The following is a 57,415-nucleotide window of genomic DNA, read 5'->3' as shown; positions in this document are numbered from 1 at the left end:
GCGTGTTTCGAAAGTAGCGTCGTCCGCCCGTAGGGCGGGCCAGGCGGCGTCTGGTGCGTGCGATCGCAAGGCGGAGGGTCGCCCCGATACTGGGCATATCGGGGCGAGCCCGACAACGCAGCGAGCGTGCGTGCCAGACGCCGCCTGGCCCGCGGGACTTTCGAAACACGCCCTAGTTCCGTGACCGGCAGTGTTTGCCGGTCACGGTGCCCGGTGGACCACCGCGAGCAGTTCCTGTCGGTTCATGAAAGACACCCGTTGGATTCCATCGGTCGAGCCGGTATCGGAGATCACCCAGGTGTCCACCAGATCGCGGACGGAAGCGAGGCAACGCTCGATGACGCACGCCTCGTTCTTGACGATCATGCACAGGCGGATGGACGGCTTCATGGCAACACCAATCCCCGGCAAGTAGGTCCGAAGGACCTTAGGGAAACCGCCCGGGAAGGTGATGGCGGCACGCCGGAGCCGCGGGGGGTGAACTCCCCGTCCAGGGCCTGTTTCAGCGTGCGGTGGAGTCGCTCTGGGCGCCGTTCCGGGCGCCCTTCACCGATTCCGAGGTCTGCCCAGGGTCCGGTACTTCCGGCTTCCGCTTGTCGGTCCGGCCCTTCTCCTTCGATGTCTTGGGACCGAGAAGCCCGTCGCAGTAGCCCGGCACCGCCGATGCACCACCGGCCGCAGCCTCCAGCCGGTCGAAGGCCGTAGCGTCCGCGGCCTTTCCCTTGCCCGGAGCCACGCGGTAGGCACGGCAGTGCGCCTCGTCGTCCTGTGCCTGGTCCGGGTGGCCGGCGGAGCGACCGGAACCCGGCGGATCGGTCGGCCTCTGGTGTGTACGGCCTTCGGCGGGCGTCGGCGCACCTGACTGGGGGCTGCCGGGCTCATCGGGTGCGGTGGAGGCACTCCTCGCGGGGTGTGCGGGACGCGTCCGGTCGCGCCCATCGTCATCGAACGGCGTCGGCATCGCACCCGAACCCGCGGCCACCGCGACCCCGCCGAGCGTCGCCGCGGCCGCGAAGCCGGCGATCATCGTCCGCGCCGAGCGCACGAAGCGCAGCCGTTCGACCCGTCGCCAGTCGTCGCGTCTGCGACGCCGCAGCGGCGACACGGGTGCGAGTGCCCCCTCGTCGCGCGCCGCCCGGAAGGCACCGAGCGCCCGCTGCTCGGCTGCGGGGCCGGTCTCACCGGAACGTTGCACGGCTGCCAGCAGAGCGGCCACTTCGCGGGATACCGGCGCATCGGTCGCCCGTGGCGATTCATCTCTCATGTCTCATCTCTCAGCGTGCGGCGTGACGCAGACGTCACACTGCCCGACCCTGCTGAGCCCAGATGCTCGGCCAGTCTCTGCAGTCCACGGTAGGCAGAGGTGCGTACGGCGCCCGCACGCTTGCCGAGCACCCGCGCCGTCGCGGGACCGTCGAGGCCGACGACGACACGCAGCAGAACAGCTTCCGCCTGCTCCCGCGGCAACCCGCGGATGAGTGCGAGCGCCTGCTGGGTGGAGAGCGCCTCCAGGGCGGAACCGGCGGTGTCCTGACTGTCCGGCAGTTCGAGAATGTCCCGCTCCAGAAGTGCGGTGCGCGGCCGCCGCCGCTGCTTGCGCAAGTGGTCCAGCGCCCGGTGCCGGGCGATCGTCGCGGTCCAGCCACGAAACCCCGCCCCATCCCCACGGAACCGTCCGAGGTCACGGGATATCTCCAGCCAGGCGTCGGAGGCCACGTCCTCGCCGTCCTCACCGACCAGTCCCCGTACATAGCCGAGCAGCCCGGGATGGACGAGCCGGTACGCCGCGGCGAAGGCTTCCTCGTCACCTTGCTGAGCCCGCTCCACCGCGGCCCCGAGCTCGGCGTCGTCCACCTCCCCGCGGCGCTGTTCTCCGCCCTTGGCCACACTTTCCTCTTCGTACCGACTTCGTCCGACGTATACCGCCCCGACACGGCTCGCCGGGCCCTCGTCCCGTTGCCCGTACACCCCTCGACTACCTCTGCGTGACGGCACACAGAAATGTCACAGCCCGGGGGTTCGCGATGCGAGGCAATCCGCTGCGCAGGTCCGGATCCGCCCAGGTCACAGGGCGGCGACGGCGCGGCGGGCGCGCCCGTGCAGCAACAGGTAGAAGCGCTGGAGCGACTCCTCCGACGCCGACTCGAATCGGTTCGCCACCTTCCCGAACGGGTTCCAGATCCGCCCGTCGGGCATGCGAACGCCCGCCGACTGTCCGAACAACTCCCGCTGGCCGTCGTCGAGGTCCACCCATCGACCGCCTGCCCGGCGCACCATGACTTCACCGGTGTATGCGCCCAGCCCCCGCAGAAACGGCTCGACCTGACCCCGCTCCGGCCGACTGTGCCGCAGTCCGTCGACGATCAGGTCGACGAGCCGCAGACTGGCCACGGAGTAGTCGAGCGGCAGCCGGTTCCGCTCGGTCAACTGCGCGACGAAGCGCGTGACATAGGCCCGCATTTCCGACGCCGAAGCAAGCTTCCCAAGATCACTATCCATGCCTGTCCCAGCGGCGGACGGCCGGATAGCATCACAGGTATCGGACGTGTCTGTTCTCATACGGCGAGTTCCAGCCAGTCATACAACCCACCGCCCCTCTCATACGTCGGCAGGCCACGCCGCATCAGCCGATGGCGATAAGCGGATGGGCAGAGAGCTTGGTCCACGCCAGGATGCTGTCCATCGTGGCGCGCGGCACCGACAGGCTGCTACGCACCGGGCCACTGAGCCGCTGTGGGTTGGAGCGTCGGACGTCGTACGGGTGAAGGTGAGGTCGGGCCGGCAGAGCAGGGCACTGCCGAAGAACCCGAAGCTGCACATGGTCGACCCCGACCCAGGTGTCAGCAAGGCCGGGTCCAGGAACCAGGCTGAGGCGTCCCTCGCGCCCGACGATACTGAGAACGCGGCGTTCGCGCTGGGGGGACCCCAGACGCCACGCGTCGGACACCGACGGTGCCCTCTCGCATCCGACCTGGCGCAGAGCGTCGCCGCTGGGCTGCGGTGCGCCAGATTCAGCGAGACGCAGACCACCGGGTCCGTCTCATCGAACTTGTCGCAATCTGTCGAACCGGCCGGACGGCTCACCCGTCCCGAGCGCCTGATCCGGCGATCTGCGCCACAGCGCCCTGACAGGTCGGGGGCGGTTCTTCGTCTTGGCCCATGGGGACAGAACGAGGACACGTTCGCGGCCCCTCAGTCGAGACAGAACTCGTTGCCCTCGATGTCCTGCATCACGATGCACGACTCGTTGTCGCCATCGGCAGACAGTAGTCGCACGCGTACCGCGCCGAGCGCGACCAGTCGTGCGCACTCGGCCTCGAGTGTGGCGAGGCGCTCTTCACCCACGAGCCCGGTGCCGACCCGCACGTCAAGATGCAACCGATTCTTGACGACCTTGCCTTCGGGAACGCGCTGGAAGTACATTCGCGGGCCCACACCTGAGGGATCCATGCAGACGAACGCCGAACCCTGACGCTCAGGCGGCAGCGAGCGATTGAAATCGTCCCAAGCAGCAAACCCCTCCGGCGGCGGCGGTACGACGTACCCCAACACCTCGCACCAGAAACGAGCGACGCGCTCAGGTTCTGCGCAGTCGAAGGTAACTTAAAACTGCTTGATCGATGCCATCGGTCCACCATAGTGACGCGTGCTGTGCACCGAGACCCCGGGGTGTCATCGCCGCGCGGGTCGAGGTCTCGCGTGACATGAGTAGCGCCAACCGACCAGATCGCCTGAGACAACGAGCGAATCGCGCCAGATCACCTGAGACGGGGGGCCAATTCGCGTGAGACGGGCCAACCGCGACGCCCACGGACGCGGGTACGCCCACTCCTGTCTTGTCCTGTCCTGTCCTGTCCTGTCCTGTCCTGTCCTGTCACAGTGCATCTGGCAGAGAGTGGGCTGCCAACCTGCAGGGTTGCCATGTCGCTTGAGAACGCTGCCTCTCGGTGTTCTCAAACGACATGGCTTTCACAGGTGGATGGCGTCATTGGCCTCGGTCAGCGACTCCAGCCGCCGGTACGCGACCGCCCTCAGGTCGGGCCGGTGCTCCTCGAAGTCCACGGCTAGCAGGGCTTTCCCTCTATCCGTCACATTCTCCCGTTGGGGCCCGTCAGTGAAGTGACGAAGCAGCACCGACCCACCCGGTGTGACCGAGAGCCAACTCGGGCCAGGTCTCGCACGGGTGCGGGACGTCACCGCAGTCAGGGTCGTCGGTGTGCAGGGCCTCGGGCATCGACACCGGCACCGGCCTCTATTACGGAGTGTCGGCACTCGGTTCGTCCACGGGGATCCGGATCGGGCTGAACCCTGCCCCGTAACTCCCGTCCTTTCCGCACACGAGCCCCGGAGCCCCTCGGCCTCACCCGAGAGGCTCCAGCCATGCGTGGGCGAGGCCACCGCCTCGTCACTTTCGGTCTGTACGGTGCGCCCCTAAGGACAGCGGCTGCGAGTGGAGGCAAAGGGTGAGTGGCGTGGCAAGTGCGCCGGGCGGTGGTGCGGTCGGCCGTGACGCGTCCGACGGCGGTGGACTCGGACGGCGACTGGGTGTTTTCGACGCAGTGGTCATCGGGCTGGGGTCGATGATCGGGGCCGGCGTCTTCGCCGCGTCGGCCCCCGCCGCCCGGGCTGCCGGGTCGGGGCTCCTGATCGGTCTGGGCGTGGCCGCGGTCGTGGCGTACTGCAATGCGACGTCCTCCGCGCGGCTCGCCGCCCGCTATCCGGCCTCCGGCGGGACGTACGTCTACGGACGTGAGCGGCTGGGAGATTTCTGGGGCTACCTGGCCGGCTGGAGCTTCGTCGTCGGCAAAACCGCCTCGTGCGCAGCCATGGCCCTGACGGTCGGCGCCTACGCCTGGCCGGGCCAGGCCCATGCGGTGGCGGTCGGCGCCGTGGTGGCTCTCACCACCGTGAACTACTGGGGCGTGCAGAAATCCGCATGGCTGACCAGGGTGCTCGTGACGGTGGTCCTCGCAGTCCTGGCCGCCGTCGTCACCACGTGTCTGACCGGCGGCGCGATCGAGCCATCCCGGCTGGCGCCCGGGGCGGACGCCACGGCGGGCGGAGTGCTGCAGGCGGCTGGGCTGCTGTTCTTCGCCTTCGCCGGCTACGCCCGCATCGCCACGCTGGGCGAGGAGGTCCGCGACCCGGCCCGCACGATCCCCCGTGCCATCCCTCTTGCAATGGGCATCACCTTGATCGTGTACACGGCGGTGGCCGTCGCGCTGCTGTCGGTGCTCGGGCCTGCCCGGCTCGCCGACGCCTCGGCGCCGTTGGCGGAAGCGGTCCGTGCGTCCGGCACGCCCGGTCTGGCACCGGTGGTCCGCATCGGCGCGGCACTCGCCGCACTGGGTTCCCTGCTCGCCCTCCTCCTCGGCGTCTCCCGTACGACGCTGGCCATGGCCCGCGACCGCCACCTGCCGCATGCCCTGGCCACCGTCCACCCCCGGTTCGCCGTCCCGCACCGCGCAGAACTGGCCGTAGGCGCGATCGCCGCCCTCGTGGCCGCCACCGGCGATATCAGGGGCGCGATCGGGTTCTCCTCGTTCGGCGTCCTGCTGTATTACGCCGTCGCCAACGCGGCCGCCTGGACGCTCACGCCGTCCGAGGGCCGCCCTCCACGCGCCGTGCCGGCCCTCGGTATGGCGGGCTGCCTGGTCCTGGCATTCACGCTTCCCCTGCATTCGGTTCTGTCGGGCGCGTGCGTGGTGCTGGTCGGCGCGGCTGCCTACGGCATCCGCAAGGGCGGGCGCCCGCACCGTCCGAGTCGCTGAACGGCGACCGACCCGGTCCCTCGACCCGACCGCTGCGGGACGGCCCTTCTCGCACAAGCGGTCGCGTTTGTCGTAAGCCACAAACCGGACCACGGCGCTGGCCTGCAGAAACCACCAGTAGAATCTGGACACGTGACTGCTGTGTCTGCGAAGCCTCGCATCCCCAATGTCCTGGCCGGCCGCTATGCCTCCACGGAGCTGGCCGTCCTCTGGTCCCCCGAGCAGAAGGTGAAGCTGGAGCGCCAGCTCTGGCTGGCGGTGCTGCGCGCTCAGAAGGACCTCGGGATCGAGGTACCCGACGCCGCCCTCGCCGATTACGAGCGTGTCCTGGACCAGGTCGACCTCGCCTCCATCGCGGAACGCGAGAAGGTTACCCGGCACGACGTCAAGGCACGGATCGAAGAGTTCAATGCTCTCGCCGGGCACGAGCAGGTCCACAAGGGCATGACTTCCCGGGACCTCACCGAGAACGTCGAGCAGCTGCAGATCCGGCTCTCGCTGGAGCTCATGCGCGACCGCACCGTGGCCGTCCTGGCCCGGCTCGGCAGGCTTGCGGGCGAATACGGCGAGCTGGTCATCGCCGGCCGCTCCCACAATGTCGCCGCCCAGGCAACCACTCTCGGCAAGCGTTTCGCGACCGCGGCGGACGAGCTGCTGGTGGCGTACGGCCGGCTGGAAGACCTGCTGGGTCGCTACCCGCTGCGGGGCATCAAGGGCCCCGTCGGCACGGCGCAGGACATGCTCGACCTGCTGGGCGGTGACGCTGGCAAGCTCGCCGACCTGGAGCAGCGCATCGCCGTCCACCTCGGCTTCGGACAGGCGTTCACCTCGGTCGGCCAGGTCTACCCCCGCTCGCTCGACTACGACGTCGTGACCGCACTGGTGCAGCTGGCCGCCGCGCCCTCGTCGGTCGCGAAGACGATCCGGCTGATGGCCGGGCACGAGCTGGTGACCGAGGGATTCAAGCCGGGTCAGGTCGGCTCGTCCGCGATGCCGCACAAGATGAACACCCGGTCCTGCGAACGCGTCAACGGACTGATGGTGATCCTGCGCGGCTACGCCTCGATGACGGGCGAGCTGGCGGGCGACCAGTGGAACGAGGGCGACGTGTCCTGCTCCGTGGTCCGCCGGGTGGCGCTTCCGGACGCGTTCTTCGCGTTCGATGGTCTGCTGGAGACCTTCCTCACGGTGCTCGATGAGTTCGGGGCGTTCCCGGCGGTCGTGGCCCGCGAACTGGACCGGTACCTGCCGTTCCTCGCCACGACCAAGGTATTGATGGGCTCGGTGCGCGCCGGTGTCGGTCGCGAGGTCGCCCACGAGGCCATCAAGGAGAACGCGGTCGCCGCCGCTCTGGCCATGCGCGAGCAGGGCACGGAGCGCAACGAGCTGCTCGACAAGCTCGCCGCCGACGGCCGCATCCCGCTGGACCGGGAGCAGCTGGACGCGCTGATGGCCGACAAGCTCTCCTTCACGGGAGCGGCCGGCGACCAGGTCACCGCGCTCGTCGCCCGGATCGAGGAGATCACCAAGCAGCACCCCGAGGCCGCGGGATACACGCCGGGCTCGATCCTCTGACAGTCGGAACCGTCGCCGGATGACACCCGAAGAGCTCCAGGCCGCCCGCGACCGCGTCGTTCCCGATGTGGTCGCGGGCGGCTTGCGCGTGCTGTTCTGCGGAATCAACCCGAGCCTGATGACGGGCGCCACGGGCCACCATTTCGCCCGCCCCGGCAACCGCTTCTGGCCGGTGCTCCACCTGTCCGGCTTCACTCCCCGCCAGTTGAAGCCCTCGGAACAGCATGAGCTGCTGGCCTACGGTCTGGGCATCACCAATGTGGTCGCCCGGGCCACGGCGAGAGCAGACGAACTGGCCGCCGAGGAGTTCCGCGAGGGCGGACTGATCCTCACGGCCAAGGTCGAACAGCTGCGCCCGCAGTGGCTGGCGGTGGTGGGGGTCACTGCCTACCGCACCGCCTTCGGCGAGCGTCGCGCGCAGATCGGCCCGCAGGACCGGACGATCGGCGGTGCCCGGGTCTGGGCCCTGCCCAACCCCAGCGGCCTCAACGCCCACTGGACCGCTCAGAGCATGGCCGAGGAGTACGGGCGCCTCCGCGCGGCAGCTGACTTCACCGCTCCCGATCATTCGGACTGAGCCGGACCGCGGAAGCGAGCACCAGAGGTCTGCGGTGAGGGGCTCGGGGGAATTGAGTTCAGGGGGTGGGAGGTTGCAGGGCCGGCGGCACCCGCGTCCTCACATCCGAGGGTCGATGAGCCCTCCCGTCGATGCGGCGGAGGTGATGGCCGGTGGCCATGCCGCCGGTCAACGGCCAGGCACTGACAACAGGTTCCGGCATGAGCCTTGAGGGGCTGTCAGCCTCTCGTGCATGGACGGCGCCATTCCCGGCCCCTTCCGCGACCATCTCCCGATGTGCACCCACCAAACCACGGACATCGGTCCTCAGGCGTCCCTGCGCCTCATCGCCCACCAGCCGACAAGCAGCGCGAGGCCTGCCCAGCCGGCCGTGACGGCCAGCCCTGCCCATGGCCCCAGACTGCCCTCCGGATTCTGGTGCAGTACCAACTGTCCGGCCCGGTCCGGCAGATAGAGCGCCACGCCGCTCGCGATGTCCCCGACCACGAAGGAAACGATCAGGATGAACGGGATGAGCAGGCTGAGTACGGCGACCGCGCTGCGCAGCAGCACCGTCAGGCCGGCGGCGAACAGGGCCATGAGGGCGAGGTATATCCCGCCTCCGAAGGCGGCTCGGAGAGCTCCGGGTTCGGCCAGACCGATCGCGTACTTCCCCATGAAGAGCTGGCCCACCAGGAACGCGGTGAAGCTGGTGGCGAGCCCGACCACCAGGGCGAGCGCGCCGATGAGGGTCATTTTCGCCGTGTAGAAGAGGCCACGGCGTGGCACCGCCGCGAGCGATACCCGCAAGGCACCATTCAGATACTCGGAGGAGAGCGCTGTGGCGCCGAAGCTGATGGCAGCGATCTGGCCGAAGTTCAGTGCGTAGAAGGCGCCGAAGACCAGGTCGGTGTCCGAGCCCTCCGCCTCGGCCTGACCAACGGTGGCGAAGGCGAGCAGGGTGACAGCGAGTGTCACCAGGAAGACCGCCATCAAGGAACCGGCCACGGACCGTACCGATCTGATCTTGATCCACTCGGAACGGAGCACGTCGGTGGTCGACATGGTCAGGCCTCCTGGCGGGTAGCGGGTGACACTGCTGCGGACGCGAATTCCGTCGCATCGGCTGTGAGATCGAGATAGGCCTGCTCCAAAGTGGCCTGTTCGTCGATGAGTTCAAGAATGGGGATGCCCTCGAAGGCGGCGATGGCGCCGACCTCCTCCGCTCTGGCGCCCTCGACGATCCAGCGACCGTCGTCGCTCTGTACGAGCTCGTGTCCCTTGCCGGTCAGCACGTCGCGGAGCCGACCCGACTCCGTCGTGCGTACGCGCACGCGCGGGCGGCTGCGGGAGTCGAGGAATTCCTGCATCGGCTGGTCGACAAGGAGTCTGCCTTGGCCGAGGACCACCAGGTGGTCGGCGAACGACGACGTCTCGTTCATCAGGTGACTGGAGACGAGAACCGTGCGGCCCTCGCGGGCCAGCCGTTTCATCAGCTCCCGTATCCAGATGATGCCTTCCGGATCCAGCCCGTTCGACGGTTCGTCCAGCATGACGACGTCCGGGTCGCCGAGCAGAGCAGCCGCTATGCCGAGGCGCTGTCGCATACCCAGCGAGAACGTCTTGATCCGGTGGCCGCCGACCCGGCCGAGCCCCGCCTCCTCCAGAACCGCCTCGACCCTGCCGGCAGCAAGGCCGTTGCTCGTCGCGAGAGCCAGCAGATGGTTCCGCGCGGTCCGCGAACCGTGGGCGGCCTGGGCATCGAGCAACGCGCCGACCCGGCGCAGCGGATGGTCGAGTGCGGCGTAGGCCTGCCCGCCGACAGTGGCCGTACCACCGGTCGGCCGGTCCAGGCCAAGGACGAGTCGCATGGTGGTGGACTTGCCGGCGCCGTTCGGGCCGAGGAAACCGGTGACCCGGCCGGGTCGCACACTGAACGTGAGGCGGTCCACCGCGCGGGTCGCGCCGTATTCCTTGGTGAGCTCATGGACGTCGATGCTGGTCATGTCCTCAGCCTGGCGGCCGCACCCCATTCCCGCCCTCCCCCGCCGGAGGGGATCATCTCCCTCGCTCGGGGGAGCCGTCGCGCTCGCGACGGCTGGCACGATGGCAGCATGCGTCGCCATATCCGTCCGCTGACCGAGCCGGTCACCTACACCCGCTGGCTGCACATGCTCATTCCGTGCGCGGTCGCCAGTGTGTGGCTGTTCATCTCCGTGGACACCCCATGGGCCCTCGCGATCTTTGCCGTGCCTGTGGGCCTGGTCCCCGGAATGCGTCTCGCCGAGGGGGTTCAGGCTCAGCTGTTGCTGATGCCGTCGGAGCGCGGCCGACCCGACGCATCAATCTCCGCGGCTCCGGCGGATACCTGGGCGGCCCGCTGGCGAACCGTGGTCTGGCTGGAGGTGCGGCTGCTGCTCTCGGCGGTGGCGGGGTTCGCGACGGTGTGGTTGTCCGCCACGGCAGTTGACCTCGTCCTCACCGCGTCGGGTTCGGGCCCGAGCGACGAATGGCTGATCCGCGGGGTGGAGCCGCACTGGTGGTACGCGCTGCTTGCACCCGTGCCTCTTCTCCTGCTGCTCGCAGTTGTCGTGATATGCGGTGAGGTGATCACGGCGGCGGCGCGGCGGCTGCTCGGTCCGTCACCGGTGGAGCGGTTGACCGCGCTGGAGGAGCGCACCGAGCAGTTGCTGGAGCGCAATCGCATTGCGCGCGAGCTGCACGACTCGATCGGGCATGCCCTGACCGTGGCGGTCGTCCAGGCGGGTGCGGCGCGGGCGGCGAACGATCCGGCGTTCACCGAGCGGGCACTGGCCGCGATCGAGGAGACGGGCCGGGCGGCACTGGACGATCTGGAGCGGGTGCTCCGGGTCCTGCGGGAATCGCAAGCACCGGTGGGACAGCGGCCGACACTCGCCGAAGCGGACCGGCTGCTGGACTCGGCGCGAGGGTCGGGGGCGAAGGTCGACGCCGAAGTCTCCGGTCCGGTGGAGCTGGTGCCGGGACCAGTGTCCCGCGAGGGGTACCGGATCCTGCAGGAGTCCCTCACCAATGTGCTGCGTCACTCCGGGTCCGTCCCCGTGCGGGTGAGAATCACGGTCGCGGACGGCTGGCTGGAGCTTGAGGTGACCAATCCGCTCACCGGGTCGATAGGTACTCCGGGCGGCGGCAGCGGACTGCGGGGCATACGTGAGCGGGCCGCACTCCTGGGCGGAAAGGCCAAGACCGGTCCGTACGACGGCGAGTGGAGGGTGCACGCGAGCCTCCCGCTGGACGGCCTACGCTGACCGGATGCCGGTTACCGTTCTTCTGGTCGACGACGAACCCCTCGTGCGCGCGGGACTGCGTGCGGTGCTTGAGGCCCAGCCCGATATCGAGGTGGTGGGCGAGGCCGCCGACGGTGCCGCAGTGATCCCGCTGCTGCGCCGACTGCGCCCCGATGTGGTGGCGATGGACGTGCGCATGCCTTTGATGGACGGCATCGAGGCAACCCGGGTGGTGCTGCGCACGGTGCCGGATCCGCCGAAGATCCTGGTGGTGACGACGTTCGAGAACGACGAGTACGTGTACGAGGCGCTGCGCGCCGGGGCGGACGGTTTTCTGCTCAAGCGAGCCCGGCCCTCGGAGATCGTGCACGCGGTGCGCCTGGTCGCCGAGGGCGAGTCGCTGCTCTTCCCGGCCGCGGTCCGGCAGCTCGCCGCCGAGTACGGGACGAGCAAGGCCAAGGCGGCCATGAAGCGCGCGGCGCTCACCGAGCGGGAAGAGGCGGTGCTCCGTTTGATGGCCCGGGGACTGTCCAATGCGGAGATCGCCGCCAAGCTGGTGGTCGGTGTCGAGACAGTGAAGACCCATGTCAGCGCCGTACTGGCCAAGTTGGGGGCCAGGGACCGGACGCAGGCGGTGATCGCCGCGTACGAGTCAGGGTTCGTGGCTCCAGGCTGACGCCGATGGCGCCCGGATCCCCGTTCCGGGGCACGGTCGCTCCGCTTCGGGGCAACGAGTACGATCCGCTGACATGCTCGCGAGCTGGGAGGACACACCGTGGGCCGGTTGACCGGTGGGGACCCGTCGCTGTTGCGACGGATCAATTCCGCGGTGGTACTTCATGCCCTCAGGGGCGCCGACTCCCCCACGCTCACGGACCTGACTCGTATCACGGGTCTGTCCCGGCCCACGGTCGAGGGCGTCGTCGAGGGGCTTTTCGAGGCCGGTCTGGTCGTCGAATCGGCGCCTGACGAGGGTGAGGCCCGACGTCAGGGCAGGCCGGCCCGCAGGTTCCGGTTCCGCGCCGAGGCGGGACATCTGCTCGGCATCGAGATCGGCCCGCACCGCGTCTCCGCACTTCTGTCGGGGCTGGACGGCAGGATCATCGGCGCCGGTTCACGCGAGGTGTCGGAGACCGCTTCCGCGGACGACCGGCTCGACCGGGTGAGGGCCGTCGTCGCCGATCTGCTGCGGCGCTCCGGGGTCGCCCGGAGCAGTCTGCGTGCGGTCGGGGTGGGCAGTCCCGGGATCGTGGAGGCCGACGGGACCGTACGCCTGGGCACCGCGCTGCCGGACTGGACCGGTCTCGCGCTCGGTGAGCGGCTGCGGCGCTCCTTCCGCTGTCCGGTGCTCGTGGAGAACGACGCAAACGCCGCGGCGGTGGCCGAGCACTGGAAGGGTGCCGCGACCGAGTCGGACGACATCGTGTTCGTCCTGGCGGGGCTGAGCCCGGGGGCCGGTTCGCTGATCGGCGGGCGGCTGCATCGTGGTTACGGCGGTGCAGCGGGCGAGATCGGCGCACTCCATCTGCTGGGCCGCGAGGTCACACCGGAAAAGCTGCTGTCGACGACGGACACACCGCTGGATCCGCTGGACGAGCAGGCGGTCGCCGCGGTGTTCGCGGAGGCCCGGCACGGCGATGTGCGGGCTCAGGCTGCGGTGGAGCGGTTCATCCAGCGGCTGGTGCACGATGTGGCGGCGCTGGTGCTGGCGCTCGACCCGGAGCTGGTGGTCATCGGGGGTTGGGCCGCCGGGCTGGACGGAGTGCTGGATCCGCTCCGCGGTGAGCTGGCCCGGTACTGTCTCCGGCCGCCGCGGGTCGCGCTGTCCATGCTGGGCGAGGCGGCCGTGGCCACGGGCGCCCTGCGGCTGGCGCTCGACCATGTCGAGGAGCAGCTCTTCGCCGTGGAGGGATCGGTGACGGCCCGCCGCTGAGCGCGACGGGCCGTTCGTTGCGTTCGAAGCCGGCGGGACCGGCCGGGCTCACGACGCGTGGCGCTCCTGGCCGGGGTGGCTGATCTCCAGGTCGCCGGAGTCACCGAACGTAAGTCGGCACGTGTCGGCCCGGTAGGTGGCGACGGAGACCGCAGCCGTGCCGCCCGCCGCGAGATAACGGGTGGTGACGACGAGGACCGGTGCGCCGGGGAGCCGGTCGAGCTCCTTGGCGTCGTCCGCTCGCGCGGAGCCGAGTTCCACCGAGCGGTCCTGACCGTCGAGGCCGAGACGGTGCAGTTCCCGCACGACGCTGCGGGCGCGGGCGGCACCCGACGGGGTCCCGATCGCGGACAGTTCGGGCACGGACGCCGACGGCACGTACAGCAACTCCGCAGCGACCGGCTGCCCCTGAGCGACCCGGATCCGGCGAACGATGTGCACCGGCTCGTCGCTCTCCACGTCGAGCATGGCGAGAACCGGGGCGGGCGCTGTCGCGCTCGTGCAGCCGATGGGCTGCCAGGCCTCGTCGGCGCCACCCGTCCAGTCGTGCTGCGCGGTCGAGACGGCGACGCCCACGCGCGGCGGAGCGACCGTGGTCCCCACGCCGCGGCGGCGCTGCAGCCTTCCTTCGAGTTCGAGCTGCTCGAGAGCCTGTCGGAGCGTTGCCCGGGCGACGCCGAACCTGGCTGCGAGCTCACGCTCGTTGGGCAGGATCTCTCCCACCGCAAAGTCCGAGTCGAGTGCCTCACTGAGAACGGTCTTGAGGTGCCAGTACTTCGGCTCCTGCACCGATTCCAGCTGCGTGGTCCCCACCCTGTCCTCCGCAATCACCCAGCGTCTTTTCCGCGACGTTATTTATTAAAGGTTCCTGTCTTAACGTTGAGACCATAGGGCGACACACCCCCTTGGTCAAGACCAATCCTTGTTCCGTCACACTGCGAATCGGGGCCCTGTCGCAGAGCGTTCACAGGACGTTCGTGGTGCCGTGCGGCGCGCGCAGCACAAAGCCCCACGTCCTGAGGGTCCGTGGGGCTTCGGCCAGCAGGGTGCCGGGACGGGCGGCTATTCGACGGCCAGGTTGGCAAGCTTGTCAGGGTTGCGGACGATATATACGCACTGGATAACGCCATCCCTTACGTCGATCTGGAAGACGCAATCGGGCTTTCCACCGGACAGCACCACCAGGGCGGGGCCACCATTGAGCTCCGCGAACCGGGTCTCGAAGTCGGCGGGCTGATCCTTCGCGACGGCCAGGAGGAAGCGACCGACCTTGTCCTGGCTCTCGATGATGCGCAGCGGCGCCTTGGACTTTCCGCCGCTGTCGCCGACCAGGCGCACATCGGGGGCGAGGAGCATCAGCAGCTCCTCGATGTCGCCGCCCGCCGCCGCGGCGAGAAACCGTTCGGTGAGGTCACGCCGCTGGGCCGGGTCGACGTCGTAGCGCGGCTTGCGCTCCTCCACGTGCCGCCGCGCGCGCCCGGCGAGCTGGCGCACCGCGGCCTCGGTCCTGTCGAGCGTCGCGGCGATCTCTCCGTACGGGAAGCCGAAGGCTTCGCGCAGGACGAAGACGGCGCGCTCCAGCGGGGAGAGCGATTCGAGGACGACCAGCACGGCGACGGACACGGAGTCTGCGAGGACGGCCTGCTCGGCAGTGTCGGGCACGGCGGGTCCGAAGTCGGTGACCAGCGGTTCGGGCAGCCACGGTCCGACGTAGGCCTCGCGCCGGGTGTGCAGCTGTCGCAGCCGGTCGATGGCGAGGCGGGTGGTGGTCCGCACGAGAAACGCACGCGGCTCCCGTACGTCATCGCGTGGCGCGGCCGACCAGCGCAGCCACGCCTCCTGCACCACGTCCTCGGCGTCGGCGATCCGGCCGAGCATGCGGTAGGCAACCCCGGTCAGTACGGGGCGGTGTTCTTCGAAGACGTCAGTAACGGTGTCGGCTGTCACCATCCCATCCCAGCCGACGCACCGGGCTGTGTCCAGCACGAATCGCCCGCCCCCTTGAACTGCGGTCCACTGAGCGGTAATTGTTATTTACGGGGCGTCTAAGTCCTGTCGCGCAGAGCCACTTCAGGCAAGGCGCATTCGTGCCGGACACCCCGAGAGCAACCGCATGGCCACCTCGGTCTCGTTCACCGTCGGCTCACTCGGAGGACCGCGGACCGTCTGCGTGGCGTACGAGCGCACCGGTTCCGGGGATCCGCTGTTGCTGCTCCACGGCATCGGCCACCATCGTCAGGCCTGGGACCCGGTGCTGCCGGTGCTGGCACCGGAGCGGGATGCCATAGTCATTGATCTGCCCGGTTTCGGCGTCTCCGCGGCGCTCCCGGACGACGTTCCGTACGACCTGGCGAGCGTGGCGCTGCGGCCGCTCAGCGACTGCGGCACCGCGTGCCCTGCGGACCGTACGGTGAACCTGGTTCTCGGTATACGCGCATCTGGCGCCCCCGGACATCGCGCGCGGCGTACGGCTGCTGGCGCAGGCCCAACGGCACACGCGCGGGCAGGACATCGACGGGAGTCGGGGCTCGGTGTTCATCTGAGGTTGGTGTGCCCGCCGCCGACGGGCACAAAGGTGGGGCTGGTCCACCGGCCACCCGTACCTCTGTCCCGCTGCCCCCGGAGGCACCTCGATGTCGTACCGTCCGCGCATCCCTTCGCCCGACCGCCGCACCGTGCTGCGCGGTTCGCTCGCCGCTTCGGCCGCGCTCGCCCTTCCCGTGGCGGGAGCGGCGGCCCCCGCCTTCGCCCTGTCCGGCCGTCCGCGCGCGGGCTGGGGCGTTCAGGTGGGTGATGTCACGGCGTCGTCCGCCCTCGTGTGGGTGCGTGCGGACCGGCCGGCCCGGATGATCGTGGAGACGTCGGCGACGGAGTCGTTCCGGCGGGCCCGCACCTGGTATGGACCGCTCGTCGGTCCGGGCACGGACTTCACGGGGACGACGCCGCTGTACGGACTTCCGGCGGGTGAGCAGGTGCACTACCGGGTGACGCTCACGGACCCCGACGATCCGCGCCGGACCGGTGAGCCGGTGTACGGAACGTTCCGTACCGCGCCTGCCCGGCGCCGGGACGGGGTGCGCTTCCTGTGGTCCGGCGATATCGCGGGACAGGGCTGGGGCATCAACCCGGACATCGGCGGATACCGGGTCTACGACGAGATGCGCCGCCTCGACCCGGACTTCTTCCTCTGCAGCGGCGACAACATCTATGCGGACGGTGTGATCGAGCCGAGCGTGACGCTGCCCGACGGCAGGGTCTGGCGGAACATCACCACCGAGGAAAAGGCGAAGGTCGCCGAGACGCTCGCCGAGTACCGCGGGAACTTCCGCTACAACCTCCTTGACGACAACCTGAAGAAGTTCAACGCGCAGGTGCCGTCGATCATCCAGTGGGACGACCACGAGGTACGCAACAACTGGTATCCCGGGCAGATCCTGGACGACACCCGATACACCGAGAAGAACGTGAATGTGCTGGCAGCGCGCTCGATGCAGGCATTCCGCGAGTACTTCCCGGTGTCCACGCTGCACGAATCGTCCGGCGACGGCCGGGTGCACCGGGTGGTCCGGCACGGGCCGCTGCTCGATGTGTTCGTCCTCGACATGCGTTCGTTCCGGAACGCCAACTCCCCCGGCCGGCAGCCCGACGACACCACGGGCATCCTCGGCGCCGAGCAGCTCCGCTGGCTCAAGCACGAGCTCTCGCGGTCGCGCGCGGTGTGGAAGGTGATCGCCGCAGACATGCCGCTGGGACTGGTCGTCACGGACGGTGCGACGAACTTCGAGGCGGTGGCGCAGGGCGACCCCGGTGCCCCGCTCGGCCGTGAGCTGCAGATCGCCGAGCTGCTGCGATTCATCAAGCACCGCCGGATCACCGGCACGGTCTGGCTGACCGCCGACGTGCACTACACATCGGCGCAGCACTACGCCCCCGAACGCGCGGCGTTCAAGGACTTCGCACCGTTCTGGGAGTTCGTGTCGGGTCCGCTGGCCGCCGGCGGTTTCCCCGCCAACGCACTTGACAACACCTTCGGCCCCGACCGGGTCTTCCTGCGCGCGCCCGACCGGGCGAACGTGTCGCCGATGGAGTCGCCGCAGTTCTTCGGAGAGGTCGACATCGACGGGGACAGCGGAGAGTTGACGGTGCGTCTGCGGGCGCAGGGCGGTTCGGTGCTGTTCACCACGGTGCTGCAGCCGGGGCGCGTCGGACAGTGAGCGGGCGCCCGTAGCCGATGTCGGGCGAGGCCCCGGACAGCCGTCCGGGGCCGATTTCCAGTGGTGGGCTCTACGGTTTTCGCATGACCCGATCCGTACAGGCCGTGGTCTACTCCCACCCTTCCGTTCTCGAGTCCTCCCAGACCGGACAGTTGCTCGGTCTGGAGACCGCGGACGGTCTGACGCCTCGGGGTTCAGAGCCCCATCCCCGGTTCTTCGCCGGCTTTCTCACCTCGCCGCAGATCGCCGCCCGCGGGCTGCCGGCCGTGGCGGACGTGGCGTCCACGCGCTACTACCGGCGGACCCTGCCTTCCTCCCTCGACCCGGTGGTGACGGGGAACGGCGATCGGCTGCGCTTCAAGTCGTTAGTCCGGCTGCTGTGGTGTGTATGCGCGCCTCGATGTGCTGCCGGACGGTCTGGGCGGCACGGAGACAGGGCACGGCACGACGAATGCGGACCCTGCAGCAGCCGCAGTCATCCACGGAAGCAATCAGTAAAAAACGGGTGATAAAGGTCTAGATCCACACTTAACCCATCCGTCACAAGGCGTTCGTGATCAGGCAACACCGCTCCGTCACAGTGAACTCATGACTGATGTGACCTCCGCGAAGAGTGCCCGCCGGCCGCACCACTGGCGACGGGACCTGATCGAGCTGGCCGCCCTGTTCACCGCCGTCGCGGTGGCCGATGCGATCGCCAACATGGCCGGGCACCAACCCGATGGACCGCATCTGCTGATCGTCTCGGCCCTGGCCCTCGTGGCGACGGCCGCGTTCCACACCTGGTGGGCACGGCGGTACAGTCACGCCCCGCCGCCGACCGCCGTCGACCACAGCGTGGACCACCACACGATCACCGACAGCGCGGCGGCCACTGCTGTCGCCGCACTCGTGACCACGCCCACCGCCGCCGGTCCGGCCCCGTCCGACGAGGAAGCGGTGCTGTGGCGGATGCGCACCACGGTCCGGGACACCCCCGGCAGCCTCGCCGCGCTCTGCATCGCGCTCGCCCGGCACCGGATCGACATCCTCACTCTGCAGACACATCCGCTGACACAGGGCACGGTCGACGAGTTCCTGCTGCGCGCACCCGCCTTGCTCCCGGCCCGGCAGCTGAGCCGGACGATCTCCGCCGCGGGCGGCAACTCCACCTGGATCGAGCGGGCCGACGCGCACGACCTGGTGGACGCCCCGACCAGGATCCTGGAACTCGCCACCCGCACCGCTCTGGATGCCGCTGAACTCCCGCTCGCCCTTCGCCAGTTGCTCGGGCGCTGCACCATCCACTCGCTGCCCGCCGTCTCGCTCACCGGTCGTGCGACCGGCGGGAGCGCGCCGGTCGAAGGGATGCTCGATGAGGCAGTGATGCGACTGCGCGACCCGTCCGGCGGTGCGATCACCATCGAGCGGCCCTATCTGCCGTTCACCCCGACCGAGTTCGCCCGGGCCCGCGCCCTGGTCGAGCTCGACGCCCGACTCGGCCCCCGCGTCCCGCGCAGCGAGCACGTGCTCACGCTCCCCGAGGGCAACGAGATCACCGTCCGCCGCGCGGACGGGAGCGACCTGGCCGCCGCCCGCGCCATGCACAACCGCTGCTCCGAGCAGACGCTGCGGCTGCGCTACCACGGTCCCGTCCGCGACGCCGACCGCTACCTGGACCACCTGCTGAGTCCCAGGTTCGGCCGCACCCTGGCCGTCCAGACGACCTCCGGCCGCCTGGTCGCCCTGGGACACCTCCTCTGGGACGGTGACGAGACCGAGGTGGCCCTCCTCGTCGAGGACGACTGGCAGCGCCGGGGCATCGGTTCGGAGCTCCTCGGGCGCCTGGTGACGCTCGCCGTCGAAGCCGGCTGCGACAGCGTCTACGCCGTCACCCAGGCCTCCAACACCGGCATGGTCGCCGCCATGCGAGCCCTCGAACTCCCCCTCGACTACCAGATCGAGGAGGGCACACTCGTCATCACCGCCCGGCTGGACGCGACTCCGGTACGCTGCCTGCCGCCGTACGAGCAGGCGGGTCGCTGAGCGCCTGACAAAGGTCGGCCCACAGGTCCTCGACGTCCTCGAGGCCGACCGACATGCGCAGCAGCCGGTCCCCGACCCCCGAAGCCTGCCGGTCTCCCTCCTCCACAATGCGGTGGCTGATGGAGGCCGGATGCTGGATCAGGGTGTCCACACTGCCGAGACTCACCGCGGGAGTGATGAGCCGTACGGCGGAGATCACCCGGTGCGGATCCCCGTACACCTCGAAGGAGACCATCGCCCCGCCCACCGCCGGGTAGTGGACCCTGGCGATGCGCGGGTCGGCGGCCAGCCGACGGGACAGTTCGGCGGCGCTCGCGGAAGCGGCACGTACCCGTACCGGCAGGGTGGACAGACCCCGCAGCAGCAGATATCCGGCCATCGGATGCAGTACCCCGCCGGTGGCGAAGCGCACCTGTCGCAGCCGGGCCGCGAACTCCTCGTCGCAGGCGACGACGCCGCCCATCACATCGCCGTGCCCGCCCAGGTACTTGGTGGCGCTGTGCAGAACGATCCGTGCGCCGTGCTCGACGGGCCGCTGGAGGACCGGGGTGGCAAAGGTGTTGTCGACGAGCAGCGGAACCGACCCGCAGGAGTGCGCGAGCGCCTGGATGTCGACCTCGGCGAGCGTCGGGTTGGCCGGTGTCTCGACCACGACCAGACCGGTGTCCGGACGGATCGCCTCCGCGATGCCCGCCGGATCGGTCCAGGTGACTTCGGTGCCCAGCAGCCCGGCACCGAGAAGATGGTCACTGCAGCCGTACAGCGGGCGGACGGCGATCACATGGCGCAGTCCCATGCTCGCGCGGGCCAGCAGAACCGCGGTGAGCGCCGCCATTCCGCTGGCGAACGACACAGCGCTCTCGGTCCCTTCGAGCCGGGCCAGAGCCGTTTCGAACCGGGCCGTGGTCGGGTTGTCGAGCCGGGCGTAGACGGGCGGCCCGTCGAGCCGGGCGCCGGTGGTGGCAAAGGTGTCGATCCGTTCCGCCTCTCCCCTGGAGTCGTACGAGGGGTAGGTGGTAGACAGATCGATCGGCGGGGCGTGCAGGCCGAGTGCAGCGAGGTCGTCGCGTCCGGCGTGCACGGCTTCGGTGGCCAGCGCCCTGGACCGGGGTGTCGTCGAGGGCCGCATCGAGGCTTCGGTGTCCATGACACCACTCTGAACAGGTGCCGGGCCGTGGCGCCGAAACACCGTGCTACGTTCGGCGAATGGCCGATTCCGTCGTTCTGGACCCGGTGGACCTGCATATTCTGCGGCTGCTGCAGAACGATGCCCGGACCACGTACCGCGAGCTCGCCGCCGAGGTCGGGGTCGCACCGTCGACCTGTCTGGACCGGGTGGCCCGGCTGCGCCGCTCAGGCGTGATTCTCGGCCACCGGCTGCGTCTCGACCCGGCCAGGATCGGCCGTGGCCTGGAGGCGCTGCTGTCAGTGCAGGTCCGCCCGCACCGCAGAGAGCTCATCGGCCCGTTCGTCGAGCGGATCAGGGCGTTGCCGGAGTCCCGTGCGCTCTTCCATCTGACCGGCCCCGACGACTATCTGGTCCACGTGGCCGTTGCCGACACCGCGGATCTACAACGGCTGGTGCTCGACGAGTTCACCTCACGGCGCGAAGTCGCCCGGGTGGAGACGCGGCTGATATTCCAGCAGTGGGAGTGCGGGCCGCTGTTGCCGCCGGCCGCCACGGCGCCCGGAAGGACCGCAGCATCCGAATGACCGGTTCCGGCCACCGCGGTCGGTGATCCGCGTCCTCCACGTCGAACCGGAATGAACTGTGTCAATTCCCTGCGATCTATTGATAGTGACGCGGGCCCCCTGGCCGTACGAAGATGTCCGCATGTCAGACACTACGAACAGCGCGCTGCCCCGCCAGGTCGCCGACGCCTACGTCGACGCATTCATCGAACTCGACCCGATCTCAGGCACCTACCTCGGTGTGGTGGAAAGCTCCCGCCGTCTTCCCGACTTCTCCCCCGCCGGGCAGGAAGCCCTTGCCGAACTCGCCCGCGCCACCCTGGTGAAGCTCGACGCCGCCGAGCAGCTCCCGGGCGCGGACAGCGACGCAGAGCGCCGCTGTGGCCGTCTGCTGCGCGAGCGGCTGACCGCGGAGATCGCTGTCCATGAGGCCGATGAAGGCCTGCGGGCCGTCTCCAACCTGCACTCACCGGCGCACAGCGTCCGCGAGGTGCTGACGGTGACGCCGACCGAGACCGATGAGGACTGGGCGGCGATCGTGGAGCGGCTGCTCGCGGTTCCTGGAGCCCTGGAGGGGTACCGCGCCTCGCTCGCGCTCGGACTGGAACGGAAGCTGTACGGCGGTCCGCGCGCCACCGCCACCTTCATCGGCCAGCTGACCGAGTGGGTCGGGCAGGACGGAACAGGGTTCTACCAGGGCTTCGTCGCCGCGGGCCCGGACTCGCTGCGCGCGGATCTGGACGACGCCGCCCGGCAGGCCGCGGAGGCCACGGAGGCGCTGCGCGACTGGATGCGCGATGTGTACGCCCCCGCGGTCGAGGGTGCGCCCGACACCGTGGGCCGCGAGCGGTACGCCCGCTGGTCGCGTTACTTCAACGGTACCGATCTGGATCTCGACGAGGCGTACGCGTACGGCTGGTCCGAGTATCACCGGCTGCTCGACGAGATGAAGACCGAGGCCGCGAAGGTGCTGCCCGGGGCCGGCCCCTGGGAGGCGCTGGCCCATCTCGATGTGCACGGCAAGCACATCGAGGGTGTCGACGAGGTTCAGGCCTGGCTGCAGGGCCTGATGGACGAGGCGATCGAAGCCCTCGACGGCACACACTTCGAACTCGCCGAGCGGGTACGGAAGGTGGAGTCCCGGATCGCACCGCCCGGCGGCGCCGCGGCCCCGTACTACACGGGTCCGTCCGAGGACTTCTCGCGCCCCGGCCGCACCTGGCTGCCCACCATGGGCGAGACCCGCTTCCCGGTGTACGACCTGGTCTCCACCTGGTACCACGAGGGTGTCCCGGGCCACCACCTGCAGATCGCCCAGTGGGCCCATGTCGCCGACAGTCTCTCCCGCTACCAGGCGTCGATCGGCATGGTCAGCGCCAACTCGGAGGGCTGGGCGCTGTACGCGGAGCGGCTCATGGACGAACTCGGCTTCCTGCCCGACGCGGAGCGCCGCCTCGGCTACCTGGACGCGCAGATGATGCGTGCCTGCCGGGTGATCGTGGACATCGGCATGCATGCGGAGATGGAGATCCCCGCGGACTCCCCCTTCCACCCCGGTGAGCGGTGGACACCCGAGCTGGCGCAGGAGTTCTTCGGCAACCACAGCGGCCGGCCGGCGGATTTCGTGGAGAGCGAGCTGACCCGCTACCTGTCCGTGCCGGGGCAGGCCATCGGTTACAAGCTGGGCGAGCGTGCCTGGCTGCTGGGCCGGGAGAACGCGCGCAAGGCGCACGGCGACGCGTTCGATGCGAAGGCCTGGCACATGGCTGCCCTGTCGCAGGGGCCGCTGGGTCTGGACGATCTGGTCGACGAGCTGTCGAAGCTCTGACCCGGACGGTTATCGACAGGAAGGCGGTCGAGCCCCGTTCGGTACGGTGGGCCCGGCCGCTTCCCCAGCGCCTCCGGCGACGAGACAACCGGTGGCGCTCACGGCGTCGTCGGCCTTGGCGGCATTGGCGGAACCATCCGGCGCGGGGCCCGGGATCGTGAAGGACGTCGTCAGGTCCCACCAGCACGAGTGGCACGAGGGGTGCCCTGTACCGGAGTTGACGGACCGGGCGCACCTTGCCCCGGTCGCCGGACGGTTCTGCGAGCTGCCGTGAAGGTCGGTGACGGCCAGGTCGGCGGCCTGCCCGTGGGAGCCGGCGCCGCGCCTCTGTGCACCGCCCTCATCGGGGCCAGTCCCGGTCGCAGCGCCTGAAGCCGCGCTCGGCGTCGATGACCCGCCCGGTGGTCGGCCCTCCTGCGGTGACCACCGGGCCTGCCAGACCGGTTTCCGACGCTCCTCGCGGGCATGACGGCCCGCGACGCCGGCCGTTCAGCAGCCGCAGTCGTCGGAGTCGACCGGAGCGGTGAGCGCGTCCGCGGTACGCCGCTCGCGTCCCTCCCAGGTCTCGAACTCGAAACCCTCGCGCGCCCAGTACTCGAAACCGCCGAGCATCTCCTTGACCTGGTAGCCGAGTTCGGCGAGTGCCAGCGCGGCGCGGGTGGCGCCGTTGCAGCCGGGGCCCCAGCAGTATGTGACCACGGGGACGGCCGGGTCGAGGAGATCCCGGGCCTGCTCGGCGATGAGCGCGGTGGGCAGGTGAATCGCACCGGGGACGTGCCCCTGGTCCCAGGAGGCGGTGGACCGGGAGTCGAGGACGACGAATCCGGGGTCACCGTCGGCCGCGAGAGCGGCGGCGACATCGGAGACGTCGGCGTGGAAGGCGAGCGAGGCGCCGAAGTACGCGACGGCCGCGGCCGGTGTGGCCGGGGGAACGCGGAGGACCGGATTGGCTGCGGAGGCGGTGAGCTGTGAAGTCATGACCAAAAATCTACGACCAGCGATCCTTTACTGGAAGACGAGATCCCCGGCACAACTCTTGATCCGCCGGGAAATTCCCTGTTGTCTCTGAGACATGACCGACTATTCCCCGGACGCCACCGACTGGCGCATCCTCGATGTCCTGCAGCGTGAGGGACGGGCGACCTTCGCCGAACTGGCCCGCGCCGTCGCGATGTCCCCGAGCGCGGTGACGGAGCGGGTGCGCCGCCTCGAGGAGGCGGGAATCATCAGTGGTTACGCCGCCGTGGTGGACCCGGAGGCGCTCGGACTGCCGATTCTCGCCCTCGTACGGCTGCGCTATCCGAACGGCAACTACAAGCCGTTCCACGATCTTCTCGACGCGACGCCCGAGATCGTGGAAGCCCACCATGTCACCGGCGACGACTGCTTCGTACTGAAGGTCACCACTCGCTCGATGAGCCACCTGGAGGAGGTCGCGAGGAAGATCGGCACGCTCGGTTCCGTCACCACCAGCGTCGTCTACTCCTCGCCCCTTCCCCGGCGGCCGATCAGCCGCTGACCCCGTCGGCCGTGCGGTGGAACACCGCCGACCCGTGCCGCTCCTTGACCACTTCGAGCTGAGCGGGGATCCGGCGGCGCAGATCGCCGACGTGGCTGACGATGCCGACGCTGCGGTCCCGCTCGCGCAGCGAATCCAGTACATCGAGGACCTCGTCCAGGGTCTGGTCGTCGAGGCTGCCGAACCCCTCGTCGATGAAGAGTGTGTCCAGCCGGACCCCTCCCGCCTCGTCGGTGACGACGTCGGCGAGACCGAGCGCCAGGGCCAGGGAGGCGAAGAACGTCTCGCCGCCCGAGAGCGTCGCCGTGTCGCGCTCACGGCCGGTCCAGGCGTCGACGACATGCAGCCCCAGGCCGGACCGGCGGCCTCCGGTGCGGGCGTCGGAGTGGACGAGCGTGTAGCGGCCCGACGACATCCGCTGCAGCCGTGCGGTGGCGGCGGCGGCGACCTGTTCGAGCCGGGCGGCAAGTACGTACGACTCCAGCCGCATCTTCCGTTCGTTGTCCGCGGAGGTGCCTGCGGTGAGCCCGGCCAGCCGGGCCACCCGGTCGTACTCGTCGCGCAGCGGTCCCAGCGTGCGCACGTCCTCCGCCGCGCGGCGGGACAGCCGGCCGAGTTCGGCGCAGCGCTCCCGGGCGGCGGCGCGCGTGGCGGCGGCGTTCCGCAGCCGTCCCTCGGCCGCGTCGTACGCGGCCTGTGCGGCGTCGGGGTCGGCCTCCGGGTGCTCGGCGGCGGCGCGGGTCTCGGGCTCGGCGAGCCGTTCGGCGACGGCTGCGGCCTCGGCCTCCCAGGCATCGATCCGGTGCTGGATGTCGCGGTGCTCGGCGTCCGTGAGCAGGGTGGCAGCGGCAGCCTCAGGGGTGTCGAACCCGGCCCGGAACGCGGCGTCCGCGAGCCGGCCGTCGGCCTCCTTGCTGCGCCGCGCCGCCAGCTCCTCGGCGCGCACCGCCTCGGCGGCGTCGGCGAGCAGAGCCACCCGGCGTTCCAACAGGGCGGCGTGCGCGGCGACGCTGCCGGATTCGCCGCGAGCGGCCGTCAGCTCGGCTTCCAGTCCCGCCTGTTCCCGATCAAGCCCTTCCCGCCGCGAAATCCGGGCGGCGGAGCGGCGCTCGGCCTGCTGCCGCGCTTCGAGCCGCTCGCTCTGCTCCCGCTCGGCGACCGCGAGGGCCTCGCGCGCGGCGTGCATTCCGGCGGCGGTACGGTGCGCATGGGCATGCTCGGCCGCCAACTCGGCTACCAGCGCCTCAAGTTCGACAACGGCGGGTTCAGTAGCACGGGGCCCGTCATCGGCAGTCCCGGCAGCTCCACGGTCAGTGGCATCGTCGGCAGCGGTCCCCACCACGGGCAGCGCCGCGGCACGTGCCGCCGCGTGCTTCTCCCGTACGGCTCCGAGCTCCCGATCCGCCTCCGTACGCGCCTGCTCGGCCCGCCGGTACACGGCGAGAGCCGCCTCCTCGGCTGCCCGGTCGACATGTCCGTCCGCTGCGCGCGCGGGTTCCGGGTGGTCGCCCGACCCACAGACCTTGCAGGCCTCGCCGTCGACGAGTTCCGCCGCGAGCTCGGCGGCGATGTCGCGCAGCCGCTGTTCGCGCAGCCCAAGCCACCTCTCGTGTGCGCCCAGGGCGCGCTCGCGGGCCGCGGCCAGCCGGTCGGCCGCATCCGTCGCCTCGGCAGCGAGGGCGTCGCGGCGACGGGCCGCGTCCAGGCGGCGGCGGGCCGGCTCAAGCCGCCCCGCAAGGTGTTCGGCGCGGGTCGCGGACTCCTGTGCCGCCTCGATGCGTTCCTGCAGTTCGCGGCGGGTGGACTCCCAGCCCACCAGCCAGCCTTCCACCTCCTGGATCAGTTCGTCGTCGGCGCGGGCCTGGCGTTCCAGTTCGGCCCGCTCGGTGTCGATCTCCGCGCTGCGCCGCTCGGCACGACGCGCGGCGTCGAGACCGCCGAGCTCCTGCCGGAGCCTGCGTTCCAGGGTTGCCAACTGCTCGGCACCCGCGTCGACAAGGGTGTCGGGCAGCTGGGCGCGGGCGCGCTCACGGGCCTCTCCGGCAGTCCGGTAGGCACGTTCGGCCTCGTCGCACAGCTCCAGTGCGGGGGCGACGAGTTCTGCCTTGCGCGCCCGTTCGAGCCGCTCGCGCTGCCGGTCGCGCTCGGGGCGGCGGGCTTCGAGCTCGGCGGTGCGGCGACGCGTCTCCTCGTACCGCTGCTGGAGTCTGGCGAGTTCGCGTGCGGTGTCGAGTTCGCGGCGGGCGAGGGCCTGCCCACTCTCGGCGGCGGAGAGTACGGACTCGGCGATGTCGAGCCGTTCCCGGGCGTTACTGCGGGCCACCGCAGCCCACTCCAGTACGCCGTCCGCGAGTCCCGGATCGCCGGGCCGGGCGTCCGGCAGGGGCAGTTCACCGGCAGCCGGTCCAGCGGCCTGAGCGATCCGCTGGGCGATCCCGAGGATCTGCTCGTCCCCGGCCTTGACCTGCGACTCGGTGGCGCGGCGCAGTTCGGTAAGCCGTTCCTCGACGGCCGCGAAGCGGCGGGTGTCGAAGAGTCTGCCGAGCAGTTTGCCGCGGGCTTCGGCATCGGCGCGCAGGAAGCGTGCGAAGTCGCCCTGCGGCAGCAGCACCACCTGGCAGAACTGGTCCCGGCTCATCCCGACGAGCTGGGTGATCTCCTCGCCGATCTCCTGGTGCGAGCGGCTGAGCGCCCGCCAGCCATGCTCGGGGTCGCACTCGCGCAGCCAGCTCTGCGCCTTCTCGGTGGTGAAGCCCTCGCCCTTCTTCTTGGGGCGGGGCTGGGCCGGGCGCCGGGTGATCTCCAGGCGCCGTCCGCCGACGGTCAGTTCCAGCCGGACCTCGGTGGGGAGTCCGGCCGGGGCATGATCGCTGCGCAGTGAGGTGCCGGGGCTCTGGCGGGCTCCGGGCACCGCGCCGTACAGCCCGTAGCAGACGGCGTCGAGGACGGAGGTCTTCCCCGCCCCGGTGGGTCCGTGCAGCAGAAAGAGTCCGGCGGCGGAGAGCGCGTCGAAGTCGACTTCCTGGGTGGCGCCGAACGGGCCGAAGGCGGTGAGGGTGAGCCGGTGGAGTCTCAACGGTTCACCTCGCGCACGCCGTCGTCCACCCGTACGTGGTCGAAGGCGCCGCGCAGCACCGTCCGCTCCTGGTCGTCCGCCCCGTTCCCGCCCCGGACATGCGCCACGAAGTCCTCCGCGATCTGCTGGTCGTCGCGCCCCCTGAGGCGCTGTGCGTACGAGGCGAGCGGGTCCTCGGGGGCCCGCTCGGGTTCGAAGGCGAGGCTCAGGGTGTGCGGAAACCTGTCCAGGAGGCGGGCCATCGGCTCGTCCGGACGGACCGGGTCGGTGAGGGTCGCCTCCACCCATGCCTCCTCGTGCCGGGCCAGCGCGGGGTCTTCGAGCAGGGTGTCGAGGCGGCCGCGGAGGCGGGCGAGCGGGCGGGGCACCGGGCAGTCGATCCGCTCAGCGGTGATCGTTCCGGTGGCTCCGAGGTCGATCAGCCACATGGTCTTGCGGTGGGCGACCTCGGAGAAGGAGTACGCGAGGGGTGAGCCGGAGTAGCGCACCCGGTCGGTGACGGCCTGGGAACCGTGCAGATGGCCGAGCGCCGTGTAGTCGACGCCGTCAAAGACTCCGGCGGGTACGGCGGCCACACCGCCGATGGTGATGTCGCGCTCACTGTCGCTGGGTTCGCCGCCCGCGACGAAGGCGTGGGCGAGCACCACGGAGCGGGTGGATTCCGGCCGGGTGGCGAGGTCGGCGCGGACCCGGTCCATGGCGGCGGTCAGCACCGCCTCGTGTCCGGCCCGCTCCGCCTTGAACACGTCCTTGACGAGGGCCGGTTCGAGGTAGGGCAGCCCGTAGAACGCCACATCGCCGTGCTCGTCGTGCAGGACGACGGGGGTGGCGCACTCCGCCGGGTCGGTACGCAGATGGATACCGGCCCGTCCTATCAGTCCCGCACCGACGCCGAGCCTGCGGGCCGAGTCGTGGTTCCCGGAGATCATCACCGTGGGTACGTCTGCGGCGGCGAGCCGGTGCAGGGCCCGGTCGAAGAGCTCCACGGCGGAGAGCGGGGGCACGGCTCTGTCGTACACATCACCCGCGACGACGACAACATCGACCTCGCGCTCACGGACGGTCGCCACCAGATGATCGAGGTAGGCGGCCTGTGCCTCCAGCAGCGAGACGCGGTGGAACGACCGCCCCAGGTGCCAGTCCGATGTGTGCAGAATCCTCAAGACCTGGCTCCGACCCGCATGTCTCTCTTCCTTCGCACCCAGCGTCCGCGCCTGCCGTGCCCGGGAGCCGCACCGGACCGGCGCAGGAGCGCACGGTCGGCGCCGACCACGCTAACGCCGCTGCGCCCCTGATCCCTCACGAGCCTGCTTCCTCACAGCCCACAGTCTCCCATCGCCGTGCACCGCCTCCGACGCGTTCGGCGAAGAAGACCGATCCGCATTCCGATGCCGAGCCGTCCCACCCCGCCGAGCGCGTTCAGGTGTCCCCGTACGCCTCGCCGCCCAGCTCCAGCAGCGCCTCGCCCGCCGTCGTATCGGCCAGCCAGCGCCGGAAGCCCTCGACATCCGCGTCCGGCAGCCCGATCTCGATGATCACCGCTTCCTGGTACCGGACCTCCCGGACGGCCCGTCCGGTGGCGCGCAGATCGTTCTGGAGCCTGCCCGCCCGCTGGTGGTCGACGGTGACCGTGGCGAGCCGGAACCGCTGCCGGGTGATCGTGCCGAGCTCGTCGAGCGCCTCGCCGACCGCTCCTCCGTACGCCCGGATGAGCCCTCCCGCGCCGAGCTTCACCCCGCCGTAGTAGCGGGTGACGACGGCGGCGACGTACCGCATCTCCCGGCGCATCAGCATCTGCAGCATGGGCACGCCCGCGGTGCCGCCGGGCTCGCCGTCGTCACTGGCCTTCTGTACGGAGGCGTCGGCGCCGATCACGTAGGCGAAGCAGTTGTGGGTGGCGGTCGGGTGTTCCCTGCGGATGCGTGCGACGAAGTCCTGCGCCTCCTGCTCGGTGGCGGCGGGGGCGAGCGCGCAGATGAAGCGCGATCGGTTGATCTCGGTCTCGTGCACGCCCGCTCGGGCGACTGTCCGGTACTGCTCCTGCATCCGTCCACCCTATGCGCAGCAGTGGGAATGGCCCGCGGCCGCGGTCCGTTGTCCGGATCATGTACGCAGACACTGCAGAGGCCGAAACAGAGACGATCCGCAGGATTCTCCAGGACACGGGCGACACCTGGGCCGTGGTCGGACTGTCCGGCAACGAGTCGCGCGCGGCCTACCGCGTCGCCGCGGTCCTCCAGCAATTCGGCAAGCGCGTGGTCCCGGTCCACCCCAAGGCGGAACGGGTGCACGGCGAAGAGGGATACGCGTCGCTGGCCGACATCCCGTTCCCGGTCGATGTCGTGGACGTCTTCGTCAACGGCGGACTGGCGGGCGCCGTCGCGGACGAGGCCGTCAGGATCGGCGCGAAGGCGGTCTGGTTCCAGCTCGGCGTGATCGACGACGCTGCGTACGAACGCACCCGGGCGGCCGGACTCGACATGGTGATGGACCACTGCCCGGCGATTGAAATACCCCTTCTTGACCGATAAGCGGTATATCGCCCCTCGGCCGAATGTGCGGGGTATCACACCTAACACTCCGCTGGGAGAATGCCCCCTTGTGACTGTCATCAGTGCGCCGAGTGCCGTGAACGTCGCCCACCGCCGAAGCCGGCTGGCCGGTCAGCTGTCCCGACTCGGCGTGGAGCGGAGCGGCGCCCTCCTGGTGCATGCGTCGATACGGGCGGTGGGAGCGGTCAGCGGCGGGGCCGGTGCCGTGATCGGTGCGCTGCGGGACGCGCTCGGCGAGGACGGCACCCTGATCGTCCCGTCGTTCACACCGGAGAACTCCGACACCTCCCCCCAATACCGCAACCGGGTCCGCGGCCTCACCGACCACGCCCGGGAGGCGGTCCGCGCGAGCATGCCGCCGTTCGACCCCGCCACCACGGCCGCACCGTCGATGGGCCGTCTCGCGGAGACCGTACGGCTCACCCCGGGGGCGGCACGCAGCAGCCACCCCCAGACCTCGTTCGCCGCCCTCGGCCCCCTCGCCGGCAAGCTGGTCGCGCACCATCGCCCCGACTGTCACCTCGGGGAGGACTCACCGCTGGCCTGCCTCTACGACGTACGGGCTCAAGTGCTGCTGCTGGGCACCGGTTTCGACTCCTGCACCGCGTTCCACCTCGGCGAGTACCGCGTCCCCACCCCGCCCCGCCGCACCTACCGCTGCGTGGTGACCACCCGGGGCAGGCGCCACTGGTGGGAGTACGAGGACGTGGCACTGGACGACAGCGACTTCGCCGCGCTCGGGGCGGAGTTCACCCGCACTGACAACGGCGCGGCGGTACGCACCGGCCCGGTGGGCTCGGCAACCGCCCGCCTCTTCGACTTCACCGACGCGGTCGACTTCGCCACCCGCCGACTTCCGTCGCTGCGGGGGGCGCGGGCGTAACTTGCACCCGATGACCAGCTCGCCCGGGCGTGCCATCTCCTGAACGGCGCACAGGACATAGCCGTCATCGACGAGATCACCTACCAGGTCCAGTTCACCGCTTCCGCCCAAGCCGACGGAGCCGAGGACTCCGCAGAATGGGGAAGCAGTCGGGAAGCCACCGTCGGCATCGAGTTACGCGGGCTTCGGCATCGCGAGGACTTCGCGTCGGATTTCATCGATCGGGGTCGGCCCATACCTGCACAAGGACTAATGTTTCCCGGCTGGTTCACGGCGAAGGCAATGTGCGAGGTCGAGAACGTTTTCGTCAAGGTGCGCGTCATGGACCGCGTCGGAGATATGCACGAACGGTGCATCAACCTACCGAAGGGGGCAAATCGCTCACCCCGCCACCCCGACGCTCCGCCATTTTGACGACCCACGCCTCACACCTCCATACCGAGCCCCTCGACAAGCACCGCGTTCGGCAGCAACGCCAGGGCCTTGCCCGGGACGATCAGCTTGCCCCGGCGACTCCCGCTGCCGATCAGTACCCATTCCTGGTCGACCACCGCGGGATCGAGCAGCAGGGGCCATTCGTCCGGGAGCCCGATCGGGGTGATGCCCCCGTACTCCATGCCGGTCTCGCCGACTGCCGTGTCCATGGGCGCGAAGGAGGCCTTGCGGGCGCCGAGGTGCTTGCGGACCGCCCCGTTCACGTCGACGCGGGTGCGCGAGAGGACGACGCAGGCAGCCAGGGTGACGTCGCTCCCACGCTTGCCCGCCACCACGACACAGTTGGCCGAGCTGTCGAGCAGGTCGGCACCGTGGTGTTCGACGAAGGCCGCCGTGTCCGCGATCGCCGGGTCCGTGTCGACGTGGAGGATCCGGTCGGCGGGGACGTCTCCCCATCCCTCGCTCACGGCCTTGGCGACCGGCGGGGTGAGGAGGCCGAGGCGGTCGACGGCTGGGCCGGCGTTCTCGAAGGAGCCGATGGGTGCGCGCATGGATGCAACTTAACAAGGCCTGTGCGGGGCCCGGTTGGCCGTCTCAGCCGGTGAACTCAGCGCACCGGGGGGATGGAGACCGCCATGGTGAGCTCGGTGGGCTCGGCGCCGTCGTTGCGGTAGGTGTGCGGGTGGTGCGCCTCGAAGGTGGCGGAGGTGCCTGCGGGTACGGAGTGCGCCTCACCGTCGACGACCAGGGTGAGTACGCCCGTGGTGACGTGCAGGAGTTCGACGGTGCCTTCGGGATGCGGGTCGGAGGCGCTGCCCTCGCCGGGCATCAGGCGCCAGGACCAGAGTTCGAGGGGACCCCTGGCCTCCGTACCGACGAGGAGGGTCGTGGAGCTGCCCGCCTCGGTGGACCACATACGCACCGCCTGACTCTCGGGCACCAGCCGCACATGGGAACCCTGTTCGTAGTCGAGCAGGGTGGTGATGCTGACACCCAGCGCGTCGGCGAGCTTGACGGTGGTGCCGACACTCGGGTTGGTGCGCGCCTGCTCGATCTGGATGATCATGCCTCGGCTGACACCCGCACGGGCGGCGAGGGCATCCAGGGTGAAGCCGCGTTCGCCGCGCCAGCGCTTGAGGTTGCGCGCGAGCGACTGCGTGAGCTGGTCGAGGTCAGACACATTCCGTCCAATATTCTGGATGACAGAGTCGAAAATACTGCACTACGGTGTGGTGCACCCACTCGTTCATCGCACTGTACTGCGAGGCATCCATGACAGCACTGTTCGCCCTGGCCACCAGCCTGCTGTGGGGGCTGGCCGACTTCGGCGGCGGGCTGCTCACGCGACGTGTGCCCGCGCTCACGGTGGTCGTCGTCTCGCAGACCGTGGCAGCCCTCGTGCTGGGCGTCGTCGTGGTCGCGACCGGGGGCTGGAGCGAGGCAGGACCACAACTCTGGTTCGCCGTCGCGGCGGGCGCGGTCGGGCCGGTCGCGATGCTGAGCTTCTACAAGGCGCTGGCGCTCGGTCCGATGGGGGTCGTCTCCCCGCTCGGATCGCTGGGCGTCGCCGTGCCGGTGAGTGTCGGGCTGATCGTCGGCGAGCGTCCCGGTCTGCTGCAGTTCGCCGGCGCTGCCGTGGCGGTCGTGGGCATCGTGCTGGCGGGCGGGCCGGAGCTGCGCGGGGCACCGGTCCGGCGTCGGGCGGTGATGCTGACCCTGGTGGCGGCCTTCGGCTTCGGGGCGGTGATGTCGCTGATCGCGGAGGCTTCCACAACGGTCTCCGGGCTTTTCCTGGCACTCTTCGTGCAGCGCCTCACCAATATCGCGGTCGGCGGTACGGCCCTGTACGTATCAGTGCGCCGCGGAGGGCGTGCGCTGCCCGAGGAGGGAGGGGCGGCCGTGATCCGGGCCTCGCTGCCCGCCCTGGCGTTCGTCGGCCTCGCCGATGTCGCAGCCAACGGCACGTACTCGATCGCCGCGCAGCACGGCCCGGTCACCGTGGCCGCGGTACTCGCCTCGCTCTATCCCGTGGTCACGGCCCTGGCCGCACGCGGGGTGCTGGGTGAGCGGCTGCGCACCGTGCAGGCGGCAGGGGCCGGTCTGGCTCTGGTGGGAACGGTTCTGCTCGCCACCGGGTAGGCGGCGGACTCGTGCCAGGGGTGTCCAGCAGGTCTGGCCGGACCCCGCTCCCTGATCCGAACGAAAGACCCTAGTTGTCTTCCAGTTCCGCGACGGCCAGCAGCTGCTCGGGCGTCACGCCCTCCGGGATCGGCACCGGGGCGGGCGTGCGCAGGGGCGGCTGCCAGCCCTTCTCCGGGTCCCAGCTGCGTACGACACGTGCGGGCGCACCGGCCACGACCGCGTGGTCGGGCACCTCGCCACGGACCACCGCGCCCGCCGCGACCACCACGTTGCGCCCGAGCCTGGCTCCCGGCAGGACCACCGCACCCGTGCCTATCCAGCAGCCGGGTCCGATGGTGACCCGCTCCATGCGCGGCCACTGCCGGCCGACCGGCTCGTGCGGATCGTCGTAGCTGTGGTTCGTCGACGTGATGTAGACGTACGGTCCGCAGTACGTGTTCGACCCGATGGCCACCGTGGTGTCGGCGACGACGTGGCTGCCGCGGCCGAGCACCACGCCGTCCCCCAGGGTCAGGATGGGTTCCGAGCCGAGGTCCAGGTCCGGCATGAGTCCGGCGGTCAGGGTGACCTGTTCGCCGATGATGCAGTGGTCGCCGAGCTCGATCCACGGTTCCCCGAAGACCGTGCCCTGGGGGAACGCCAGCCGGGTCCCCTCGCCGATACGGCCGAACCGCAGCCCGCCCGGGTGTTCCGCGGTGATCGCGCCGGCCTCCTGTACCGCACGCCAGCCGCGGTGGACGGCTCGGGACAGGAGGCGCCGTCGCCAGGCGGTGAGGGAGGAGAACGTGTTGCTGTTCTTGGGCACTCGCTCACCGTAGTCGGCGCACCCGGGCCGGTCACCGTGGCCCCTTGTGATGTTCACCCCACTCACCGGCGGCCGTCCGGCTGTCACATACGGTTCCCCTGGCGCGAACGGGCAACCACGGTCGCAGACACGGAGGAACGGGCGATGGCAGAGCAGGCGTTGATCACGGGCATGGGCGGCCACGAGCCGGACATCGACGCGGACGCGTTCACCGCGCCGACGTCGGTCGTGATCGGCGAGGTGACCCTGGCAGCGGGCTCCAGCGTCTGGTACCAGGCTGTCCTGCGGGCCGACTGCGCTCCCATCGCCATCGGTGCCGGCAGCAACATCCAGGACAACTGCAGCGTCCATACCGACCCCGGGTTCCCCGTCACGGTCGGCGAGCGCGTCTCGGTCGGACACAACGCCGTACTGCACGGCTGCACCGTCGAGGACGATGTTCTCGTGGGCATGGGGGCCACGGTCCTCAACGGTGCGCACATCGGCGCCGGTTCGCTGATCGCGGCCCAGGCACTGGTACCGCAGGGGATGCGGGTGCCGCCGGGCTCGCTCGTCGCGGGCGTGCCCGCCAAGGTCAAGCGCGAGCTGACCGAGGAGGAGCTCGAGGGCATCACGTTCAATGCCGTCGGGTATGTGGAGCTGGCCAAGGCGCACCGTCAGGCGCACGAGGGCTGAGTGACGGACGAGCGGTCGGCCCGGTGAGCCGGGCCGCCCGGGCTCAGTCCGCTGCCGGTACGGTCTCCGCCTCGGCCACGGTACGTTCGGCGGACTGGGCCGCCGCCTTCTTGGCCCGGTTCCGGAGGACCAGCATCGAGGTCAGCCCGATCAGTACGGCGACCACCAGGCCGAGCCAGGAGAAGCGCTTGAGCCAGGCCTCGGCGACGACTCCGACCGAGTAGACGACCGCCGTGGTCCCGCCCGCCCAGACGATGCCGCCGAGCACATTGGCGATCAGGAACTTCCAGTACGGCATGCGCAGGACGCCGGCCAGCGGTCCGGCGAAGATACGCAGCAGCGCGACGAAGCGGCCGAAGAACACCGCCCACATGCCCCACTTCTGGAACGACCGCTCCGCCATGGCGATCTGGTCCTCGCCGAAGTGCTTGGGGAACTTCCCGCCGAGCCGGGCGAGGAGCGGCCGGCCGCCCTTGTGGCCGATGGCGTATCCGATCGAGTCCCCGATGACCGCCCCGGCGGTCGCACAGGCACCGAGGATCACGGGGTTGATGCCGCTGTGTCCGGCGGCCAGCAGCGCCGCGCTGACGAGGACGATCTCGCCCGGCAGCGGAATGCCCAGGCTCTCCAGACCGATGACGACGCCCACCAGGACGTACACGCTGACTGCGGGGACTGTCTCCAGCCACTCCTGGATGTGCAACGCCGGTTCCTCCCGTGCTGATGTGCCGTCGCCCGTCGGGCAACTCCTCGGCGCACGGCGGGCAGCCTACCTGTCGTGCCACCTGCCCGGACAGTGCGATGGGCCGCCCCGCACCCCCGATGGGGCGGGACGGCCCAGCTGGGGAGGCAGGCCGCTCAGGCGTTCGGGCGGAGCGTCCACACGACGGTCATCTCGCCGGTGACCGCGCCGTCCGCACGCCGGATCTCGATGGCGACAGGAAATTCGGGCCGCTTGCCCGCGTCGAGTTCGGCGACGACGTCCGCCACCGGCCGGCCGAGGATCGCGGTGGCGGTGACGACGCCCATCGCGAGCTTCTTGTAGCCGATCTCCGCCTTCACGGCGAGCGGTACGGCGCGGGACATCTGGTCCCCGAAGGCGGCGATGACGATCGCGCCGCTGGCCGACTCCGCGAGCGTGAACATCGCTCCGGCGTGCGGTCCGCCGACGTGGTTGTGGTAGTCGGCCTGGTCCGGCAACCGGACGACCGCGCGCTCCGAAGTCGTCTCGAGGAACTCGAGGTTGAGGGTCCTGGCCATCGGAACCGTCGCGAGGAGCATGTCGGCGACTGTCATCTGTTCAGTGCTCATGAACCGAAGGTTACTCACGAGTAGGACTGTTTGGCCATCCCCGGATCACGCCCACACATTCCCCCTCGGCATCCGTGTGGCCACCGCCTTGACCGTTCCTTCACGGGGGCGGGCGTGATCGACCGGCCACCGTCCCTCTATGGTTACTCGCCATGTGGCCAGGACAGCAGCCGCCCGGGGGCGAGCAAAACCCGCAGAACCAGAATCAGAACCCTTACCAGCAGCCGGGATACCAGCAGCCGAATCCCTATCAGCAGCCCGGATATCAGCAGCATGGCCAGCCGGGGCAGCAGCCGGGATACCAGCAGCCGAACCCGTACCAGCAGCCCACCGTGCCGCAGTACGCGGTCTCGGGCCCGCCCGGTGCACCTCAGCCCGGGGGCGACAACAAGAAGAAGACGACCGTCGTCGCGATCGTCGCAGCCACCGCAGTGGTCGTGGCCGCCGCGGTCACCGGCGTCGTGGTGATGAACAAGGGCGGCAGCGACGTCGCCGACGACGGGCCGTCGTCGTCCCCCGCGAAGCCGTCCGAGGGCCCGTCCTCCGCGGTGCCGAACCCTCGGGGCACCGACGGGGACGCCAAGCCTCTCATCGCCGGCTGGAAGGTCGTCACCAACCCCAAGTGGGGCACCCAGTTCGACGTACCCGGTGACTGGGAGGTCGGGGCGCCCGGTACGTCCTCGTACTTCGAGGACGACAAGAAGGGCGACGGCTCGCCGCTCATCGGCTTCTCGGCGCCGGCGTACTTCCAGAGAAAGTGGTGCGTCGACGACGCCGACAAGGACGGCACCAAGGAGGAGTACAGCCTGGCCAGTGCGGGCACCCGCGGCGCCGAGGGCGCCACGGACGCCGACGCCAACGCCCACAGCGAGGCCGGGACCTGGGCATGGGCCGCCTACGCGCAGCACATGCCGCAGAAGACGATCAAGATCAGCAAGGCGAAGAAGTACACCACCCAGTCGGGTCTGACCGGCAGCCTCGTGACGGCCACCGCCCCCAATGTCACGAAGAAGAAGAAGTGCGACTCCGACGGCAAGACCATCGCCTTCACCTTCAAGAACAAGAACGGTGACTTCTCCTCCTGGGTCCTCTACGGTGCCGACTCCGTCAAGGACGAGCTCCCGGACGCCACGATCATGAAGATCCTCAGCACGGTGCGACTGACCGAGGTCACCGCCTCCTGACCTGCTCCCCTGCTCCGGCAAAGCACTTGGCAGGGCGGGGGCCCGGCAGCGATAGTTCCCCGGTGACTCCTGCCGGCATCCCCCGTCCCCGCATCCGCCGCCCCGCCTGGGCCGGCCGCAACTACAGTCTGCTGACCGCCGCCGCGATCATCACCGGCCTGGGTACCCACGGCGCGTTGATCGCCGCGGCGTTCGCCGTCCTGCAGTCCGGTGGCGACGGCGGCGACGTCGGCCTGGTGGCAGCCGCCCGTACCGCGCCGCTGGTGCTGTTCCTGCTCATCGGCGGCGCCATCGCGGACCGGGTGCCACGCCACCGGGTGATGGTGGCGGCGAACGCGCTCAACTGTGTCTCGCAGGCCGCGTTCGCCTGGCTGGTCCTGGCCGGCGACCCGAAGCTGTGGCAGATGATGCTGCTCACCGCGTTGTGCGGTACCGGGCAGGCGTTCTTCAACCCGGCGGCCGAGGGCATGCTGATGTCCAGTGTCAGTGGCGAACAGGTCGGCCGCGCCTTCGCACTCTTCCGGATGTCGATGCACGGGGCCGCCATCGGTGGTGCCGCGCTCGGCGGTGCCATGATCGCGGCGATGAATCCGGGCTGGGTGCTGGCCGTCGACGCGGCGGCCTTCGCGGTGGCCGGTGCGCTGCGCGCCTTCCTGGACGTCGCCCACATCCCGGCGCGGGAGCCGGGCGGCGGACTCCTGTCCGATCTGCGCGAGGGCTGGCAGGAGTTCATCGGCCGCCCCTGGCTGTGGTCGATCGTGGCGCAGTTCTCGGTGGTGGTCGCCGTGGTCGGTGCCGCCGAGTCGGTGTACGGGCCACTGGTCGCCCGGGACGAACTCGGCGGCGCCCGCCCCTGGGGATTCGCGCTCGCCACCTTCGGGGTCGGCACGCTGTGCGGGGCGCTGCTGATGATGCGCTGGAAACCCCGGCGGCTCCTGCTCGCCGGGACGCTCTGCGTCTTCCCGCTGGCCCTGCCGTCGGCGGCGCTGGCCGTACCGCTGCCGGTGGCCGGACTCAGTGCGGTGATGTTCGTCAGCGGCGTGACCATCGAGGTGTTCGGCGTCTCCTGGATGACGGCCCTGCATCAGGAGATCCCGGAGGAGAAGTTGTCGCGGGTATCGGCGTACGACTGGTTCGGATCGGTGGCGATGCTGCCGCTGGCCACCGCGGTAGCCGGTCCCGTGGAGAACCTGGTCGGGCGCGGTCAGGCGTTGTGGGGCTGCGCGGCGCTGGTCGTGCTCTGCACGGGGGCCGTGCTGTTCGTACCCGACGTACGCAACCTGACCCGCCGGACGGTAACCATCGAGGTTGCGTCAGGGAAGACGCTGTCAGCCGATACCGAAGGAACCGTCGGGCGGCTCGGGTGAGGCGACCGCGTCGGCGTCCCCGACCGGCCGTGCCGCGCCGATGAGCCGGGCCAGACCGGCGCCGTGCTCGACCCGGGCGGGGAAGACGTCTGCGGCGCAGCGGCGGGCCAGGTCCGCGGTGTCGAGGGGGCTGCGGGAGGCGACCAGGACGTGGTTCCCGAAGCGCCGACCGCGCAGCACCGCCGGTTCGGCGATCAGCGCGAGCTCTTCGAAGACGGCGGCGAAGTTGGCCAGTTGCGAGCGGAGGAATGCGAAGGGCGCGCCGTCGGCCAGGTTGGCGGCATAGACACCGTCGTCCCGAAGAGCCCGCCCGGCCGCCTGCGCGTACTCGACGGAGGTGAGGTGCGCGGGCACGCGCGATCCGCCGAACACGTCCGCGATCAGGACGTCGACGGTGCCGGGTGGCGTCTGTTCCAGCAGTCCGCGGGCGTCGGTGCCGTGCACGGTGATGCCGCTGTCGTCGGGGAGTGGCAGATGCTCGGAGACCAGGGCGAGCAGACCCAGGTCGGCCTCGGCGACGACCTGCCGGGAACCCGGCCGGGTCGCGGTGACATAGCGGGGCAGGGTGAGGGCGCCGCCGCCGAGGTGGAGTACGTCGAGAGGCACGTCCGGTTCCGCGGCACAGTCCAGGACATGGGCGAGCCGTCGGGCGTACTCGAACTCCAGGTGGACCGGATCGTCGAGGTCGACGTACGACTGGGGTGCGCCGTCGACCGTGAGCAGCCAGGCCCGGTCCCGATCCACGTCGGGAAGGAGTCTGGCGGTGCCCTGGTCCACGTCTCGGATCACGGGTATCGGCTCGTTCACTCCCCCATTGTGGGGTGCCGGTTCAGCTGCCGACGACCGCGGCGACCGCTTCGGTGTGCGCCGCGGACTGCGCGAGTCCGGCGCGCGCGGCGGCCGCCCGGCGGCTCGGGTCGAGCAAGTTGCGGCCGAATGCCTTCTTGGCGGCCGCGTCCGGGGTGATGACCACGACCCGGGCACCCTTCGCTTCGAGGTCGGTGGCCTGGGACCGGGGGGAGATGATCACCTTGTTGCCACTGGCCGTCGGTGCGATGACGACGACGCGCTCATACCCTGCGGCCAGATGAACGTTGGCCGGGGAGTACACCCCGCCGTCGATCCAGTCCTGCCCGTCGATGGTGGCGACCGGCCAGACGGCGGGGACGGCGCAGCTGGCGGTGACGGCGTCGGCGAGCGGGACACCGCTGTCCTTGTCGAAGATGTGGAGTTCACCCGTGTCCGCGCGGACGGCGGTGATCCGCAGCTGCCGCTCGGGCCAGTCGGGCGACAGGAGCCGGCTCGCGATCAGCTCCTGCCGTTCGGCCGCGGTGATGGCGGTCCGGGTCTCCCGCGCCATCCGGGCCAGCTTCTGCCCGTACGCCTCCGGGGTGCGCGAGGTCAGCACCGCCCGGGCGTAGCGCATGAGGGCGGCGGTGCCGAGCTTCCCGCCGGTCTCGCCCTGCGGATCGGCCAGCTGACGTGCGTACAGTTCCGGGAGGCCGAGCAGGCCGGAGGCGAGCTGAGCGCCGACGAGGGCCCCGGCGGAGCTTCCGATGACGAGATCCGCGGTGGACAGGTCCACGCCCGCCTCGGCGAGCCCGTGGAGGATGCCGGTCTCCCATGCGCCGCCGGTGGAACCGCCTGCTCCGAGCACCAGTGCAATATCTGCCATGCCGTCAGTCTCGCCCATGGCACCAAGCCCGCCTCCCTTGGGGTCGGTTGGCGGGCCCGGTGCCCGGATCAGAGCAGGCCAGTGACGGTGCCCGCGCCGACCGTGCGGCCGCCCTCGCGGATCGCGAAGCCGAGCCCGGACTCCAGCGGGGTGTCGCGGCCCAGTTCGACGGTCATGGTGACCGTGTCGCCGGGGCGCGCCACCGCCGCTTCGCCGAGGTCGATGTCCCCGACGACGTCCGCGGTACGGATGTAGAACTGCGGCCGGTAGCCGGTGGTGACCGGCGTGGTCCGGCCGCCTTCCCGCGCCGACAGGACGTACACCTGCGCGGTGAAACGACGGCTCGGCGTCACGCTGCCGGGCGCCGCCACCACGTGGCCGCGGCGGACCCGGTCGCGCTCCACCCCGCGTACGAGCAGCGCCACGTTGTCACCGGCCTGCGCGGACTCCATCGGCTTGCCGAAGGTCTCCAGGCCGGTCACGACCGTCTCGATGTCCGCGCCGAGCACGGAGACCCGGTCGCCGACGCGTACGGTGCCGCGCTCGACCGCTCCGGTGACGACCGTGCCCCGGCCGGTGATGGTCAGGACGTTCTCCACCGGCAGCAGGAACGGCGCGTCGGTGTAGCGCACCGGCATCGGTACGTACGTGTCGACGGCGTCCAGCAATGCCTCGACGGACGCGGTCCAGCGCGGGTCGCCGGCCAGCGCCTTCAGTCCCGAGACGCGGACGACGGGGACGGTGTCGCCGCCGTAGCCGTGCGCGGAGAGCAGCTCGCGGACCTCCAGCTCGACCAGGTCGGTCAACTCCGGGTCGCCCGCGTCGGCCTTGTTGAGGGCGACGACGATGTGGTCGACGCCGACCTGGCGGGCGAGCAGGACGTGCTCGGCGGTCTGCGGCATGATCCCGTCGAGCGCGGACACGACAAGAATCGCCCCGTCGAGCTGCGCGGCGCCGGTGACCATGTTCTTGACATAGTCGGCGTGTCCGGGCATGTCGACGTGCGCGTAGTGCCGGGTGTCGGTCTCGTACTCGACGTGCGCGATGTTGATGGTGATGCCGCGCTGTGCCTCCTCCGGCGCCCGGTCGATGCGGTCGAACGGGACGAACGTGCCGGTGCCACGGTCACTGAGGACCTTGGTGATGGCGGCTGTCAGGGTGGTCTTGCCGTGGTCGACGTGGCCCATGGTGCCGATGTTGAGGTGCGGCTTGGTGCGCACGTATGCCGTCTTGGGCATGGCTCATTCCTTGGAAACTCGAAGCTGAGAGAGAAGACCCCAGGGCCCCGCCGACCCTCCCCTTACGGGGTCCGCCGGACTGTCGGGGGAGGGTCAGCTTCGGGCGCCGCCGATGGGCGCTGCGGCAGCGGTGAACACTGCTGCGTCGACTGCGGCTGCTGCCGCGGTGTTTGCGGCGGCAGCGAGGAAGAAAGGGATGACGGCAGCCTTCGGCGCGTCCGCGACTGCGGACTGCGCTGCGAGGAAGGCGTACCGGAACATGGGTCCGATCATGGCCGACGGCCGCGACCCCGTCGAATGGTTTTCCAGCCGGGCGCCCGTTTTGTGAGCTCCTCTCACGACGACCGCGCCTCAGAGGTGCTTCATGGCCTCGCGTACGGACAGTGGCGAGAGCCGGTCCCGGGCGCCGTCGACGAAGCCCCTGACAGCCCGCGGATCGGTCTTGGCGTACTCGCGCAGGCACCAGCCGATCGCCTTGCGGATGAAGAAGTCGGGATGATCCGCCTGGCGCAGGCAGTAGCCGAAGAGCCGTTCGGTGTCGGTGGCGTCCCGGTAGCGCAGTTGGTACAGCAGGGCGGTGCGGGCGATCCACAGGTTGTCGTCCTCGATCCACTTGTCCATCACCGCCTTCAGCTCCGGGTCGGCGGCGACGAGGGGTCCTGCGACATGGGCGGAGAGCACATCGACGGTGTCCCACCAGGGGACGGTGGAGACGAGGTGCCGTACGACGGGCAGGAACCGGGAGGAGCAACGGGGCACGTGGCGGCGCAGATAGTCGGCGGCGAAGTACTGGTACTCCCGCTCGGGCAGCTGCCAGCAGCGCAGGGCGACGGCCGCGCAGTCCACCTCGTCGGGACGCCCGGTGCCGTCCAGGACCGTGCGTGACAGGGCCCGGCGCTGCGGGGTGGGGATGCCGAGGAACGGGGCGACGTGCTTCATGTACGCGGCGGCGGAGGCGGCCCGCCCACGATCGGCGGCCGTGGGGTAAAGGAGCGTCAGACGCGCCAGCACGGTGTCGGCGAGCTCGCTCGGCGGCACGCCGGGAGCGGCTTCGGCTGCTGGGCTCATACGGTGCACATTACGGCGATCACCAGCACATGTCGGTTAGTCTCCCCGAATGCTCGACCCCGTCCCCGCCGCCCGGCCCGCCACCGGCCTCGCCGTGCGCTGCACGAGGGCGCTGCTCTCGCCCTGGTCCCGGTTCTCGCTGCTCGTGGCCATGCTGCTGGCCGCCGCGGCGACCACGCTGCTCCTCGATCCGCAGCGCCTCCTGGCCCATGGCTGGCCGTCGCAGCTGAAGGGTGGCAGCGCAGCGGTCCTGCTGTTCGGCCTCGCGTACGGCCTGTCCACTGTGGCATTCGTGCCGCGGCCGCTGCTCAATCTCGCCGCGGGTGCGCTGTTCGGGTCGCCGGCCGGTCTGGCGGCCGCCCTGGCGGGCACGGTGCTCGGCGCGGGCATCTCGTTCGGGCTGGGCAGGGTGCTGGGGCAAGACGCGCTCCGTACGCTGGTGCGCGGGCGCTGGCTGACGGCTGCGGACGGGCAGCTGAGCCGGCACGGCTTCCGTTCGATGCTGGCGCTGCGGCTCTTCCCGGGGGTTCCGTTCGCCGCCGCCAACTACTGCGCCGCGGTCTCACGGATGGGGTATTCGCCGTTCCTGGTGGCCACCGGGCTCGGCTCGATCCCGAACACCGCCGCCTACGTCGTCGCGGGCAGTGAGGCCTCGTCCCCGACATCGCCCGCGTTCCTGGCGGCGATGGGCTTCATCGTGCTGACGGGCGTCGGTGCGGCCGTCGTCGCCTGGCGCAAGCGGCACCGCCTCGCCGCGGACTGAGCCTGTGAGCCGGACTGCGGCCCGGTGCCCCCCTGACATCACCGGGGGTTCGCGGTGGGTGCGGGGGCAGTCGTACCCCTGTTCACCGAAGGGCGATACGCTGCCCGCGCACCACAGACGATCACGGGCCCGACGTGGCCCGTCCCTCATATGACCGCAATCCGCACGCTGTCGACGGCCCTGGAGGCCGTCGACCGATGCACGATCACTTCCGGGATGGCCAAAGCCCCATGAGCTGGTTCGAATCGTTCGTCCTGGGCCTCGTTCAGGGACTGACCGAGTTCCTGCCGATCTCCTCCAGCGCGCATCTGCGGCTCACCGCAGCGTTCGCCGGCTGGCAAGACCCGGGGGCGGCGTTCACGGCCATCACCCAGATCGGCACGGAGGCCGCAGTCCTCATCTACTTCCGGAAGGACATCGTCCGGATCGTCTCGGCCTGGTTCCGCTCGCTGACCAACCGGTCGATGCGCGGCGACCACGACGCGCAGATGGGCTGGCTCGTCATCGTCGGCTCCATCCCGATCGGCGTCCTCGGCGTGACCCTCAAGGACCAGGTCGAGGGCCCGTTCCGCGACCTGCGACTCATCGCCACCACCCTGATCGTGATGGGCATCGTCCTCGGCATCGCCGACCGCCTCGCCGCCCGCGACGAGATAGGTGGCAAGCACCGGGCGATCAGGGAGCGCAAGTCCCTCAAGGAACTCGGCGTCAAGGACGGCCTGATCTTCGGCTTCTGCCAGGCGATGGCCCTGATCCCCGGCGTCTCCCGCTCGGGCGCCACGATCAGCGGCGGTCTGCTGATGGGCTACACCCGCGAGGCCGCCGCCCGCTACTCGTTCCTGCTCGCGATCCCGGCGGTGCTCGCCTCGGGTGTCTTCGAGCTGAAGGACGCGGGCGGGGGGCATGTGTCGTGGGGGCCGACGATCTTCGCGACGTTCATCGCCTTCGGCGTCGGATACGCGGTCATCGCCTGGTTCATGAAGTTCATCACCACGAAGTCGTTCATGCCGTTCGTGATCTACCGGATCATCCTGGGCATCCTGCTGTTCGTCCTGGTCGGCGCAGGCGTCCTCAGCCCGCACGCGGGCGAGTCCGCCGGCTGACCAGACAGGTGAACCTAGCGCTGTCTAGCACTTTTAGCGCTTGCCTGCCTCCGCGAGCCATGATCATCTCCCACCTGGGAGACGGGAGACGCCCCGCGAGATGGTGAGCTTCCGCAAAGTGGAGAGTAGCCGGAAGGGCCCGCACAGCCTCAGCTGGGCGGGCCCTTCTGCGGGGCGACTGGATCGAGGTCGGCTCAGATCAAGACGGTCCAGGAGGCCCTGGAGGCGGTCGGCGAGCCGTCGTTCCGGACACGGGCCCGCCCGCGCCCCGGTTGTAGGCCCACGTCAGTGGGGCCGGGGGCAGAAGCTGGTCTGCCCCCTCGCGGGCCGGCCCGACGTGGTCGCGCGTGGGCGATTCGAGGCGCCGCATGCAATGGTCGCAAGCGTAGAACGGGGCATGCCCGAGGTGACGGTTCCGGACGTCGCCGATTCACATCGCCGCGAGGCCGTCGCCGTCACAGCGCCGGCGACGGCCGGTGATCCAGGCCGGGCGAAGCACATCGGCCCCGAGTTCCGCGGGCGTCGGCCCACTCACCGGCGTCACTGGGAGCTGCGGGCCACGTCCTCCCTGGTCACCGGTGTCGAGGAGGCGTTCATCGAGTCGTACAGGGACGGCTCGTTCCAGTACGTGCTGATCGCGGCCGACCGGGTCTGACCGCGTCTGACGGCGGCCGGGCGAAACGCCGGGCGGCGGGTGCCCTCACCGAAGTGGGGGCACCCGCCGCCCGGGTCGTGCTGGGAAGGTGCCGGATCAGCCGGTGGCGGACCGGACTTGTCCGGCGCCCGCCTGCTTCATCGCGGCGACGGTGTCCAGCACGCCCTGGTGGAACTGCTCCTGGGTCATGCTGGTGCCGTACTTCTTGAACATCTCGATGCCCTGGCGGACGCTGACGCGGTCACCGGTGTCGGTGTCGCCGACCAGGATCTTGGCGCCGGGGAACGCCGCGGTGGCGCCGTCCTCCAGATACTTCTGGTCAAAGCCCGCCGCCGCGCCCACGAAGCCGTAGTGCACGTTCGACCAGACGTCGTAGTAGTCCTCGTCGTCGGTGCCGGGGACCTTGAAGTAGAAGTCGGGCTCCGTGCGCAGGTGCATCATCGACTTGAGCTTCGGCTTGTGGTCCCAGTCGGCGCCCGCACGGACCTTGTCCACCCAGATGCCCGTGGCGATGATCCATCCGGTGCTGCCGCCCAGCGGATTGCCGCCGTCCTCGTGCAGGCCGTTGTACATCGACTTGAAGGCGCCGGACTTCAGGTTCCGCATGATCTCGGCGTACATGTACGCCTCCGCCGTCTGCCAGCGCTGCGCACCCAGCAGTCGCGCCGCGGCCCGCTCCCGGGCCACGCGCTCCGCCTTGCGGGCCGCGTTCCAGTCCTTCTTGGCCTGCGACATGTGCTCGTTGCCGGGGCTGCGCTCGCCCCGGGAGCGGTTCCAGTAGCCCGCCTTGTCGGCGTACTCCTCCAGCTCCTGGGCGTCCGCGGCACAGTAGTCCCACACGCAGTTGTTGGAGTAGTCACCAATGACACCGTCGGTGTCACCCGGCGCGCCCGCGCACTTGCCGTCGGGGCCGCCGCCCGGCGCGCCGTGGACGCACTGCCGGCCGTCCGGGTCGGAGTTGGTGACGGGGTTGTTGTCCGCGTACGCGTAGCCGTTCCAGCTTTGCGGGTCGGCGCTGTCGAACAGCGGGTCGGTGCTGACGAATCGGCCCGCGATGGGCAGGTATTGGCGGGCGCCGAGGTTGGTCAGGCCCGTCGTGGTGTCCTTGGTGCCGCCGACGAAGCCCTTGTCGCCGGCCCACGCCGACGGCTGGGTGCCGCGCGCGTTGCCGAAGGGGTCCGTGGCGCGCCGGGTGGCGGTCAGCGTCGACAGGTCGATGCTGAGGCCGTCGGTGCCGTGGTGGTCGGCGATCTGGACGACGAACGCTCCGGTGGCGGTGCCCGCGCCCGTACGGACGATGGTCATGCCGCCGGGGATCGGGTAGTAGCGGGTGCCGGTCTGCGTCTTGTTGGCGGAGGCGGTGTCCACGGTCAGCTCGTCGGTGCCGAGGCTGATCGTCGTCTTGCCCGGGGTGCGGCGGACCAGCTGGTTGCCGTCCGCGTCGTAGACGTAGGTCGTGGTGGTGTCGGGGACCGTCCACTTCTGTCCGGCGGGCACCGTGGTGGCGCAGTCGCCGAGGACGAGGTCCGTGCCGTCGGTGGTGACGTCGCCGGGGACGGCGAGGCAGCGGCCGGAGGTGGGGTTGTAGAAGGTGGTGTCAGGGCGTGCCGTCCAGGTCTGGGCGGCGGTGCCGTCACAGGGCTGGATCTGGACCGGCGAGCCGGCCACGGTTCCCATGGCCTGCAGGCACTTGTTGCCGGTGGAGAGCCGGTCGCCGGCGGTGGCGAACCGCTGGCCCGCGCCGGTGTCGCAGGTGTAGATCTGGACCGGGTTGCCGTTGCTGGTGCTGCCGCCCTGCATGTCCATGCACTTGCCGCCGATGCCCTTGATCTGGGTGGCGGTGGCGAGCGAGGCGAGCTTGCCCTCGCTGTTCCAGTTCAGGCTGCTGGTGCCGGCCTTGCCGGCGCGGAAGGACGTGGTGTTGCCGACCGCGTCGTACTGGAAGTTGTCGTTGTTGGTGGTCGTCGCGGTCTTGGCCGTCGACGTGAGCAGGGCGTGCGGACCGCCGGTGCCGCCGCCCGTGGTGGGCACGGTGGTCTTGGTGTTGACGGTGCCGGGGGCGTTGAACGTCTGAGTGGTCGTGACGTCCTTGGTGGTGTCACCGGCCGGGTCGTGGCTGACCTGCCTGGTGCGGTTGCCGGTCAGGTCGTAGCCGTAGTCCTGCCAGTACGGTGCCGGGCCGCCGATGGTGGCGGGGGTCGGCGTGGCGGTGGCGCAGCCGCCCTGGTCCTGGGTCTGTCCGGTCTTCGGAGCGGTCAGGCCGCCGGTGTCGGTCCAGGCGGTGGTGAGCCGGCCGAGCGCGTCGTAGGTGAAGCACTGGCGGTCGGTCTGGGACGGGGTGTTGTCGGCGATGCCGGTGATCGAGGTGATCTGGCCGGAGTCGTTGTAGGTGTAGCCGGTCTGCTGGACGGCGCCCGTGGTGGACGTCTGCTTGTCGATGAACTGCTGCTTGACCCGGCCGGTGGCCTGGTCGTAATCGGTGGTGGAGACGACCTGCGTGGCCCACGGGTTGACGGTTGAGCGGATCGGACGTCCGAAGGCGTCGTACTCCGTCTGCGTGTCGTACGTCGTGGCGCCCGCGTACTTGAACATCTGGCCGTAGTCGTTGTACGAGTACACGATGTCGTCCATCGGGACGCCGCCGAGCGCCGGGAGCACCGCCTCCTTGGGGCTGCCGGTGATCTTGTCGTACACCGTGCTGGTGGTGTACGAGAACGTGCCCGAGGTCAGTCCGGCGTCCGTGCCGGGAATCGTGATCGTCGATCCCGTGGCGCGGTAGCCGTCGTCGTACCCCTTGATCCTGGTGGTGTACGCCTGGCCGCCGGTGCCGCCGATGTACCGCGTCGACGAGGCGGGCTTGCCCTTGCCGGCCGTCGCGGTGTCGAAGGTCCATGCCGCGAGCTGCTTGTCGGTGGTCGTGGCGGTGCCGTCGAACATGCCGGCCTTCCGGCCGATCAGGTCGTAGGTGAAGGTGACCGTCTGGCTCTTGCCGTTGGTGGTGCTGCCGAGCCGTCCAGCGGTGTCCCACGTCTGCGTGGTCGTGCCGGTGTCAGGGTCGGTCGCGGTGATCTGGCGGCCGCGCTGGTCGTAGCCGTACGACCAGGTGTTGCCCACCGGGTCCTTACGGGTGAGCGGGTTGCCGTCCACCGTGTAGGTGTAGCGCGTGATGGTGGCGTCGGCCGACAGACCCGTCGCGGTGGGGGTGGTGTACTGCCACAGCTCCGAGGTGTGGCCGCGGCCGTCGGCGACGGTCGTGGTCGGAGCGGAGCCCTTGGGGGGCACGACGTCGGTCCGGTCGACGCCCTTGTAGTCGGTGGTGGTACGGGACTGCTCCACGCCCAGCGACCAGGAGGCGGTGACCACCGCGTGGCCCTGGCCGTCGTAGGTGGTGCGGGTCTGCGACGGGATGGTGCTCTCGGCCGAGGGCAGCAGCGTGCCGGTCGGGCCCGAGACGTCGTTGTACCAGGGCGCGTTGGCCGTTCGCGTGCGGCCCTGCGAGTCGAGCAGCGTGTCGGAGACCAGCCGGCCGGTGTAGGCGGGGTTGGCCGGTGACGTCTGCGTCTGCCGGGTCCGGGCGAAGCCGTCGAGGATGTCGACGCTCTTGACGTAGACCGGCGTCTCGCCGTCCTTCATCAGCTTGTTGGTGGTGGTCGTCGACGGGACGCCGCTCTGGTTGGAGACCCCGTACGCGAACGTCATGTTGGCGTTCGGGTTGGCCGCGGGGGTGCGGCCGGGCAGCCAGACGCCGGTGAGGCGGCCGAGCGCGTCGTACGTCTCCGTGGTCGTCTTGAGGTTCTGGTCCTTGACGGTCAGCGGCAGGTTGCGCCGGACGTCCATCGTGGTGACGCTGTCCCAGGTGCTCGTCGCGCCGGGCACCGGGGCGGCGACCGTCAGCGTGGACGGCAGCTCACCGGTCGCCGCGGGAGTGTAGGTCGTCGTGGTGACGGCCCCGACCGGGTGCTGAGTGTCCTTGCTGTTCGGGTCCTTGACCGAGACGGTCCGGCCGTAGGCGTCGTACGCGGTGATCGCCGTCGGCACGAAGAAGGGCGTGCCGTCCGTCTCGTACCGGTCCAGGATCTCCTGCTTCGTCGCGTCGCCGGTGGCGGCGGCCTGTCCGTTCGGCAGGTTGTCGTAGGAGGTACGGGTCCGGGCGACAGTGTTGGCAGCGGTCGCGCCAACGGTGCAGGCGTCCGTGCCGGAGACGACGAGCTTCTCCGACACCAGGCCGGTGACCTGCGGGTCGGGCCCGGCGGCGTAGCCGAGGCGCGAACACAGGTCCGGCAGGCCCTCGGCCTGCTCCAGGGTGGTCACGGCGCGGTTGTTGTGCGCGGGGTCGGTGGTCGTGGTGGTGACCGTGGACCGCCAGTTGCCGTCGGCCTTCTTGCCCTCGGCCGTGACGGTGGTCGTGGTGGCGTTGTACCGGGCGACGAGGTCCGGCAGGCCGGAGCCGCGCACGTGGGTCGCGGTCGTCACCTCGCCCGAGGCGCCGGTGACGCTGCGGCTGACGACGCTGCCGCCCGCCTGGTCGTACGTCTCGTTCTGAAGCGTCTGGCCACTGAGCCAGTCGTGGTCGGTGACGGACCGGCCGAGGGCGTCGGTGAGCTGGACGCTGCGGGTGGCGCCGTCCTTGCGGACGTCACCGTTCATGCCCTGCCGGTAGGTGGTGCGCACCTGCGACTTGGGGCCGTCGTTGCCGCTGCCGGTGGTGGCGGTCACGGTGGCGAAGCCGCGGAACTCGCCCCAGGTACGGGACTTGGCCTCGGTGAACTCGCTGTCGTCCCGGTGCCAGCCGGCCGGACCGTAGGCGTAGCCGGTGATCTTCTGCGGGGCATCGGTCGTGGTGTCGTTCTCGGTGAGCGAGGCGACGGTGAAGTGGTTGAACCAGTCGAGGACGGGATCCGAGCCGACGACCGAGCCGGGCGGGGTCCAGCGGACCGGATAGCAGGCCATGGTGTTGTCGTCCTCGGCGGGCGGCATCACATGATTGAGGCGCGAGCAGGCCGGCAGGTTGTAGTCCACGTTGAGGACACCGCCGGTCTCGTTCTTGATCTGCTGGATGCGCGGCCGGTCCATCAGCGGCGGCGCGGGGACGAGGTCGGTGCCGTCGACCCGGTTCGCGAGCATCACGGGGACGAAGGTCACCGCGGGCAGCGCGATCTCCGGGCTGCCGGTCTTGCCGGTGCGCTGGACCGAGTCGAGCCACAGGGCCTTCTGGCTGGTGGCGTCCTTCGGGTCGGGGAAGGAGTGCTTGAGGACGTAGGAGTCCACGTCCTGCCAGGCGTTGTTCACCCGGACCTGGGTCAGGACGGAGGCCAGCCGGCGGGTGGTGAAGAAGGTCGGCGCGAGGACGGTGCAGGTGCCGGAGCTCTTGCACTCCTGGTCGACCGGGACGTCGGGCCAGTTGTTCTTGTTCGCCTCGGTGCGCTGCGAGGGGTCGCAGACGGCCGTTTCGACGCAGCGCTCGGCGGTGCCGAGCGTCACCCGGACGGCGGGCTGGAGGCCGCCCTTGGCCGCGACCTGATCGGACAGGCGCTGGCCGTACGCGACCGAGGCCAGGGTGTTGGCGCGGGTGTACGCGGTGAGCGTGCCGGCGCCCGGGTTCTGGCCGCCGCCGCGCGAGTAGTAGTTGGTCTCGGGAGCCCACGTGTACGTCGTCAGGTTGCCGTGGGCGTCGACGACGTAGTCCAGCTGGAGGCGCTGCCACATCGTGCACCAGGAGGCGTTGCCCTTGGCCGCGTCGTAGCACGGGGCGCCGGATTTGGGGGAGTACACCGGCACGCCGGAGACGGAGTTTGTCGCCGGATCGCTCTTGTCGCCTCCGGGCAGGTGGTTGACGCCGAAGTAGTAGACGGTGCCGGCCGGGTCGGTGACCTTCGCGTAGGCGCCGTCCTGGACGCCGTTGGCGGCGCCGGAGCCGAACTCGATCTTCGTGCCGTCGTCGTTCTTCAGCCGCCACACACCGGTCGCCGCGTCCGTGCCGGCCGCGCCGGTGGCGACCCGGACGAGCGGCCCGGAGTGGCCGCCGAGCGAGAGGCTCGCGTTGAAACCGGCCCAGCACAGGTCACCGGAGCCGGTGATGCCCGCCTTGTCGCAGGGCTTGTAGGTGCGCTCGATGAAACCGGGGTTGAGGTCCCAGCCGTCGCCGATCCAGGACGCCTGGGCGTTGGTGGCGGAGGTGCGACCGTCCACGGAGGAGGAGTCGTAGCCCAGCGCGAGGGACGGCGCCTGGCCGCCGAGGGCCGGCGGCAGCTGGAACGGGTAACTGTAGGTCAGCGCGCCCGAGGAGCCGCCCGCGGCCCAGGCCGAGGACGGGTTCAGGCCGGAGGCCTTGTAGTCGCCGCCACCACCCGAGGAGCCGGTTTCCGCGGCGAGCAGCATCGGGGCGCTGCTCGGGGCGCTCGCGCCGCTCGCCGACGTGAGCAGCGGCGACCGGTCCGCGTCGCCGGTGACCCGGGCGGGCGCGGGCGCCACGGCCGGCACGGCGAGGTCGGCCGTCAGCCGCCCGGTGGCCTTGTCGTAGCGGGCGGCCAGCGGGGTGCGGACCCGGCAGGACGCCACCTCGGGGGTGGTCGCGGCACACGCGGGGAGCGCCACCAGGCGGCCGCGCGCGGCGAACTGACCGCCGGTGGCGCGCTGGAGCTCGGCCAGGTCGAGGCCGACCTTGACCGGAACCGTGCCATGCGCGTCCCGGCTGGTCGCGGCGTCGACCGCGGCGACCGAGAACAGCAGGCCGTGCACGCCGGCGGCGCGGGCCGCCTTGCTGTCGTTGCGTACGACGGTCACCGCGGGCAGTGGGGCCTTGGGGCCCTTCGTGGCAGGGCCCACCCACACGGGGAGCCGGCCGGCGCGGGCGGGGGCCGTCGTGGGCAGCGCGGTGCCGCTCAGCGCGGTGACGGCCGGCGCGGCCGGGGCCGCCGTGGCCCGCTTCGGCACGGCGTGGGGCGGGGCCACCGGGTCGCGCTTCTTGGCCCGGATCCCGGATATCGAGGCGGTGTGCGGCAGCGGTGTCTTCGGAGGCTGCCAGATTCTGTCGAAGTCCGGCTTCGCCGGAGCGGCCTGGGCCGCCGGCACTGCCAGAAGGGACGCCGTCAGGGCCACGATCAGCGGGACGGTCGCCCGTGTCCGTGAAAGTCGCCCGGTTCGGCGCATGCCAAAGCGCGGCATCGCTCATCCCCCTTTGAAATTCGAAAGTTGAACGCTGGAAGTAGTGAGGGCCGTTCGATCCGACTGATCGACGGCACAATCGGACGGGAAGGTAGCAGTCGCCACAACCGCCCGTATCCCATGAGGAGTTGAAATTCGGACGTGTTCTAGATCACGGCGTGCGCAATTCGTGAAGGCTGCGCACAAGATGGACACGGCCCGCGTGGCGGATCTTGATCGCCGACCATGCCCCTGCCAAAGTGCCCCCGATCTCTGCGCGCCACGCGCCGGCACCACGCACATGCATGGGGGAGCCAACAAGCATGTCCACTGCACCAAGACCCGCACTCCGGCGGCCGATATCGGCCGCGGCCGTCCTGGCGATGTCAGCCGCGCTGCTGGCCGCCGCGCCCTACTCGGCACAGGCCACGCCGTCGCCCCAGTCTGATCCGTCGGCCTCCCCGGCCGCTCCCGCCCCCTCCCGGGGCAGCACCGAGCGCCCGAAGCCGACGGCGGCCCGCACCGCCGCGGAGAAGGCGAAGCTGAAGGCCCAGACGACCGGCAAGGACGTCCAGGTTCCACAACTCACCGACGAGTTCAGCACCACCGTCGTCACACCCCAGGGCAAGCTGCGCACCGAGCGCAGCCTCGAAGCCCAGCGCATGAAGGGCAAGGACGGCGGCTGGGTCACCCTCGACGACACCCTGGTCACCCGCGCGGACGGCACCGTGGCCCCGAAGGCCGCCGACTCCGACCTCGTGCTCTCCGGCGGCGGCACCGGCCCGCTGGCCACCATGACCACCGAGGACGGCCAACAGCTGTCCGTCTCCTCGCCGTTCCCCGGCACGCTGCCCAAGCCGGTCCTCAGCGGCAACGGCGCCCTCTTCGAGAACGTGGCGCCCGACACCGACCTGAAGGTCACCGCCACCAAGTGGGGCGGCTACGGCACCGTCGTGATCCTGCGCAGCCCGGCCGCCGCTGCCAACCCGGCGGTACGGAACCTGGTGTTCCCCGCGGAAACCAAGGGCCTCACGCTCGCCAAGGACAAGGACGGCAACCTCACCGCCGGCGACGGCCGCGACACCGTCTTCCGCGCGCCCGCCCCGATCATGTGGTCCGCGAAGGAGGCCCGACGGCCGGGCGCACGCGGCGGCAGGTACGCCGACATGGACGCCTCCGCGCCCGCCGACAAGGCCAACGGCGCCATCGACGGACTGAGCAGCCCCGAAGGCCCCGGCGCCCGCGCCACCGTCGCCAAGATCCCTGTCACCCAGGCGAAGGCGACCGGCGCGGCCGGCAAGGGCCGCGGCGCCATCGCCCTGGCCCCCAGCATGGACCTGCTCGACGGCGCGGACACCAGCTACCCCGTCTACATCGACCCGGACTGGTCGCGCGACTCCCGCGGCAAGCAGCACCACGCCTGGGTCATGCAGGCATGGCCCGGCACCAGCAACTTCGACCGCTCCGGCTCCAACGACCGGGACCACCCCGGCTCGGGCTACCAGGGCTGGGAGTCCCCGTACGGCATCGAGCGCGCCCTGTTCGAGTTCGACATCAACGGGTACTACGGCTCGACCATCAACTACGCCAACCTGCGCGTCAACCAGTACATCTCCTCGGACTGGTCCTGCTCCACGACGTACCCCGTGAACGTCTACCGGGCCCGTGAGTTCGACGGCTCGGTGTCCTGGAACAACCACGAGGTCCGGGAGTGGCTGGACGGCAAGTGGGTGCCCGGCAACGGCACCAACTCCGCCTGCTACAACGACATCCCCGTCGACTTCAACGTCACCGGCGCCATGCGGGACGCGATCCGCGACACCAGCAAACCGCTCGCCTTCGTCCTGCGCGGCAACGAGGGCTCCGGCGACAAGATGGGCTTCAAGCGGTTCAACTACAACGCCACGCTCAGCACCGAGTACGACTTCCCGCCCAACACCCCGGACAACCTGCGCGCCAACCCGGTCCCGCGCCGCGTCGTCGCCGGCGACACCCAGGCGTGCGGCGGCGTTCCCGCGTCCTCGTACGGCTGGGTCACCGACACCCACACCGACCTGATCTCCAGGGTCAGCAGCCCCAACCAGGGCCAGCTCACCGAGTGGGTCGACGTCTGGGACGAGACCGCGGGCGCGACCGCGCACCAGGGCTGGTCCGGCTTCGTGTCGAACTGGTCGGAAGCCTCGTACTCCGTGCCGATCGGCACCCTGCAGAACGGCCACAACTACGCCTGGGCCACCCACGGCGACGACGGCCTGCTGCGCGGCCCGTCCAGCACCACCTGCCACTTCGCCGTCGACATGACCCCGCCGGTCATGGCCTTCGGTCAGTTCACCGACCCCAACACCCAGTACCCGCCGGCCGGCAACGGCCAGATCAGCAATCTGCGCCTCGGCGACACCGGCTCCATCCCGATCTCGGCGTCCGACCCGAGCCCCGGCGCGGGACTGCGCTCCTCGGGCCTGGCCTGCGTCCAGTGGGGCTTCGACCCGCAGCTGGCCGGCGCCCAGCAGACCTGCGGCAGCCCGCTCTCCGCGAGCAGCATCAGCGTCAAGCCCACCCACTGGGGCACCAACATCGTGTACGCGCGGGCGCTCGACGAGGCCGGCAACGCCTCCCAGACCCTGTCGTACGCCTTCTATGTGCCGTGGAAGGACGGCCCGGTGTCCTTCGGCGACACCACCGGTGACGCCCGGCCCGACATCCTGATCCCGGACAACAACGGCAACCTGGTCACCCACGGCCGGGCCACCGACGGCAGCAGCGCCAGCATGCTGCCCAGCGGCACCGCCGCGACCGCCCTCCAGGCGCCCGAGGTGCCCAGCGGCCGCACCTGGAAGGACTACCGGATCGCGCACCGCGGCTCGCTCGACCCGGGCCGCAACGTCGACGACCTGTTCGTCCACCGCGAGCCCGCCACGGTCGGCGCTCTCGGTGGGTCCGACCTGTTCGCCTACGACAACACGTTGTCCGACCCGGGCCGGTTCACCCTCGGCACCAAGCACACCGTCGACAAGCCGGACTGCGACCCGGCGTACGCGAGCTCCTGCGCCGGCTACCACAACGGCACGGGCTGGCAGTACTCCAGCCAGATCACCCCGACCGGCCCGGCCCGCACCACGCGCACGCCGAGCCGCAAGGTGTCCAACGCGACCGGTCTGCTCACCGTCGAGTCCGGCAACCTGTGGTTCTACCCGGTCAAGTCCAACCAGACGCTCGCCCCGCCGGCCCTCGTGTCCGGCAGCGGTGACTGGGACAACAAGGACCTGATGGTCCCGGGCAACACCCTGGACCTGTCCACCGCCACCACGGCAGACACCGCCCCGGCCCTGTGGGTGCGCAACCGCACCAGCGGCGACATCTTCCAGTACAAGCTCGCCACCGCCACCCGCACCGACGACCTCCTGGGGGTCACGTACACCGTGTTCACCGGGGTCACGGCGCAGCCCACGACCCGCATCGGCTGGGGTATCACCGGCTCCGGCTTCCCGCGCGTCGGCTCCGAGGGTGACGTCACCGACGACGGGGTGCCGGACTTCTGGGCCCTGGACAGCGCCGGCACGCTGCACGCCTGGGCGGCCACCACGACCTCCGGCGCCGTGACCGGCTTCGACGGTCACCACGTACGCGGCGACACCCAGGCGCCGACAGCGCAGTGGCGCCTGGAGGGCGACACCAAGGCGGTTCCCGCCGGCAACGACGGCACCGCGGCGAACATCAGCTATGCCAAGGACACCGTCGACGGCCGTTCGGTCGACGTCGCCGTCTTCAGCGACACCCTGAAGTCGACCGTCACCGCACCGGACAAGGTCGTCGACACCCGGCAGAGCTTCACGATCAGCACCTGGGCAAAGCTGGACAAGCCCGACGGTGTGATCGTCAGCCAGGACACGGGCCACGGCAGCGCGTTCATGCTGTGGGCGGACTCGGGCAACTGGCGCTTCGCCATCGCCCGCGGTGACGACGACGGCTGGCCGTACGACTTCAACGCCACGGTCAACACCGCCAACGCGTTCAAAGCCGGCGTCTGGACGCAGCTGACGGCGACGTACAACGCCACCACCGGAGCCATGAGCCTGTACGTCAACGGGCGTCTGGGCTCCAGCGGTTACCACACGGCGAGCACCAGCCCGGCGCCGAGCGGCAAGCTGGTCATGGGCCGCTACAAGTACCAGAGCCAGCCCAACAACTGGCTGGCCGGCCGGGTCAGCAACCTCGCCGTCCACCAGGGCTACACCCCGCAGGCCACCACGGCCGGCAGCCCGATCCGCTTCGCCGCCTCCCCGGACATCTGCGTGGACGCCCCGGGCAACAACAGCGGCAACGGCATGCGCCCCCAACTGTATGGCTGCAACGGCACCGACGCCCAGAAGCTCAGCGTCAACGCCAACGGCACCCTCACCCAGCAGGGCCAGTGCGTCGCCGTCAGCGGCAACCAGACCACGTCGGGCAGTGCCGTGATCTTCTGGCAGTGCCTGGGCGAGGGCGGTCAGCAGTGGCTGCCCCGCGCCGACGGCTCGGTCTACAACCCGCAGTCGGGCCGCTGCCTCGACGTGCCGTGGGCCAACCGCAACTGGGGCACCCCGTTCCAGCTGTTCGACTGCAACGGCACCCCGGCGCAGCAGTGGAACGTGCCCACGCTCTACACGCCCGTGCTGCCGGTCAACCCGTAGCACGCCGGCATGACCGCATAACCGCCTCACCGAGCGCCCCGTCCCCCACGGACGGGGCGCCACCCCACCAACGGCCAGTACCGCCCGCACGCCGCCGAGGCTCGCGTTGAGACCCGCCGGCCACGTCCGAAGGCCGCGAGGACTGCACGGATCTGTCCGTCCAGACCCGTGAGCAGCTGGACACCGTCGCCGCCGAATTGAACAGCAGAGCACGCGAGTCGCTGGGGGGGGGGATCCACCCCACCGCGCGACCAGCGGGACGGCCCCGGGGGGGGGGTAAAACCACCGCGC

Annotated in this window: 44 protein-coding genes and 4 pseudogenes; 23 read left to right on the top strand and 25 right to left on the bottom strand. The window is 70.4% G+C overall.

What is annotated here, in order from left to right; all coding sequences use genetic code 11:
- Positions 1 to 201: 201 nt before the first annotated feature.
- From AB0915_RS17375 to AB0915_RS17355, 5 genes and pseudogenes are all read right to left on the bottom strand, one after another.
- Entirely contained in the window at positions 202 to 366 is a 165-nt protein-coding gene (locus AB0915_RS17375) for a hypothetical protein (protein ID WP_366691896.1), read from the bottom strand.
- Positions 367 to 502: 136 nt separating this feature from the next.
- The gene (locus tag AB0915_RS17370) at positions 503 to 1,264 is read right to left on the bottom strand and encodes a hypothetical protein (protein WP_366691895.1); all 762 of its coding nucleotides are present in this window, start codon (positions 1,262 to 1,264) and stop codon (positions 503 to 505) included.
- Positions 1,261 to 1,887, bottom strand: coding sequence for an RNA polymerase sigma factor (locus AB0915_RS17365; protein WP_366691894.1), 627 nt, complete (start codon positions 1,885 to 1,887; stop codon positions 1,261 to 1,263). The genes AB0915_RS17370 and AB0915_RS17365 overlap by 4 nt, the downstream gene beginning before the upstream one ends.
- A 177-nt stretch (positions 1,888 to 2,064) precedes the next feature.
- A complete protein-coding gene (locus tag AB0915_RS17360) occupies positions 2,065 to 2,499 on the bottom strand; it encodes a hypothetical protein (RefSeq protein ID WP_366691893.1) in 435 nt (144 codons plus the stop codon).
- 693 nt (positions 2,500 to 3,192) lie between these two features.
- A pseudogene (locus tag AB0915_RS17355) lies at positions 3,193 to 3,627 on the bottom strand (VOC family protein).
- Positions 3,628 to 4,541: 914 nt separating this feature from the next.
- Between AB0915_RS17355 and AB0915_RS17350 the strand changes: the two are divergent.
- From AB0915_RS17350 to mug, 3 genes are all read left to right on the top strand, one after another.
- Entirely contained in the window at positions 4,542 to 5,771 is a 1,230-nt protein-coding gene (locus AB0915_RS17350; protein ID WP_366691901.1) for an APC family permease, read from the top strand.
- Positions 5,772 to 5,903: 132 nt separating this feature from the next.
- Positions 5,904 to 7,346 carry an adenylosuccinate lyase gene (gene purB, locus AB0915_RS17345; RefSeq protein WP_366691892.1) on the top strand — a complete coding sequence of 481 codons (1,443 nt, stop codon included), beginning with the start codon at positions 5,904 to 5,906 and terminating at the stop codon, positions 7,344 to 7,346.
- A gap of 19 nt (positions 7,347 to 7,365) precedes the next feature.
- Complete coding sequence (gene mug, locus AB0915_RS17340; RefSeq protein WP_366691891.1) at positions 7,366 to 7,923, top strand: G/U mismatch-specific DNA glycosylase; 558 nt, start codon at positions 7,366 to 7,368, stop codon at positions 7,921 to 7,923.
- A gap of 306 nt (positions 7,924 to 8,229) precedes the next feature.
- Here mug and AB0915_RS17335 read toward each other — a convergent pair whose 3' ends face one another.
- Both AB0915_RS17335 and AB0915_RS17330 read right to left on the bottom strand, forming a co-directional pair.
- A complete protein-coding gene (locus AB0915_RS17335; protein ID WP_366691890.1) occupies positions 8,230 to 8,967 on the bottom strand; it encodes an ABC transporter permease in 738 nt (245 codons plus the stop codon).
- A gap of 2 nt (positions 8,968 to 8,969) precedes the next feature.
- A complete protein-coding gene (locus AB0915_RS17330) occupies positions 8,970 to 9,908 on the bottom strand; it encodes an ATP-binding cassette domain-containing protein (protein WP_366691889.1) in 939 nt (312 codons plus the stop codon).
- A 108-nt stretch (positions 9,909 to 10,016) separates the two neighbouring features.
- Between AB0915_RS17330 and AB0915_RS17325 the strand changes: the two genes are divergently transcribed.
- From AB0915_RS17325 to AB0915_RS17315, 3 genes are all read left to right on the top strand, one after another.
- Positions 10,017 to 11,189 (top strand): histidine kinase, encoded by a 1,173-nt coding sequence (locus AB0915_RS17325; protein WP_366691888.1) that lies wholly within the window; start codon positions 10,017 to 10,019, stop codon positions 11,187 to 11,189.
- A gap of 4 nt (positions 11,190 to 11,193) precedes the next feature.
- The gene (locus AB0915_RS17320) at positions 11,194 to 11,844 is read left to right on the top strand and encodes a response regulator transcription factor (protein ID WP_366691887.1); all 651 of its coding nucleotides are present in this window, start codon (positions 11,194 to 11,196) and stop codon (positions 11,842 to 11,844) included.
- A 99-nt stretch (positions 11,845 to 11,943) separates the two neighbouring features.
- Entirely contained in the window at positions 11,944 to 13,101 is a 1,158-nt protein-coding gene (locus tag AB0915_RS17315) for an ROK family transcriptional regulator (RefSeq protein WP_366691886.1), read from the top strand.
- 48 nt (positions 13,102 to 13,149) lie between these two features.
- On the opposite strand, the gene AB0915_RS17310 is transcribed toward AB0915_RS17315, so the two are convergent.
- A complete protein-coding gene (locus AB0915_RS17310) occupies positions 13,150 to 13,914 on the bottom strand; it encodes a GntR family transcriptional regulator (protein WP_366691885.1) in 765 nt (254 codons plus the stop codon).
- Between the two features lie 249 nt (positions 13,915 to 14,163).
- Positions 14,164 to 15,048: an RNA polymerase sigma-70 factor gene (locus AB0915_RS17305; protein WP_366691900.1), complete on the bottom strand. Its 885-nt coding sequence runs from the start codon at positions 15,046 to 15,048 to the stop codon at positions 14,164 to 14,166.
- Between the two features lie 166 nt (positions 15,049 to 15,214).
- Between AB0915_RS17305 and AB0915_RS17300 the strand changes: the two are divergent.
- The 4 genes and pseudogenes from AB0915_RS17300 to AB0915_RS17285 form a co-directional block, all read left to right on the top strand.
- Positions 15,215 to 15,460 (top strand): annotated as a pseudogene (locus AB0915_RS17300) (alpha/beta fold hydrolase); the annotation flags it as partial.
- Positions 15,461 to 15,734: 274 nt separating this feature from the next.
- A complete protein-coding gene (locus AB0915_RS17295; protein WP_366691884.1) occupies positions 15,735 to 17,315 on the top strand; it encodes an alkaline phosphatase D family protein in 1,581 nt (526 codons plus the stop codon).
- Positions 17,316 to 17,398: 83 nt separating this feature from the next.
- Positions 17,399 to 17,774, top strand: a pseudogene (locus tag AB0915_RS17290) (SWIM zinc finger family protein); the annotation flags it as partial.
- Positions 17,775 to 17,912: 138 nt separating this feature from the next.
- On the top strand, positions 17,913 to 19,340 hold the full coding sequence (locus tag AB0915_RS17285; RefSeq protein WP_366691899.1) for a GNAT family N-acetyltransferase: 1,428 nt from the start codon (positions 17,913 to 17,915) through the stop codon (positions 19,338 to 19,340).
- Here AB0915_RS17285 and AB0915_RS17280 read toward each other — a convergent pair.
- The gene (locus AB0915_RS17280) at positions 19,276 to 20,487 is read right to left on the bottom strand and encodes a PLP-dependent transferase (RefSeq protein ID WP_366691883.1); all 1,212 of its coding nucleotides are present in this window, start codon (positions 20,485 to 20,487) and stop codon (positions 19,276 to 19,278) included. The two genes, AB0915_RS17285 and AB0915_RS17280, sit on opposite strands and share 65 nt — an antisense overlap.
- 59 nt (positions 20,488 to 20,546) lie before the next feature.
- Here AB0915_RS17280 and AB0915_RS17275 point away from each other — a divergent pair, with 59 nt between their 5' ends.
- Positions 20,547 to 21,053, top strand: coding sequence for an Lrp/AsnC family transcriptional regulator (locus tag AB0915_RS17275; protein WP_366691882.1), 507 nt, complete (start codon positions 20,547 to 20,549; stop codon positions 21,051 to 21,053).
- Between the two features lie 121 nt (positions 21,054 to 21,174).
- On the top strand, positions 21,175 to 22,860 hold the full coding sequence (locus AB0915_RS17270) for a DUF885 domain-containing protein (RefSeq protein ID WP_366691881.1): 1,686 nt from the start codon (positions 21,175 to 21,177) through the stop codon (positions 22,858 to 22,860).
- A 489-nt stretch (positions 22,861 to 23,349) separates the two neighbouring features.
- On the opposite strand, the gene AB0915_RS17265 is transcribed toward AB0915_RS17270, so the two are convergent.
- Complete coding sequence (locus tag AB0915_RS17265) at positions 23,350 to 23,838, bottom strand: rhodanese-like domain-containing protein (RefSeq protein WP_366691880.1); 489 nt, start codon at positions 23,836 to 23,838, stop codon at positions 23,350 to 23,352.
- Between the two features lie 94 nt (positions 23,839 to 23,932).
- On the opposite strand from AB0915_RS17265, the gene AB0915_RS17260 reads away from it, so the two are divergent.
- Entirely contained in the window at positions 23,933 to 24,379 is a 447-nt protein-coding gene (locus AB0915_RS17260) for an Lrp/AsnC family transcriptional regulator (protein WP_366691879.1), read from the top strand.
- On the opposite strand, the gene AB0915_RS17255 is transcribed toward AB0915_RS17260, so the two are convergent.
- The 3 genes from AB0915_RS17255 to AB0915_RS17245 form a co-directional block, all read right to left on the bottom strand.
- The gene (locus AB0915_RS17255) at positions 24,369 to 27,455 is read right to left on the bottom strand and encodes an SMC family ATPase (protein ID WP_366691878.1); all 3,087 of its coding nucleotides are present in this window, start codon (positions 27,453 to 27,455) and stop codon (positions 24,369 to 24,371) included. The genes AB0915_RS17260 and AB0915_RS17255 overlap by 11 nt on opposite strands.
- Positions 27,452 to 28,618: an exonuclease SbcCD subunit D gene (locus AB0915_RS17250; RefSeq protein ID WP_366691877.1), complete on the bottom strand. Its 1,167-nt coding sequence runs from the start codon at positions 28,616 to 28,618 to the stop codon at positions 27,452 to 27,454. The genes AB0915_RS17255 and AB0915_RS17250 overlap by 4 nt, the downstream gene beginning before the upstream one ends.
- 256 nt (positions 28,619 to 28,874) lie before the next feature.
- Positions 28,875 to 29,501 (bottom strand): YigZ family protein, encoded by a 627-nt coding sequence (locus AB0915_RS17245; RefSeq protein ID WP_366691876.1) that lies wholly within the window; start codon positions 29,499 to 29,501, stop codon positions 28,875 to 28,877.
- Between the two features lie 59 nt (positions 29,502 to 29,560).
- Between AB0915_RS17245 and AB0915_RS17240 the strand changes: the two genes are divergently transcribed.
- Both AB0915_RS17240 and AB0915_RS17235 read left to right on the top strand, forming a co-directional pair.
- Entirely contained in the window at positions 29,561 to 29,986 is a 426-nt protein-coding gene (locus AB0915_RS17240) for a CoA-binding protein (RefSeq protein WP_366691875.1), read from the top strand.
- 124 nt (positions 29,987 to 30,110) lie between these two features.
- On the top strand, positions 30,111 to 30,890 hold the full coding sequence (locus AB0915_RS17235) for an AAC(3) family N-acetyltransferase (RefSeq protein ID WP_366691898.1): 780 nt from the start codon (positions 30,111 to 30,113) through the stop codon (positions 30,888 to 30,890).
- Between the two features lie 425 nt (positions 30,891 to 31,315).
- On the opposite strand, the gene AB0915_RS17230 is transcribed toward AB0915_RS17235, so the two are convergent.
- Both AB0915_RS17230 and AB0915_RS17225 read right to left on the bottom strand, forming a co-directional pair.
- The gene (locus AB0915_RS17230; protein ID WP_366691874.1) at positions 31,316 to 31,876 is read right to left on the bottom strand and encodes a YbaK/EbsC family protein; all 561 of its coding nucleotides are present in this window, start codon (positions 31,874 to 31,876) and stop codon (positions 31,316 to 31,318) included.
- Positions 31,877 to 31,932: 56 nt separating this feature from the next.
- Positions 31,933 to 32,505, bottom strand: a complete 573-nt coding sequence (locus tag AB0915_RS17225; protein ID WP_366691873.1) for an XRE family transcriptional regulator — start codon at positions 32,503 to 32,505, stop codon at positions 31,933 to 31,935.
- 92 nt (positions 32,506 to 32,597) lie between these two features.
- On the opposite strand from AB0915_RS17225, the gene AB0915_RS17220 reads away from it, so the two are divergent.
- Complete coding sequence (locus AB0915_RS17220) at positions 32,598 to 33,464, top strand: DMT family transporter (RefSeq protein WP_366691872.1); 867 nt, start codon at positions 32,598 to 32,600, stop codon at positions 33,462 to 33,464.
- 70 nt (positions 33,465 to 33,534) lie between these two features.
- Here the strand turns inward: AB0915_RS17220 and AB0915_RS17215 are convergent, their stop codons facing one another.
- Entirely contained in the window at positions 33,535 to 34,272 is a 738-nt protein-coding gene (locus AB0915_RS17215; RefSeq protein ID WP_366691871.1) for an acyltransferase, read from the bottom strand.
- A 144-nt stretch (positions 34,273 to 34,416) separates the two neighbouring features.
- On the opposite strand from AB0915_RS17215, the gene AB0915_RS17210 reads away from it, so the two are divergent.
- Entirely contained in the window at positions 34,417 to 34,947 is a 531-nt protein-coding gene (locus tag AB0915_RS17210) for a gamma carbonic anhydrase family protein (protein WP_366691870.1), read from the top strand.
- Positions 34,948 to 34,990: 43 nt separating this feature from the next.
- Here AB0915_RS17210 and AB0915_RS17205 read toward each other — a convergent pair whose 3' ends face one another.
- Both AB0915_RS17205 and AB0915_RS17200 read right to left on the bottom strand, forming a co-directional pair.
- The gene (locus tag AB0915_RS17205) at positions 34,991 to 35,650 is read right to left on the bottom strand and encodes a DedA family protein (protein ID WP_366691869.1); all 660 of its coding nucleotides are present in this window, start codon (positions 35,648 to 35,650) and stop codon (positions 34,991 to 34,993) included.
- Positions 35,651 to 35,805: 155 nt separating this feature from the next.
- Positions 35,806 to 36,243 carry a DUF4442 domain-containing protein gene (locus tag AB0915_RS17200; RefSeq protein ID WP_366691897.1) on the bottom strand — a complete coding sequence of 146 codons (438 nt, stop codon included), beginning with the start codon at positions 36,241 to 36,243 and terminating at the stop codon, positions 35,806 to 35,808.
- Between the two features lie 167 nt (positions 36,244 to 36,410).
- Between AB0915_RS17200 and AB0915_RS17195 the strand changes: the two genes are divergently transcribed.
- Both AB0915_RS17195 and AB0915_RS17190 read left to right on the top strand, forming a co-directional pair.
- Complete coding sequence (locus AB0915_RS17195; protein WP_366691868.1) at positions 36,411 to 37,442, top strand: hypothetical protein; 1,032 nt, start codon at positions 36,411 to 36,413, stop codon at positions 37,440 to 37,442.
- Between the two features lie 62 nt (positions 37,443 to 37,504).
- A complete protein-coding gene (locus AB0915_RS17190) occupies positions 37,505 to 38,809 on the top strand; it encodes an MFS transporter (protein ID WP_366691867.1) in 1,305 nt (434 codons plus the stop codon).
- Here AB0915_RS17190 and AB0915_RS17185 read toward each other — a convergent pair.
- The 5 genes from AB0915_RS17185 to AB0915_RS17165 form a co-directional block, all read right to left on the bottom strand.
- Positions 38,771 to 39,616, bottom strand: coding sequence for a fused MFS/spermidine synthase (locus tag AB0915_RS17185; protein WP_366691866.1), 846 nt, complete (start codon positions 39,614 to 39,616; stop codon positions 38,771 to 38,773). The two genes, AB0915_RS17190 and AB0915_RS17185, sit on opposite strands and share 39 nt — an antisense overlap.
- 22 nt (positions 39,617 to 39,638) lie before the next feature.
- The gene (locus tag AB0915_RS17180; protein WP_366691865.1) at positions 39,639 to 40,484 is read right to left on the bottom strand and encodes a patatin-like phospholipase family protein; all 846 of its coding nucleotides are present in this window, start codon (positions 40,482 to 40,484) and stop codon (positions 39,639 to 39,641) included.
- Positions 40,485 to 40,552: 68 nt separating this feature from the next.
- Complete coding sequence (gene tuf / locus AB0915_RS17175) at positions 40,553 to 41,722, bottom strand: elongation factor Tu (protein WP_037690479.1); 1,170 nt, start codon at positions 41,720 to 41,722, stop codon at positions 40,553 to 40,555.
- 93 nt (positions 41,723 to 41,815) lie between these two features.
- Positions 41,816 to 41,983, bottom strand: coding sequence for a hypothetical protein (locus AB0915_RS17170; protein WP_366691864.1), 168 nt, complete (start codon positions 41,981 to 41,983; stop codon positions 41,816 to 41,818).
- Between the two features lie 90 nt (positions 41,984 to 42,073).
- Complete coding sequence (locus AB0915_RS17165; protein WP_366691863.1) at positions 42,074 to 42,790, bottom strand: DNA alkylation repair protein; 717 nt, start codon at positions 42,788 to 42,790, stop codon at positions 42,074 to 42,076.
- 49 nt (positions 42,791 to 42,839) lie between these two features.
- Here AB0915_RS17165 and AB0915_RS17160 point away from each other — a divergent pair, with 49 nt between their 5' ends.
- The 3 genes and pseudogenes from AB0915_RS17160 to AB0915_RS17150 all read left to right on the top strand — a co-directional run.
- Positions 42,840 to 43,553, top strand: coding sequence for a TVP38/TMEM64 family protein (locus AB0915_RS17160; protein ID WP_366691862.1), 714 nt, complete (start codon positions 42,840 to 42,842; stop codon positions 43,551 to 43,553).
- A 230-nt stretch (positions 43,554 to 43,783) separates the two neighbouring features.
- The gene (locus AB0915_RS17155) at positions 43,784 to 44,656 is read left to right on the top strand and encodes an undecaprenyl-diphosphate phosphatase (protein WP_366691861.1); all 873 of its coding nucleotides are present in this window, start codon (positions 43,784 to 43,786) and stop codon (positions 44,654 to 44,656) included.
- Between the two features lie 541 nt (positions 44,657 to 45,197).
- A pseudogene (locus AB0915_RS17150) lies at positions 45,198 to 45,311 on the top strand (SAM-dependent methyltransferase); the annotation flags it as partial.
- A gap of 96 nt (positions 45,312 to 45,407) precedes the next feature.
- Here the strand turns inward: AB0915_RS17150 and AB0915_RS17145 are convergent.
- On the bottom strand, positions 45,408 to 52,475 hold the full coding sequence (locus AB0915_RS17145) for a ricin-type beta-trefoil lectin domain protein (RefSeq protein ID WP_366691860.1): 7,068 nt from the start codon (positions 52,473 to 52,475) through the stop codon (positions 45,408 to 45,410).
- Between the two features lie 302 nt (positions 52,476 to 52,777).
- Between AB0915_RS17145 and AB0915_RS17140 the strand changes: the two genes are divergently transcribed.
- The gene (locus tag AB0915_RS17140) at positions 52,778 to 57,124 is read left to right on the top strand and encodes a ricin-type beta-trefoil lectin domain protein (RefSeq protein WP_366691859.1); all 4,347 of its coding nucleotides are present in this window, start codon (positions 52,778 to 52,780) and stop codon (positions 57,122 to 57,124) included.
- Positions 57,125 to 57,415 lie beyond the last annotated feature (291 nt).

Origin of the sequence: Streptomyces sp. NPDC048411, from assembly GCF_040704695.1 — a bacterium.
GTDB lineage: Bacteria > Actinomycetota > Actinomycetes > Streptomycetales > Streptomycetaceae > Streptomyces.
The sequence above is the reverse complement of the archived record's forward strand: the minus strand, read 5'-3'. Positions and strand labels throughout refer to the sequence as shown.

Excerpts from the sequence above, each read along its gene's own strand:
- AB0915_RS17140 (WP_366691859.1), top strand. The coding sequence starts at position 52,778 with ATGTCCACTGCACCAAGACCCGCACTCCGGCGGCCGATATCGGCCGCG.
- AB0915_RS17210 (WP_366691870.1), top strand. The coding sequence starts at position 34,417 with ATGGCAGAGCAGGCGTTGATCACGGGCATGGGCGGCCACGAGCCGGAC.
- AB0915_RS17280 (WP_366691883.1), bottom strand. The coding sequence starts at position 20,487 with ATGGACACCGAAGCCTCGATGCGGCCCTCGACGACACCCCGGTCCAGG.
- AB0915_RS17295 (WP_366691884.1), top strand. The coding sequence starts at position 15,735 with ATGTCGTACCGTCCGCGCATCCCTTCGCCCGACCGCCGCACCGTGCTG.
- AB0915_RS17145 (WP_366691860.1), bottom strand. The coding sequence starts at position 52,475 with ATGCCGCGCTTTGGCATGCGCCGAACCGGGCGACTTTCACGGACACGG.
- AB0915_RS17275 (WP_366691882.1), top strand. The coding sequence starts at position 20,547 with ATGGCCGATTCCGTCGTTCTGGACCCGGTGGACCTGCATATTCTGCGG.
- AB0915_RS17335 (WP_366691890.1), bottom strand. The coding sequence starts at position 8,967 with ATGTCGACCACCGACGTGCTCCGTTCCGAGTGGATCAAGATCAGATCG.
- AB0915_RS17180 (WP_366691865.1), bottom strand. The coding sequence starts at position 40,484 with ATGGCAGATATTGCACTGGTGCTCGGAGCAGGCGGTTCCACCGGCGGC.
- AB0915_RS17325 (WP_366691888.1), top strand. The coding sequence starts at position 10,017 with ATGCGTCGCCATATCCGTCCGCTGACCGAGCCGGTCACCTACACCCGC.
- AB0915_RS17320 (WP_366691887.1), top strand. The coding sequence starts at position 11,194 with ATGCCGGTTACCGTTCTTCTGGTCGACGACGAACCCCTCGTGCGCGCG.
- AB0915_RS17195 (WP_366691868.1), top strand. The coding sequence starts at position 36,411 with ATGTGGCCAGGACAGCAGCCGCCCGGGGGCGAGCAAAACCCGCAGAAC.
- AB0915_RS17260 (WP_366691879.1), top strand. The coding sequence starts at position 23,933 with ATGACCGACTATTCCCCGGACGCCACCGACTGGCGCATCCTCGATGTC.
- AB0915_RS17360 (WP_366691893.1), bottom strand. The coding sequence starts at position 2,499 with ATGGATAGTGATCTTGGGAAGCTTGCTTCGGCGTCGGAAATGCGGGCC.
- AB0915_RS17155 (WP_366691861.1), top strand. The coding sequence starts at position 43,784 with ATGAGCTGGTTCGAATCGTTCGTCCTGGGCCTCGTTCAGGGACTGACC.
- AB0915_RS17375 (WP_366691896.1), bottom strand. The coding sequence starts at position 366 with ATGATCGTCAAGAACGAGGCGTGCGTCATCGAGCGTTGCCTCGCTTCC.
- AB0915_RS17265 (WP_366691880.1), bottom strand. The coding sequence starts at position 23,838 with ATGACTTCACAGCTCACCGCCTCCGCAGCCAATCCGGTCCTCCGCGTT.
- mug (WP_366691891.1), top strand. The coding sequence starts at position 7,366 with ATGACACCCGAAGAGCTCCAGGCCGCCCGCGACCGCGTCGTTCCCGAT.
- AB0915_RS17170 (WP_366691864.1), bottom strand. The coding sequence starts at position 41,983 with ATGTTCCGGTACGCCTTCCTCGCAGCGCAGTCCGCAGTCGCGGACGCG.
- AB0915_RS17165 (WP_366691863.1), bottom strand. The coding sequence starts at position 42,790 with ATGAGCCCAGCAGCCGAAGCCGCTCCCGGCGTGCCGCCGAGCGAGCTC.
- AB0915_RS17270 (WP_366691881.1), top strand. The coding sequence starts at position 21,175 with ATGTCAGACACTACGAACAGCGCGCTGCCCCGCCAGGTCGCCGACGCC.
- AB0915_RS17370 (WP_366691895.1), bottom strand. The coding sequence starts at position 1,264 with ATGAGAGATGAATCGCCACGGGCGACCGATGCGCCGGTATCCCGCGAA.
- AB0915_RS17330 (WP_366691889.1), bottom strand. The coding sequence starts at position 9,908 with ATGACCAGCATCGACGTCCATGAGCTCACCAAGGAATACGGCGCGACC.
- AB0915_RS17230 (WP_366691874.1), bottom strand. The coding sequence starts at position 31,876 with ATGCGCGCACCCATCGGCTCCTTCGAGAACGCCGGCCCAGCCGTCGAC.
- AB0915_RS17240 (WP_366691875.1), top strand. The coding sequence starts at position 29,561 with ATGTACGCAGACACTGCAGAGGCCGAAACAGAGACGATCCGCAGGATT.
- AB0915_RS17160 (WP_366691862.1), top strand. The coding sequence starts at position 42,840 with ATGCTCGACCCCGTCCCCGCCGCCCGGCCCGCCACCGGCCTCGCCGTG.
- tuf (WP_037690479.1), bottom strand. The coding sequence starts at position 41,722 with ATGCCCAAGACGGCATACGTGCGCACCAAGCCGCACCTCAACATCGGC.
- AB0915_RS17245 (WP_366691876.1), bottom strand. The coding sequence starts at position 29,501 with ATGCAGGAGCAGTACCGGACAGTCGCCCGAGCGGGCGTGCACGAGACC.
- AB0915_RS17200 (WP_366691897.1), bottom strand. The coding sequence starts at position 36,243 with ATGACAGTCGCCGACATGCTCCTCGCGACGGTTCCGATGGCCAGGACC.
- AB0915_RS17220 (WP_366691872.1), top strand. The coding sequence starts at position 32,598 with ATGACAGCACTGTTCGCCCTGGCCACCAGCCTGCTGTGGGGGCTGGCC.